This is a genomic window from Microbacterium hydrocarbonoxydans, from assembly GCF_023715885.1.
GTDB lineage: Bacteria > Actinomycetota > Actinomycetes > Actinomycetales > Microbacteriaceae > Microbacterium > Microbacterium hydrocarbonoxydans_C.
The window spans coordinates 848,330-904,075 of the sequence record NZ_JAMBOY010000001.1; the positions used below are offsets into that span (position 1 = coordinate 848,330).

Below are 55,746 nucleotides of genomic sequence, written 5' to 3' on the forward strand. Positions count from 1 at the left end.
GACCTCCTCGGAGAGCACCCCCATCAGCGCGTAGATCCCGGCGCCGAGCACGTCGCCGAGGATGAAGGCGAACAGCAGGGGGCCGGTGATCGCACGCCGCAGCTTCGTGGGCGTTTCCGCGCCGGTGGGCGCGTCTGTCGTGTCGGATGCCATGGCTGAACCCTAGGAACGTCTTCGTCGCCGGGCGACGGGGTTGACACGGCGAGGTCCGGGCGGCCAGGTGCGGTCGGCCAGGCGCGTTCGGGCAGGTGCCGGACGCTCGGAATCATTCCTGCGGCGGATGCCGGACGTCGGCGCTCGTGCATACCGTGGAGTCATGCTGATCGTCGAAGAGCTCCACATGCTCCTCCTCCGTCCTGACGGCCGGGTCGACTCCTCGGTGAGCGTCAATCGCCTGTACGGCGAGATCGCCGCCGTGCTCACCGACCTCGCGCTGCGCGGCCGCATCTCCCTCACCGACGAGCGTCACCCCGTCGTCGAGATCGTGTCGACCGAGCCGACCGGGCATCCCGTGCTCGACACGACGCTCGAGCGGCTGATCCCGCTGCGCGGCAAGCGTCTGCAGTCGCTCATCGCACGTCCCAAGCTCGACCCGCTCGAGGTGGTCGTCGAGTCGCTCGTGGTTCAGGGCGTGCTGATTCGCGGCGAGCGCGGATTCTTCGGCTGGGGATCGGTGCGCACGCCCGAGTCCGATCCGGCGCCCGAGCGCGTGCTGCGCGTCCGGCTCGCCGACGTGATCGCGGGCAACCGTCCAGCTGCCAGGGCCGACCTCTCGCTGCTGTCGATCCTGCAGAACCTGAACGCGGCGCATGCGATCCTCCGCGAGGAGTGCGCGGGTGCCTCGGCTCGCGACCTGAAGAAGCGGATCGAGCAGCTGACGGCGGAGTCACCGCAGGCCGACGGCACAGCGGTGGGCGACGCGGTGGCGAACGCGCTCAACGCCGCGATGGCGGCGGCGATGATGGCGGCCATGACTCCGGCGATCGTCGCGGCCACGGTCAGCTGAGCGCGCGCTCCCGTCACACCGTCGGGAGCCGCCCGATGAGCGGATTGGTGTCGACCGGGTCGACGACGATCCCGGTCACGGCCTCGAGCTCCAACACGGGGTAGTGCGAGGTGGCTCCGATCTTCTCCTCGCTGCCCAGCACGTACGTGCGTCGGCTGCGGGCGGCCACGGCGCGCTTCGTCGCGGCATCGTCGAGGCGGCCGGTGGTGAGGCCGTTCTCGGGGTCGATGCCCGTGACGCCGAGGAAGAACGCGTCGGCGGCGAGGTGCTGCAGGGCCTCGATCGCCAGCGGGCCGCTCGCGACGAGCGAGTGCCGCGACAGCTCGCCGCCGATCAGGACGACCCGCGCATCGGAGTGCTCGGCGACCGCGAGTGCGACGGCCGGACTCGGAGTGATCACGGTCAGATCGGCGCCGGCGGGCATCATCCTGGCCATCGCGAGCGTGGTGGTGCCCGCGTCGAGGACGACGGTGGATGCCGGGGTGATCAGCTGCACCGCCCGTCGCGCGACCCGCTCCTTGCTCGCCGAGGCGAGCCTGAGGCGTTCCTCGACGGGGCGATCGGCCGCGGGGACGGGCAGTGCGCCGCCGTAGACGCGGACGAGCTCGCCGGCCTCGGCCATCTCGCGGAGATCGCGGCGGATCGAGTCCTCCGACAGAGACAAGTCGCGGGCGACATCCTTGGCGACGATCTTTCCGTCACGCCTGAGAATCTCGCGCAGGTGCGACTTCCGCTGGGCGCTCAGCATTCCTCTGCCTTTCGAGAGTTTCACAGAGTTGCACGTTTGTGCACGGTTAACGATACAGTCCTCGACATGAACACACCACTCCTGATCCTCATCGCCGGCCCGTACCGTTCCGGGACCGGCGGAGACCCTGAACTCATCGCTCGCAACCTCGCACGCCTGGAAGAGGCGGCGGCACCCATTCACCGCCTCGGGCACGTCCCGATGATCGGGGAATGGGTGGCGCTGCCGATCCTGCGGGGGCTCGACGAGCGCGAAGCCGGGGAGGGCGACGTCATGTACGAGACGGCACGGCGTCTGCTGCAGCATTGCGACGCCGTGCTGCGCCTGCCCGGTGCCTCAGCCGGTGCGGACAAGGACGTCGAGATCGCGCACGAGCGGGGGCTGCCGGTCTACCGCTCGATCGACGAGGTCCCCGCCGCCTAGACGGCGAATCGCACTCCGGCGAGCCGCTCGGCCGCCGCCCAGAGGGCGGCTCCCGTCGACCGCGACCGCACCTCGTCAGAAGCGCGAACCCGCCGGGGCGCGCCGCGGAACTCGAGCGGGCCGCCCGGCCCCCAGTAGTCGCCGCCGGTGGCATCGGGCGACGTCGACGCGTGCACGATCGGCGCCGCGCCGGCATCCTTCCCCTGCACCATCACGCGGGTCGGCGCGGCGAGCAGACGGGTGAGCGGCCGAACCGGAGCGAGGCTGTCGCGGGCCGGGGTGAGCGGGTCGACCGCGTAGCCCGGGTGCGCGCAGAGGGCCGAGCGTGCGGTGCCGCGCCAGCGTCGATCGAGTTCGAAGGTGAGGGCCATGAGCGCCGCCTTCGAGCGTCCGTACTGACGAAGCGAGGCGCCGGTCCACGGGTCGTCGAGCGTCTCAGGGGCGATGCGCGCGAAGCGGTGCGCGATCGATCCGACCGCGACGACGCGGGCGTCCGGCGTCAGCGAGGGGAGAAGCTGCGCCAGGAGGGCGAAGTGGCCGAGGGCGTTGGTGCCGATCATGAGGTCGTGTCCGTCGGCGGTGCGCTCGCCGCGGTCGGCCGCTTTCACTCCGGCGTTGCAGATCACGCCATGCAGCGGCTCGTCGACGCGCGCCGCCGCCGCGGCGGTGCTTGCGAGGGATCCGAGATCGAGCGAGAGGATGCCGACGTCGGCGCCCTCGACCTGCTCGCGGATCGACCGCTCGGCCCTCGCCGCGCGCTCGGCCGAGCGGCATCCGAGGATCACGCGCGCGCCGCGGGCGGCGAGCAGCTCGGCGCACCAGTATCCGATGCCGGCGTTCGCACCGGTGACGAGGACGGTGCGGTCGACGAGGTCGCGTGCGTGCGGGGTCGGGGTCATCACTCCAACCTATGGTGCCCGGCCCCGGGGCTCGCCGCCTCCCGTAGCCTGGGCGCATGACCACGCAGAGTGCACGAACGGCCCTCGAGGTCGCCGACTGGCGGCGGCGCGTCTTCGCCCTGTACGCCGCGATCCGCGAGGCCGACTCGCCCGAGGAGGCGCACGAGCTGTGGCGCATCGAGCGCGATGAGCTGCTGCTGCGGCACCCAGCCACTCCGCTCCTGCCCGATGACCGGGTGATCTTCGAGGGCGTGCCGATCGCCTCGTACGATCCGGAGTGGCGCTTGGAGCTGCCGATCCTCGACGCAGAGCCCGGCGGCTTCGAGTTCGCGACGGGCACCGATGGGGTGGTGCCGTTCGAGCGGATCGGGCTCGTCGAGATCCCCGGCGTGGGCAGCCTCGACGTCTGGCGGCTGACGACCTATGGCGGCGGGCTGTTCGTGCCGGTTCGCGACGCACTCGCCGGCAGGCCCGACGGCACGTACGGCGGCGGACGCTATCTGCTCGACACGATCAAGGGCGCGGACCTCGGATCGGATGCCGGGCGCGGCACCGTCGTGCTCGACTTCAACTTCGCCTACAACCCGTCGTGCGCCTACGACCCGGCGTGGGCGTGTCCACTCGCGCAGCCGGGCAATGTGCTGCCGGTGGCGGTGCCGGTCGGCGAGCTGTACGTCGGGGGCGCCTGACCGCGGCTGTTCGACCGTCCGCCGGTGGGTCAGGACAGCGACTCCGCCACGGCGCGCCAACGCCCGGTGAACTCGGCGGCTCGGTCGTCGGACCACTGCGGCTCGTAGGTCTGCGAGGGCGTCCACGGGACGATTGCCTCGTCGAGCGTGAGCGAGGGATCCACCGCGCAGCGGGCGAGGGCGGCGGCGCCGAGCGGTGTCGCGTGCTGCGACGGGTACACGTCGATGGGCACGCGCATGAGATCGGCGACCGCCTGCATGAGCACCCGGCTGCGTGTCAGCCCGCCGTCGACCCGCAGCCGCTGGAGCGGGGAGCCGAGGTCGGCCGACATCGCGCGGGCCAGCTCGGCCACCTGCGCCGCGATGCCCTCCAGCACCGCGCGCACCAGATGCTCGCTGCCGGTGGACAGGGTCATGCCGGTGAACGTCGCCGTCGCGTCCGGACGCCACCACGGAGCGGCGAGTCCTGCGAGGGCCGGCACGCACAGCACGCCGTCCGCGTCGTCTGCGGCGACCCGGTCGAGGTCGGCGGCCGTGTCGATGAAGGTGAGCTTCTCGAGCCATCGCACCGCCGACGCCGCCGTGTACACCTGGCCGTCGAGGCAGTAGCTCGTCTGCCCGCCCTGCTGCCATGCCACCGACGACGAGAGCCCGGCGGCGGAGCGCACGGCCTCCGTACCGGTGTTGGCGAGCGGGAAAGCCCCGGTGCCGAACGTGCACTTGGCCTCGCCGGGCTGCAGGCAGTGCTGGGCGACGAGCGCCGCCTGCTGGTCGACGATCAACCCGCCGACCGCAGCGCTGCCGCCGAAGGCGGTCGTGGCGCCCGCGATATCGTCGGACGCGAGGATGCGGGGGAGCCGTTCGTCGGCGAGTCCGAACAGGTCGAGCAGCTCGGGGTCCCAGGCGGCGCTGTCGAGGTCGACCGCGAGGGAGCGGCTGGCGGTCGAGGCGTCGGTGACGAACTCGCCCGTGAGGCGGTGCAGCAGCCAGCTGTCGGAGGTCGTCACGACGCCCTCGTGGGTGATGTTCCTGCGGATCCACGCCTGCTTGGGCGCCGAGAAGTACGGGTCGAGCACGAGTCCGGTGCGACGGGCGACGTCATCCGCGTGGCCGCGCACCTCGGCGCAGACCGATTCGGCGCGACGATCCTGCCACACGATCATCGGCGACAGCGCGGCGCCCGTGTCGGGGTCCCACGCGAGCACGGTCTCGCCCTGGTTCGCGAGGGTGACGATGTCGACCTCGGCGCTCGCCTCGGCGACCGCGGTGCGTCCGGCCCGGAGCACCGAGTCGAGCAGCGCCTCCGGATCCTGCTCGACCCCGCCTCCCGCCAGATACGTGGGCCGGACGGCCACCTCGCTGAGCGCGAGGATATCGCCGGATTCGTCGACGACGACGGCCTTGGTCCCCGAGGTGCCCTGGTCGATCGCGAGCACGGTGGTCATGACGGATGCTCCTCGTGCGCGACGGCACCCGGCAGCACGCCACGATGCTCGGCCGTGCGACGCCACCACGGTCCGTTCGCGGCCGCAACCGGCGCCGCGGGCGTGGGCGGCTGCAGCGGACCCACCTCGATGCCGACCGCGGGGAGCAGCTCGGTCACGTAGTCGGCGATGCCGAGTGACGCGGTCAGGCCCGTCGAGCGGATGGCCGCGACATTGATCAGGCGGGCATCCTTCTCCGACGACCCGAGCACGTAGTTGCTCCCACGGCCGGCAGGGCGGAGCCCCGCGTAGCTCGCGATCGGCTCGAGGCCCTCCAGCGCGGGGAACTGCGTGACGGCCTTGGCGAGGATCTCGTCCCGCGCCTCGGGGCGCACCGTCCAGTCGTCCTTGTCGTCGAGGTCGACCGCAGTGGGACCCGCGATCACCCTCCCGTCGAGCGTGGGGAAGACGAGCACGCCCTTCGTACGCTTCGTCGGCACCGGCAGGATGATGCGGTCGAGCGTCGCACCGTCCGGCAGCTCGAAGACGAAGAACTCGCCCTTGCGCGGATAGATCTCGAACGAGTCGTCGCCGATCAGCCCGGCTACGTCGTCGGCGTGCAGGCCGGCGGCGTTGACGACCACGGCGGCGGCGAAGCTCCGGCCGTCCGTCGTCTCGACCAGGATCGCGTCCTCGCGCGGCGTGAGCGCGGAGACACGCGCGTCCAGCTCGACCCGTGCCCCGGCGGCCACCGCCGACGCCGCGAGCGCCGCCGTGAACGCGACGGGGTCGCTGACGGACTCGCCCGGTACGAGCAGGGCGCCGTCGGACTCGCGGATCTCGACCTCCACGCCGTTCGCGGCGGCGCCGGCAGCGAGTGCGGCCACCGTCTCGGCATCCTCGTCCGTGTGCGGCACGAGCTCGGCGCCGCAGTGGATGACGGGCACGCCCAGCGCGTTGAGGATCGCCGGACGGATTCGGGCGGCGCGCAGGATCAGCTCGGTCTCGAGCTCACCCGGGGTCGAGTCGAATCCGGTGTGCAGCACGCCGGAGTTCGTGCCGCTCGCCGCGAGACCCAGCGCGCCCTCGGCCTCGAGGAGCACGGCATCCACTCCGCGGTGCGCGAGCGTGTAGAGCAGGGCCGACCCCACGATTCCTCCGCCGATGACGACGACGGGGAGGGCGGGAGAGGGGGAGTTCATGATGGTTCCACTTTCGCTGATTTCTCTGGAGGAGGGGCGTCTCACCGGGAGGCGGACGCGGTGTCGTCGTCGAAGGTGCGGTCGACGTCGGCCATGTCGGGCATGGTGAGTCCGCGGCGTCCGCGCGTCGCGAGCAGATACACGAGGTACGCGATGCCGATCACGAGCATGATGCCGACGTACAGCCGCGGCTGCTCGAACGAGACGTCTCGGAAGATGAGCAGCTCGTACACGAGCCAGACGCTGGCGAGGATCAGCACCGGCACCTCCCACCGGCCGAGCGAGAACCCCGCGCTCGCGGGAAGGGAGCGGCGCTTCACGATGTACAGCAGCACGGTGCCCGCGTAGATGATCGCCGGCAGCAGGGTCGCCGCCGAGAACAGGATGAAGAGCGCGTCGCTCGTGCCGCTGAAGATCGCGAGGATCGCCTGCGTGATGACGAGGTAGCCGAGCGTCGCCGCCACCGGGGTGTGCCGGCTGCGGCTGACGCGGCGGAGCAGCTGCCAGGCGGGGAAGCGCTCGTCGCGCGACATCGCCCAGATCAGGCGGGTGCCGCTGAGCGTGATGACGAGGCCGCACGAGAAGATCGAGATGACGACGAGCACGAGCAGGATCTTCCCGACCACGGGGCCCAGCACCGAGGTGATGACGGTGGCCACCGGGGTCGCCGACTCCGCGAGCTTCGCGGTGTCGCCCGCGAGTGCGGTCACGGCGATGAGGAACAGCATCCCCAGCACACCCAGGGCGACGACGGCCTGCACCATGGCACGGGGGATGACACGCTCCGGGTTCTTCGTCTCCTCGGCGAGGTTCGCGGCCGACTCGAAGCCGACGATCGTGAACGCGCCGAGCAGGAACGCGAGCGGGAACGGGCCGGCCTCGGTGAGTCCGCCGAAGTCCCAGTACCCCGCCTCGGCGACGGGCGCCGTGGCGAACAGCTGCGAGAAGTCGAGGCGCCCGAGCGCCGCACCGACGGCGAACAGCAGCACGGTGATGCCGATCATGCCGATGATCTGCACGGTCACGGCGACCTCGTTGACGCGGTTGGTGACCTTGGTGCTCAGGGCGACGAGGATCGCCTGCAGCAGCATCACGAGGGCCGTGATGACCCAGCAGTTGGCGGAGCTCGGCGCGTAGCCGAACAGCTCGGGCAGGATCGTCGCGGCGATCGTGTAGTCGACCGCGACCACCACGACGACGAGGAACGCGAACGAGATCCACCCGGTGAGCCAACCGAGGATCGGGTTGGCCAGGCGCGACACCCACTGATAGGCGTAGCCGCTGATCGGGATGCGGGCGGCGAGCGCGCCGAAGATGAGCGCGACCATGGTCTGACCGACGACGGCGATTGGCCAGGCCCAGATGCCGCGGGGGCCGCTGCTGTTGAGTACCGCCCCGTAGGTCGTGAAGATGCCGGTCGCGATCGAGACGAATCCGAAGGCGACGGCGAAGGATGCGTAGAGCCCGAGCTCCCGCTTCATGCGGGTGCCGGTCGGGGCGGCGGGCGGGGCGATGGGAGCTTCGGGTGTTTCCATGACTCGACCTTCGTTCGACGGCGGTGGATACAACTGGTCTATACCAAGGCACGGTAGAGCGGGCACGAGTAGCGTGTCAATGGTGGGCAGGCGAGAGACGGAAGAATTCACACGGGCGAAATCTGGCGAGCCCGCCTACGTGCGCATCGCCGGGGAGCTGCGCAGCCGCATCGACGACGGTGAGCTCACGCCCGGCACGCCCCTGCCGGCGGAACGCGACCTGAGCGTCGAGCTCGGTGTGAGCCGCATGACGCTCCGCCGTGCACTGGGCGTGCTCGAGAACGAGGGCCGTGTGCACCGCGACGCGACGCGCGGCACCTTCGTGTCGGAACCCCGCGTGCGCTTGAGGCTCGGCTCGTTCTCGCAGGAGATCGCCCGCGCGGGCGGCAACCCGGGAGCCGAGCTCCTCTGGGCCGAGGAACGACCGGCCGACGAGACCGTCGCGGCCGGGCTCGGCATCCCTGCCGGCTCGCCCGTCTACGCGCTCCGGCGCGTGCGGCGCTCGAACGACGAGCCCCTCGCCGTCGAGACGACCTACTACCGCGCCGATCTCGTACCGGGCCTGCTCGACGGCGACCTCGCCGGGTCGCTGTGGGACGAGCTGCGCGCGCGGTTCGACCTCATCATCGCCCGCACCTCGGCGGAGCTCGAGGTGGTGGTGCTGGATGCCGACGACGCGCGTCGTCTCGGCACGCGTCGTGCCGCGGGCGGACTGCAGCTGACGCGGCGTACGTTCCTCGCGGCCGGTGACTGTTTCGAGTTCGCCGTCGACCTCTATCGCGCCGATCGGGTCTCGCTCATCATCGACCGGGCGGTCGACGCGGAGTGATCACGGTCTTCGACCTCGACGGGGTGCTCAGCCGCGCCGACACCATGGCCACGCTGGTGCTCGCGCGACTCCGCACGCGCCCCTGGCTCGTCCTGCCCGTCGCGGTGCTCGCGCTCGCCGCAGCGCTCGCGCCGGCGGCCGGGTCGCTGCGCCCCCGATGCAACCGCGCCGTCGTGCACGTCGTGCTCTCCGGGGTGACGGAGTCCGAATACACGCGGCTCGCCGTGCGGGTCGCGCAGCAGCTCGCCGCAAGGCCCGACAACGTGCGACCGGACGTGCTGGCGGCGCTGCGCAGCGCGGTCGCCGACGGCGTGGGCGTCGTGACCACCGCGACCGAGCTCGCCCTCGCAGAGGCGTACCTGGAGGCTCTCGGCGTCGGGGGGATGCCGCTGCTGGCCTCCCGCTTCCGCTACTCCACCCGCGGTCCGCGCTTCGCCGACCACAACGTGGGCGAGCGCAAGGCCGAGACGCTCGAAGAGGCTCTTCCGGGCGCGAGCATCGATACGCTCTACACGGATTCGTCGAGCGACCTGCCGCTCGCCCGACGGAGCGGACGGACGATGCTGGTCGATGCCCGACCCCGCTCGGCGAGGGAGTTCGCACGCCACAACGTCCCGTTCCGGCCGCTCCGCGGGTGACCGGCAGGGCCCACGGAGGATGATCGCTCCGGCCTGGCGCAGTATACGTATTCAAATTACCGCCTTCGCTCAAACATAGGCTTCCCTAACTTGACTGCATACGTATACCATCAGCGACATGGGACACACACAGCACCGAGCACTGCCGGTACTCGCACTCGTCGCCGTGGGCATCGTCGCCCTCGCCGGCTGTGGCGCGGGTTCCCGCACCGACAATGAGAACTCGACGAAGGTGACGTGCGACTACACGGCACCCGAAGGCAAGACGACGGTCAACGTCCTCGCCTACAACTCCTCCGCGATCGACCCGTTCACCGACACGATGGTGTCGAGCTGCTCGACCGACGACGTGACGCTGAAGCACGACCCGATCGACTTCGGCGGCCAGGTGACGAAGACCACCGCGACCCTCGCGGGCGACACCGGCACCTACGACATCATCGAGACGTACGGCTTCGTGATCCCCGGGTTCGGCGAGGAGGAGAAGCTCGTCCCGCTGAACGATCTGTGGGACAAGTACGCCGACGACTACGGTCTCGACGACATCAGTCCCTCGATGGTCGAGGGAATGTCGTACGACGGCGACATCTACGCGATCCCGATGCAGGCGCAGATGTTCGTCATGGCGTACCGTACCGACATCTTCGAGGACCTCGGCCTCGAGGTCCCGACGACGTTCGACGAGATGATCGACGCGGCCGAGGCGATCAAGGGCGCCGGCCTCATGGACTACCCGATCGCGCTGCCCTGGCTCGCCACGGCCGACGTCACCACCGGATTCCAGGGCGCGATGAACTCCCTCGGCGCCGACTTCGTCACCGCCGACGGCGAGGTCACGCTCGACACCCCCGAGGCCAAGCAGGCTGTCGAGGCGATGCTCGCGCTCAAGCCGTACATGGATCCGCAGGTCACGACGTTCGATCAGCCCAAGGTTCAGCAGCAGATGTTCAACGGCACCGCGGCCATGTCGATCATGTTCTCCGGTCGCATGTTCGACCTGACGCTCGACTCGAACTCGAAGTTCGCGGATTCGATCGGCTTCGCCGGGGCGCCGAAGGTGACCTCCGACGCGGAGTACTCGTACAACCGCCTCTCGATCGACGGCTGGTCGATCCCGTTCAACACCAAGCTCGACCACGACATGCTCTTCCAGATGATGGCCTCCGCCGTCAGCGAGGACGCGTCGAAGGCATCCGTTCCCGCCGCCTACCCGGCGCGCGAGGGCATGGTGACGGAGAAGAACTCCCCGTACGGCGCAGCGGCGAACGACTCGATCGCCAGCGCCATGCCGCCCGTCGTGTCGCCGATCGCGGCCGACATCACCAACGAGATCCGGCCCATCCTGGTCTCGATCCTCAACGGCCAGATCGCGGTCGACGAAGGACTCGCCCAGATGCAGGCCGCCGGCGAGAAGATCGCCGGCTGACCGACGCACCGACGTCATGACTGTGGCCTGAGCGCGAGTTCAGGCCACAGTCCGTCCAAGGGAGGACGCATATGAAGGCACGCGAGTTCTGGCTGCTCTTCTTCCCGAGCCTGCTGGTGATGGGGGCGCTTCTCGTGCTCCCTCTGGTGCGCACGGTGCAGTGGAGCTTCGAGCAGGTCCGCTACGGCACACCGGGCACGTTCATCGGCCTGGAGAACTTCACAGACGCCCTGACCGACCCGCGCTTCCACAAGGCGGTCGTGTTCACGGTGGTGGTCACGGTCATCACCACCGCCATCCTGCTGGTCTTCGGCTACATCATCGCCACCGGCATCAACCGCATCACCACCTCGCGCCCCCTGGTGCTCGGCATCATGCTCGTCTCGTACGTGCTGCCGAACCTCGTGGGCGCTGTCGCGTTCTCGTGGCTCTTCGACGACAACTTCGGCGGCGTCGTGAACCGCCTCATCGGATTCTTCGGCGGCACGCAGGTGCTGTGGTTCACCGACCAGGTTCCCAACGCGATCCTCGTCATCGCGAACACGGTCTGGCACATGCTGCCCTTCGCGATGCTCATCATCCTCGCAGGGCTGCAGGGCGTGCCGAACGAACTGAAGGAAGCGGCCAAGATCGACGGAGCCAACGCGTTCCAGACGCACATCAGCGTGATCATCCCGACGATCCGCGGCGTGCTCGGGTTCGTGACCCTGATCACGATCATGGACGTGCTGCGCATGTTCGACAACCTGATCCCGCTGTCGCCGCAGGCGCAGAACATCGGCAACGAGTCGATCATGCTCTACGTCTACTCCGTGGCGTTCGCCGACGGCGCCGAGAACCTCGGCCTCGGCAGCGCGATCAACGTGCTCACCATCCTCCTGATCCTCATCATGCTGATCCCGTTCATCCGGGGCATCTTCAAGGAAGCGAAGGCCGAACGATGAGTCTCACCGCCAACGAGCTCTCGACGAGAGCCATCGTCACCCGCGGCGCACCGAAGCGCCGCCGTCGCGGCGGGCCCAACCGCCCACCCGTCATCACGGGGCTGCTGCTGGGCATCCTCTGCGTGGTCGTGCTGAGCCCGTTCATCTGGATGACGCTGTCGGTCACCAAGCCGACCGACGTCGCGTTCTCGAACCCGCCCGTGCTCTGGGACTACCAGCCCACGCTGCAGGCCTTCGTCGACCTCTGGGAGACGACCTACTTCGCCGATTACCTCGTCAACACCCTCGTCGTCGCGGTCGTCTCCACCGTGATCGCGCTCGTGATCGGCATCCCTGCGGCCTATGCGCTGTCGCGGTTCCCCAGCTACGTCTCGGCGATCCTGCTCGTGCTGGCCCTGATCTTCCGGGCACTGCCGCGGTTCTCCGTCGTGCTGCCGATGTACGACATCAGCCGTGCGCTCGGGATCTACGACACGACCTTCGCGCTCGCGATCGCCCTCGTCGCCATCAACCAGCCGTTCACGATCTGGCTGCTGCGCAACTTCTTCGCCGAGATCCCGCGGGAGCTCGACGAGGCGGCGATGATCGACGGCTGCACGCGGATCGGGATGCTGCGACGCGTCATGATCCCGCTGATGGGGCCCGGCATCCTCACCGCCGGCATCTTCGTCTTCCTGTTCGCGTTCCAGGAGTACCTCACGGCGCTCGTGCTCACCGACACCTCGTCGAAGACGGTGCCGGTGTTCATCGCGACGCAGCTCGGGCAGACCCTACCGATGCTGCAACAGGCGGGCGCCGCGTCGATGCTGCTGACGATCCCCGTGTTCGTGATCGCGTTCATCGCTCAGAAGTACCTCGTCGCCGGCCTCAGCGACGGCGCCGTCAAGGGCTGACGTGTCGGCATCCGCCCCGAAGCTGGTGCTGCTCGCCGGCATGAACTGCACGGCAGACCTGTGGGCGGAGGCCGGCTTCGACACGGAGGACGGAGGGGCGATCCAGCCGCAGCTGGATCGTCCCTCGCTCCGCACGCAGGTCGACTCGCTGCTCGCGGAGATGCCGGCGCAGTCGGTGATCGTCGGGCACTCGCTCGGCGGCATCGTCGGCATGGCGCTCGCCCTCGCCGCTCCGCACCGCGTCGCCGGGCTGTGCCTGGTGTCGACGAACGCCAAGGCGCCCACGGATGCGCAGCGAGGCGGATGGAGGAACTGGCTGGCCGCTCTCGATGCGGGCGCGAGCGCGCGGGCCCTGCAGCAGAGCATCCTCGAGCCGTTGCTCGGCGGGCGCCTGGCCGCCGAACGCCCCGACCTGGTCGAGCGCGCTCTGCGGATGGGTGACGAGACGGGCGACGACCTGCTGCGCAGGCAGCTCCAGCTGCAGCTGACGAGGGTCGATCTGCTGTCCCGCCTGTCGTCGCTGCGGATGCCGACTCTCGTCGTCTCCGGACTCGACGACGTGATCTGCCCGCCGCACTTCCACACCGAGATCGTCACCGAGATCGACGGCGCCCGCCTGGTGTCGCTCGACGCCGGTCACCTGCTGCCGCTCGAGCGCCCGCGCGAGTTCGGCGACCTGGTGCGCTCGTGGTGCGCGCAGCGGGTTCGGCCGGCCGCCGTGGCATGACCGGCGTCGCGCGCACTGCAGGAGATCACACGCAACGAAGGACGGATGCCGCGGCGGCGTCCTTCGTTGCGCGAGATCTCCTGCGGAAGCTCAGCGGGTCGGCGCCGCCAGATCGCGGAGGTGCGCCATGAGCGACGACGCGAGGTTGTAGACCACGAGGTCGGCACCGCCCGCGAAGGCCGCCGCCGCGGCATCCCTCGTGCCCACGATGTCCATCCGCAGGGCACCGGTGCGCGCGAGCGCCTCGTTGACGACCGCGACGGCTTGCGCCACCGGGAGATCGTCGGACCCGGATGCCGCGGCGAGGTCGGCCGGGCCGATCATGATGCCGTCGAGGCGCGGTGTCGCGACTATGGCCTCGACGTTCGCGACGCCGCGCGGGGATTCGATCATGCCGAGCACGAGGGTGTTCTCGAGCCACCAGTCGCGGTGATCGGCCGCCGCGACCTCGCCGAACCGGCCGGCACGGCTGTAGGTGGCGAATCCGCGCGATCCGACGGGCGGGTAGAGCGCGGAATCGACGAGGTCGGCGGCATCCGCGGCGGTGTCGAGGTGGGGGGCGAGGATCCCCTGCGCGCCCTGATCGAGCACCCGCAGCACGAGGCCGCGGTCCTTCTCGCCGACGCGCACGATGACGGGCACGCCGTGCACGGCCGCCAGGGCGATGTGAGTGCGCAGTGCGACGATGTCGGCCGGGCCGTGCTCGCAGTCGATCAGCACGAAGTCGAAGCCGGCGACGGCCAGCATCTCGACGGTCTCCTCGGCAGGCATGCGCAGCAGAGCGCCGAAGAGCTTCTCACCGGCGCTCGCGCGCTGCCGCAGCGAAGGACTCATGCGACCATTCCCGCCGAGAGGTCGACGTCGGCGCCGCACATGCCGGGCATCCCGAGCATCGCGACGACGGCCGCGCCGACCTCCTCCTCGGTCACCATGCGTCCCAGCGCCGCCCGCGAGACGAACGCCTGCTCTGCGTCGTCGACGGATGTGCCCGACCGCTCAGCCTCGAGGCGGAAGTTGCGGGCCATGCGCGGGCCCTGCACCGGCCCGGGGGAGAGGGTGTTGACGCGCACGCCGGCCGGTCCGACCTCGAACGCGAGGGTCGAGGTGAGCCCGATGACTGCCATCTTCGAGGCGCAGTAGGGCGTGCGGTGCGCGAGCGGGCGCTTGCCCGAGACGGATGCCACGTTGATGACGTCGCCGTCGCCCCGCTCGACCATGCCCGGCAGCAGCGCCTTGCACAGCAGGAAGGTGCCGCGCACGTTGACGTTGAAGACCTCGTCCCAGTCGTCGACGTCGATGTCGGTGAGCGCCGCCACCGGACCGGGGATGCCGGCGTTGTTGACGAGGATCGACACCTCGGTGCCGGAGAGAGCGTCGCGCAGTGCGTCGACGGACGCCGGGTCCGCGACGTCGCACGCGAGCGCTCGGACGCGGTCGCCGAGCTGTCCGGCCACCGCATCGAGCTTCGCCGTGTCGCGACCCACCACGACCACCGCGGCACCGGCGGCGTGCAGGGCTCGGGCGATCGCCGCTCCGAGTCCGCTCCCGCCGCCGGTGACCACGGCCGTGCGACCGGTGAGGTCGGTCATCGTGCGACCGCGTCGACCGCGGCGTGGCTCTCGTCGATCCAGTCGAACCGAGTGCCGGCGTGACGCCACGCGCGCGCATCGCCCGAGCGGGCGTGTCCCTCGAACAGCTCGACGCGGGCGGCGCGGCCGCAGACGGCGCCGAGCTCCGCGGAGGACTCGGTGTTCTGAACCTCCTGGTACGTCACCGTGCGGAGGTACTTGCCCACCCAGAGCCCGCCCGTGTAGCGGGCCGCGCCGAGCGTCGGGAGCACGTGGTTCGTGCCGATCACCTTGTCGCCGTATGAGACGCAGGTGTTCTCCCCGAGGAACAGCGCGCCGTAGTCGTGCATCTTCGTCAGTGCCTCGCGCGGGTTCTCGGTGAAGATCTGCACGTGCTCGAAGGCGAAGTCGTCGGCGATGCGGTACGCCTCGTCGAGATCGTCGGCGACGATCACCTGACCCCAGTCGCGCCACGCGGGACCGGCGTAGTCGCGCGTCGACATGCCGGGGAGGATCTTCTCGATCCAGTCGATGACCTCCTCGCCGAGCTTCCGAGAGGTCGTCACCAGCACGGCGGGGGAGTCGGGGCCATGCTCGGCCTGTGACAGCAGATCCACGGCGGTGAAGAAGGGGTCGGCGTGCTCGTCGGCGACGATGAGGATCTCGGTGGGGCCGGCGAAGAGGTCGATGCCGACCTCGCCGAACAGCTGGCGCTTGGCCTCGGCGACGTAGGCGTTGCCGGGTCCGGCGATCATGTTGACCGGCGCGATCGTATCCGTGCCGACAGCCATCGCCGCGACCGCCTGCACGCCGCCGAGGATGTAGATCTCGTCGGCGCCCGCCATCTTCATCGCCGCGACCGTCGCGGCGGGGATCTCGCCGCGGATGGGCGGGGTGCAGGCGACCACGCGGGGCACGCCGGCCACCTTGGCGGTGATGATCGTCATGTGGGCCGAGGCGGTGAGCGGATACTTGCCGCCCGGGATGTAGGCGCCGGCGGCCTGCACCGGCACGTGCTTCTGGCCGAGGAAGACACCGGGGAGCGTCTCGACCTCGACGTCGACGAGCGAGTCGCGCTGCGCCTGAGCGAACCGGCGCACCTGGCTCTGCACGAACTCGATGTCCTGGATGACCTGCTCCGGCAGAGTGGCGATGATCTCGTCGATCTGGGCGTCGGAGAGTCGGTACGACTCGGGGCTCCACTTGTCGAACTGCTCGGCATAGCGGCGGACCGCGACGTCGCCGTTCTCGCGGATGTCCCCGATGATCCCCCGGACCCGTTCGGCGACGTCCTGCTGAGCGGTGTCCGCGAACGTCTTCGTCGGCGCGGACTTCAGATGCAGGGGCATGGCCCATCCTTTCGTTGCATACGTATGCTCCGATTATGACCGCGTATGCATTCGAGCGTCAAGGGCAGTAGAATTCGACAGATCGAGGGGGAGGCCTGACATGGTCGTCACGAGCCGGGATGTTGCCCGCTTGGCCGGGGTGTCGCAGCCCACGGTGTCGCGGGCCCTGCGCGACGACGCGCGGGTGTCGGAGGCCACCAAGCTCCGGGTGCGGGAAGCGGCGCAGCTGCTCGGATACGTGCCCAGCGAGGCCGGCCGGGCGCTCTCCTCCGGGCGCACGCGCCGCATCGGGTTGCTGCTCACCGATCTCGACAACCAGTTCTACTCGCACATCATCGCCCCGGTGCACCGCGAGCTCGAAGCCCTCGGCTACCAGTTGATGCTGCACACCGAGACCGCCGACAACGACACGATCGTCGAGCGGCTCCTCGCCAACGGCCTCGACGGAGTCATCCTGGCCACCACGACCGTCGACTCCGTCGCCCCCGTACGGCTGCGCGATCGCGGGCTGCCTTTCGTGTACTTCAACCGCACGGGGTCCTTCGTCGACGCGGACTCTGCGGTCGTGAACTCCGTGCCGGGCTATCGCGAGGCCGTCCGCGCGGCCGTCGCCCTCGGGCATCGGCGGATGGGCGCGGTGCTCGGGCCGAGCAACACCAGTACGGCGCAGGGGCGGGAGGCGTCGCTCCGAGACGCCCTGAGCGCCGAGGGGCTGCAGCTCGACGAGCGTGACGTGCGCCGCACCCCGTACGGCGCGGCCGAGGGCGAGGCGGCCGCGGCCGAGCTGCTCGCCGGACCCGACCGCCCCTCAGTGCTCTTCTGCGGCAACGACGTCGTCGCGTACGGCGCGCTCAACGCCGCTCATCGCGCCGGGCTGCGCGTGCCCGACGATCTCTCCATCATCGGCTTCGACGACCTTCCTGAGGCGGCGTGGCCCATCATCGACCTCGCTACGGTCGGCTACGACATCGTCGGCATGGCGCGCGCTGCGGCCGACCTCATCGTCCGGCGCATCGAGGAACCGGATGCCGAGATCCGGATGTCCGGGTTCGCGTCGACCTTCATCGCGCGCCGCACGCTGGCACCCGCTCCCGCGCGCTGACCCCGCGGGCATCTTCGCTCCTGCGCCGCCGGGCCCCGGCGTCCGAGCGGGCACCGGCACCCGCGTCCGTTCCCGCCCCGGATCCGCCGTTCTCGAAGAATGTCCACCGTGTGCGCTGGCGGACTGCTTGCGCCGCGTTGTGCATACGCATACACTGACGATCACGCGACGTGCGATCACCGATGAACCGCAGTCGTGCATCTCGAAGGAGTGGAAAAGCGTGTCTCTCGACCCGGTCGCCTACCTGCCGTACAAAGACCCCGACGACTTCATCCGCGAGGTCACCGACCTCATCTGGGTCGATCGGTCGATCAGTTTCATCCGCGACAACTACGAGCCGGACTCGATCGTGCACGGCGCGCTCGGCACCTCCACGACGCGACAGGAGGTCATCGAGGGCTCGCTCATGCGGATCTCGGCGACGCCGGACCGCACAGGTCAGGCGGAGGATGTCATCTGGGAGGCACGCGGTGACGACGCCTTCCTCAGCTCCCACCTGGTGCTCTCAGGCGATCTGCACTCGCCGTACGTGAGCCGCACGATCGCGAACTGCCTCTACCGCCGTGGCCGCATGGTCGAGGAGTGGGTCGTGCGCGACACGCTCGCCGGCGCGCTGCGTCGCGGTGACGACCTCGACGAGCTGGCGCGGGCGCAGGCGTTCCGCGGCTTCTCCGGCTCGTGGACCGAGCCCGCCCCGGCCGACCCGATCGCGAAGGGCGACTCGGGCGTCCGCCCCGACGAGTACCGCGCCGAGGTCGAGACCGTCCTCGACATGATCCAGACCGTCTGGAACGACCGCGATCTGCAGAAGGTCGAGAAGTACTTCGATCGCGACCTCACGCTGCACACGGTCGGCGACCGCACCATCATCCGCCCCGAGGGGTACCGCCGGGCGCTGCTGCGCCTGCTCGAGTCGTTCCCGGGCGGACAGTTCGAGATCCGCGACATCCAGACCAATTACGACGTGCGCTACGCGGGCCTCCGCGTCGCGGTCGTGTGGAAGTTCGTCGGCGACTACAACGGCGTGCCGAACTACGGTCCGCTGACCGGCAAGCCGGTCGACCTGATCGGCATCTCGCAGTTCACCTTCCACAACGGCGCCATCGTCAAGGAGGTGCGCCTGTGGGACGACATCGCGCTCCGCGCGCAGATCGCAGGGTCACGGGGCGACGAGCCGGTGCCCTTCGCCAACATCTACTGATCATTCACTGATCGACAAGGGAGAAGAAGAAATGAGTACCGTCATCGAGGGCACGACGGACGTCGTCGTCGACACCGAGGAGATCCAGCGCCGGACCATCCGTCGTTCGGACTGGGTGCCGTGCAACTCGGCGTTCATCGACTGCCGCACCCCGGGGTCCGACCGCAAGGAGAACTACTCCTTCATCGGCGCCGGCGTCTCGCAGAACGCCAGCCAGTACGTGAACCTCGAGGTCAACCACGGGTTCAACACGGGAGCCGCAGGCATGCCGAACGGCATCTCGAACAACCTGCACCTGCACTTCACCGCCGAGGTCTTCATCAACCTCGGCGGCGAGTTCCGGCTGCGCTGGGGCGTCGACGGCAAGCAGGGCGAGTACATCAGCCACGACGGCGACATCGTCACGATCCCCACGTGGATCTTCCGCGGCTTCACGAACGAGGGACCGGATGACGGCATCCTGTACACGGTGCTCGGTCGCGACGACAACGGGGGCATCATCTGGGGTCCGTCGGTGCTGCGCGAGGCCGAGTCCTACGGTCTGCACCTCACCGCCGACAACAAGCTGATCGACACGGTCGCGGGCGACGTCCTGCCCGACGACGTGGCGCTCATCAAGCCGATGAAGCAGCACTACATCGATGAGCTCACCGAGTACTCGGTCGAGGACATGCGCTCGCGGGTCATCCAGCCCGGCGACCGCAGGTACTCCGCCGCGGCGCTGCTGTGCGCGGCGGTCGACGGAGGCCGCGTCGAGCTCGCCACCGCGATCGGCTACGGCATGAGCGAGAACCGTCGCCAGGTGCCGAACGTGCACGAGCCCCACTCGTTCAACCTCGCCTGGGTCAAGGCCGAGCCGGGTCAGGGTGTGCTGCGCCACCGGCACGACAAGACGCAGGCGCTGCTGTTCAAGACCGGCCGCTGGGAGGTCACCCTCAACGGCGACCCGGCGACGACCGTGAACCTCGGAGCCGGCGACACCTTCTCGGTCCCCGAGGGTGCGTGGCGGGAGTACCGCTGCGTCGAGGGCGACGAGACCGGCTCCGGCACGGTGCTCGTCATCAACGGCGGCGACGACCGTGTGTACCTCGAATGGGCCCCCGAGGTGGTCGAGGCCGCAGCCGCCGCCGACTGGACGATCGACCCCAACGGCTACCTCGCGCCGCTCGGCGTGATGGTCACGGCCACGGAAGACGACTGAGTCGCGACGCCTTCAGACGGGGCGCGAGGAGCTGCGACTCCTCGCGCCCCGTCTCGTGTGCGGGTCACCGCAGCGGCGTGCGCCCCGCGTGCTCGGGGAGGGCCTCGCTCAGCATCCGCTCGGCGAGCTCGGCGAGCTTGCGCGTCGCCGGCGACAGCAGCACGCCCTCGCGCTGCACGAGCGCGATCGTGTCGTGCATCGGCTCGGCGAACGGGAAGGTGCGGATGCCAGGGGGGAATCCCTCGGACTCGGCGATCGACCTCGAGACGATGGTGTCTGCGGTGCCCGCGGCGACGAGGCTCAGTGCGGTCTCGACGTGCTCGACCTCGACCGACGGCTCGATCGTGAGACCCTGCAGGCGGGCGCGCTCCAGCAGCTGCCTGCGCGTCGGATCGTCCCATCCGGCGAAGGCGTCGTAGAGCACGAGCTTCGCCTCGGCGACCTCCGAGATCGTCACCGGCCCTCTGCCGGCCGGGCGGGTGGAGGAGACGTAGAGCACCTCGTCGCGGAACAGCGGCTTGACCTCGAGGCCGTCCTCATCGATCGGCAGCACGAGCAGACCCGCCTCGAGCTCGCCCCGCGCGATGGACCGCGCGACGTGAGCCGAGTTGATGCCCACCAGTCGCAGCCGGACATTCGGATGCCGATGGTGGAACGTCTCCGCCAGGTCGGCCAGCGCGTAGTACGCCGCGTTGCGCAGCACCCCGAAGGTGCAGATGCCGCGGTCGAGCGACGCCAGAGAGTGGATCGTGTCGATGCCGTTCTGCACGGCGCTCACGGCCTGGGCGGCGTGCGGGCGCAACTCCTGCGCGGCGGCTGTCGGCACGAGGCGACGACTGCCGCGGACGAAGAGCGTGGCGTCGAGCTCGCGCTCGAGGCGGGCGACGAGCTCCGAGACGGAGGCCTGCGTCATGCCCAGGCTCGCTGCGGCCGCGGTGAACGAGCCGTGTTCGAGGGCGGCGAGGAAGGCGGTGAGCTGGGTGATGGTCACAGCCCAATGGTAAACCCGATGCGAGTGTACGGATCATCAGGCTTGTCGGATGGTTGCGGCCGATCTAACCTTCCTGCATGCGTTACTCTCCTGCAGTCCTCGCGCGCCACGAGGGCGCCTTCCATCACCTCAAGACCCCTGGCGTCGACGCCCCGGCCGCGCAGCGCGACCCCGCCGTGATCGAGACCGTCACGACGATGCTCGCCGACATCCGCGAGCGCGGCATGGACGCCGTGCTCGACTACGCGAGGAAGCTCGACAACTACCAGGGCGCCGCCATCGAGCTCACGCCCGAGCAGATCGCGAGCAGTGGCGAGCGACTCGATCCCGCCCTGCGCGAGGCGATCGAGCTCGGGGCTGAGCGCACGCAGGCCTTCGCCCGCGAGCAGCGCTCGCACCTCTCCGACTTCGAGACCGAGCTGGTGCCCGGTCTCGTGACCGGGGCGAAGTACATCCCGGTCTCCCGTGTCGGCGCCTATCTGCCCGCCGGCCGCTTCCCCCTCACCGCGAGCGCGTTCATGACCGTGGGCGTAGCGAAGGCCGCCGGCGTGCCGACCGTGATCGCCTGCACGCCCCCGCAGCCCGACGGCGGAGCCAACGACGCCGTGGTGTACGCCGCGCATCTCTCCGGCGTCGACCGCGTGTTCGTCATCGGCGGGGTGCAGGCGCTCGCCGCCATGGCGTACGGCCTGCTGGGCGAGCTGCCCGTCGACATGCTGGTCGGCGCGGGCAACGCCTTCGTCGCCGAGGCCAAGCGTCAGCTCTTCGGCACGGTCGCGATCGACCTCCTCGCGGGCCCGAGCGAGGTCGCTGTCATCTCCGACGAGACGGCCGATCCCGAACTCGTCGCCGCCGATCTGCTCGGCCAGGCCGAGCACGGACCGAATTCACCAGCTGCGCTCATCACGACGTCGGAGGAGCACGGCCGCGCGGTCATCGCCGAGATCGACCGCCAGCTCGAGACGCTCGCGACGGCCGAGATCGCCGGGCCCGCGTGGCGCGACTACGGTGTCGTGACGGTCGCGAAGGACCGCGAGACCGCCGTCGCCCTCATGGACGACCTGGCTCCAGAGCACCTGGAGATCCTCACGGCCGACGACGACTGGTACCACGAGAACCTGCGCAACTACGGCTCGATCTTCCTCGGCCCGTGGAGCACGGTGGCGTACTCCGACAAGGGCATGGCGGGCACGAACCACGTGCTCCCCACGGCCGGCGGCGCCAAGCACAGCGCCGGGCTGTCGGTCTCGCGCTTCCTCAAGCCGCTCACCTACCAGCGCATCAGCCGTGAGGCGACCCCGGCGCTCGCGGATGCCGTGCAGGTGATCTCCGACTCCGAAGGCATGGCCGCGCACAGCGCGACCGCGACGCTGCGCACCGCCCGCCTCGGCTGACGAACCGCACGCAGACGAAGAGCCCGCGTCGATGACGCGGGCTTTTCGTCTGCGTGTGACGTTCAGCCGCCCGAGGGGTTCTCGACGGGCGTGCCGTCGTCGTCGGTCGTTTCGGCGTCGAGGGTCTGGTCGGTGTCGTCATCCGCGTCGGTCTCGCCCGTGTAGCGCTTGTCGCCCGTGTCGTCGGGTGCGCCACCCGAGGCCGTGTCGGCCTCTTCGTCGGAACCGGGGGTGCCCTGCGTGTTCGACGGATCGCTCATGTCGTCCTCCTCTGCTCGATGTTCGGTGGTGTGTCACGACCCTAGGTCCGCCTGTGGACGGGGGTCAGGGGGTTGACCGGTCCCGTTCGCGGTGCCAGGGTCGTCCGTCGTCTCCGGGGCCGTCCTTCGCGTCGCGTCCGTCGGGTCGCCCGTCGCGGTCGTCGTCGTTCTCCAGCCGGATGCGCCGGCCCTCCTCGACGTCCTTCCGTTCCTTCTCGGCGCGCTTGTCGCTCTGCCGCGTATCACGGGCGGGGAGCTGGATGTCTTGTTCGGCCGCTATCCCGCCCTGCAGCTGCCTGCCCCGCTCGAGTTCGGCGTCGAACTCCGCGCCGAACAGCAGCGCCAGATTGGCGATCCACAGCCAGAGCAGGAAGACGATCACTCCGGCCATCGACCCGTAGGTGCGCTCGTAGTTCGCGAAGGTCGTGACGTACAGCACGAAACCCAAGGTGGCGATCGCGAGCACGATGATCGCGACGACGGCTCCCACGCTGATCCAACGGAACCGGGGCTGTTTCGCATTCGGGGTCGCGTAGTAGAGCACCGCGACCAGGAAGACGACGACGAACAGCAGAAGCGGCCACTTGGCGATGCTCCACCCGATCTGCACCGCGTCACTCGCTCCGATGGCGGATCCCAGCGCCGACACGACATCTCCGGAGAGCACGAGCACGATGCCCACGATCGTGAGCGACACCACGGTGATGACGGTCACGAGCAGCTGCATCGGCCGCAGCTTCCAGAACGGCCGCCCCTCCTCGATCTCGTAGATGCGGTTCATCGCCCTGCTGAACGCCCCGACGTACCCTGAGGCCGACCACAGCGCGAGCACGATGCCGGAGATCAAGGCGAGCCCGGCGCCCGGCGCCCGGGAGATCTGCTCGATCGGTCCGCGCAGAGCGTCGACGGTCTCCTTCGGGGCGATGTCGCCGAGGATTCCCAGCACGGCGTCGGACGCCGCTCCGTCCTGACCGAAGACGCCGAGCAGAGAGAACACCGCGATCATCCCGGGGAAGATCGACAGCACCGCGTAGTAGGTGAGGGCCGCCGCGCTGTCCATGCACTGATCAGCGGAGAACTCGCGGATGCTCTTGACGAGCACATACTTCCAGGAGCGCTTCTGGAGATCCCCGGGGCTGTCCGGCTTGTCCTCACGTTCGGGGTCGGGCGCAGTGCGTGTTCCGCCCCGGTCGGTCCTGTCCTTCGCCATGATGCCTCCTCGACGTCCGCCCGCCGGACGGGCGTCCGTCGGGTCTTACGTCGTACGACCAGGAGGGGGCGCATCACACGGGGGTTGCGCGATCGCGCGAGATGTGGGCGCGTGCATGATCGGCTCGGCGGATGTCGTGAACGCGGCGGCGCAAGTACGATGTGGCGCGGACCCTTCGACGCTCCGGCGTCTTCTCCGCGACACACCCTCGACCGCGACGACGCGCACACGCGATGGCGCGAACGAAAGGCACCCCTGTGACCGTCTCCCGACGACCCCTGCACGACGGATGGACCGTATCCGCGGAGCGCGGCCCCGTGCCCCGCGAGATCGCCGAGGCCGGACCGATCCCCGCACAGGTTCCCGGCAGCATCCACACCGACCTGCTCGCCGCTGGCCTCATCCCCGACCCGTACCTCGACGAGAACGAGAAGACGCTGTCGTGGATCGGGCTGACCGACTGGACCTACCGCACCGTGTTCGACTGGAGCGAGTCGGATGCCGAGCGGCACGACCTCGTGCTCGCCGGTGTGGACACCGTCGCGTCGATCCGCCTGAACGGCGCCGAGATCGCGAGTGTCCAGAACATGCACCGTCCGCACCGCATCGACGTCACCTCGGCGCTTCGACCGGGCGGGAACGACCTGGAGGTGGCGTTCCGATCGCCGATCCGCGCCGCGGACGCCGCGAGCCTCGCGCTCGGGGCCCGGCCGCACGCCAATCACCACCCGTACAACTCGATCCGCAAGATGGCGTGCAGCTTCGGATGGGACTGGGGCATCGACACCGCGACCTCGGGCATCTGGCGTCCCGTCGCGGTCGAGAGCTGGTCGGGCGCGAGGCTCGTCGATGCGCTGATCGCCGGCGACCTCGTTGACGGCGTGCCGCGGGTGCGGGCCACGGCGTCCGTCGACGGAGTCGTCGAGGGTCTGCGCGCCCGACTCGTCGTCTCCGACGCCGCGTTCGAGGCCGAGTTCGAGGCCGAGGTGCGCGACGGTGCGGTGCTGATCGAGGGCGACGTGCCGTCGGCCGAGCTCTGGTGGCCGCGCGGCCACGGCGAACAGCCGCTGTACGAGGCGATGCTGGTTCTGCTGCGCGAGGGCGAGGCGATCGACGAGCATTCTCGGCGCATCGGCTTCCGCTCGGCCGAGGCACGGCTCGAGGAAGACGCGGATGGCGTCGGATTCGCCGTCGTCGTCAACGGCAGGGTAATCGAGATCCGCGGCGCGAACTGGATCCCCGACGACGCTTTCCCGCACCGGGTCGACCGGACGCGGTATACCGAGCGCCTGGCACAGGCGGAGTTCGCCGGACTCAACCTCATCCGGGTGTGGGGCGGCGGCATCTACGAGTCCGACGACTTCTACGCCGAGTGCGACGAGCGTGGATTGCTCACCTGGCAGGACTTCCTGTTCGCATGCGCGGCGTATTCGGAGGACGAGCCCCTGTGGTCGGAGGTCGAGCTCGAAGCCCGCGCCGCCGTCATCCGCCTCGCCTCGCATCCGTCGCTCGTGGTCCTCAACGGCAACAACGAGAACATCTGGGGTCGACAGGAGTGGCGCTGGGAGGGTCGGCTCGACGGCCGCACCTGGGGTGCCGGGTACTACTACGAGCTGTTGCCGGGAATCGTCGGCGAACTCGCCCCGCACGTGCCCTACACGCCGGGCAGTCCCTTCAGCCCGGACCGTGACGACCGGCAGAATGCCGCGGAGCGCGGCACCATGCACGTCTGGGACACCTGGAACCAGAAGGACTGGACGCACTACCGCGACCATCGTCCCCGGTTCGTCGCGGAGTTCGGGTGGCAGGGACCGCCGACGTGGAGCACGCTGACCAGGGCGATCGGCGACGACCCGCTCACCCCCGAGTCGCCGGGGATGATCGTCCACCAGAAGGCCATCACCGGCAACGACAAGCTCACCGACGGCCTGGTGCCGCACCTGCCGTTGCCGAACGACATGGATGACTGGCACTGGGCGATGTCGCTCAATCAGGCGGTGGCGGTGCGTACGGCGATCGAGTGGTGGCGGTCACTCGCCCCGTACAACACCGGCACGATCACGTGGCAGCTCAACGACTGCTGGCCGGTCACCTCCTGGGCCGCGGTCGACGGTGACGGCCATCGTAAGCCGCTGCTCTTCGCGATGCGTGCGGCGAACGCTGCGCGCCTGACGACGATCCAGCCTGGCGCCGAGGGACTGACCCTCACCGCCACGAACGACACCGACGAGGAGTGGCGGGCGGAGTTCGCGATCGCCCGACGCGCGTTCGACGGCGCGTTGCTCGCCGAGCAGACCTGGTCGGTCGTCGTCCCGGCTCGCGGTATCGAGCGGGTCTACCTCGACGCCGACGTCGCCACAGCGCAGGATGCCGCGGCCGAGGTGATCCGCGCCAGCGCCGGCGCGGCGACCGCGGAGTGGTTCTTCGCCGAGCCGCGCGACTCGTCGCTGCCCGCGGCGTCGACCGAGGTCTCCGCGGAGCGCACGGACGACGGCTGGACGGTCGACGTCACGGCGCGCACGCTCGTGCGCGACCTCACGCTGCTCGTCGACCGGATCGACCCCGCGGCCGAGACCGACGAGGCGCTCGTCACGCTGCTCCCCGGGGAGACGGCCCGATTCACGGTGCGCGGAGCAACCGATGCCGAGGTCGCGGCGTTCTCCGACCGGCTGGTCCTGCGGTCGACGAATGACCTGATCGAGCGAGAGGGCTGAGTTCCGCTCAGACCAGGGCGTCCTCGACGAGCAGAACACCGCTATCGATCGCGGTGAACGACAGCACTTTGTAGCCCTCGGACTCGAAGTAGATCGTCGCCCGATCCGCCTCGACACCCGTGACAGTGCCGACACCCCAGTCCCGGTGGCGGACGCCCTGGTCCACCGCGACGGGCGCACCGGCGATCGCAGCCTCGTCGAGGATCGCATCCGAGGCGTCACGCTGCTCGCAGCGGTCGCAGTTGTCGCACCAGGCCGGGCCGTCGACCCCGAAGTACTCGAGCAGCACCCGGCGTCGGCACTGCATGGTCTCGGCGTACGCCCGCATCATCGCGAGGCGGGAGTCGGCGATGCGCTCCCGCGACTCCAGCGTCTCCCGCACGGCCTTGGCCGCCCGGGCGGCGGTGACGGGGCGGACGAGGCGCACCCCGTCTGTGGTGTCGACGAGGCCCGCGTCGACCAGGTCGTTCACCAGACGGGTGACCGTGCGCGTGGGCTTGTCGACAGCATCCGCCAGCGCACGCAGGTGTGCACCGGGCTTCGCGACGATCGCGGCGCGCAACGCGCGGATGGCGGCGGTCTGCACCGTGCGCCTCGTGAAGAAGCGCCGCAGCCCGAGGTCCTCCGGCCGGTAGTGCAGGGCGGTGGTGGCGGGCTCTCCGTCGCGACCGGCGCGTCCGACCTCCTGGTAATACGCGTCCAGCGACTCGGTGACGGTCGCGTGCAGCACGAAGCGCACGTCGGCGCGATCGATGCCCATCCCGAACGCCGAGGTGGCGACGACGACGTCGAGGGTGCCGTCGCGCCAGCGGTCCTGCACGTCACGACGTTCGGCGGCCTTGAGTCCCGCGTGATACGCGGCGACGCGGCGGTCGTCGGAGGCGATCTCCTCGGCGTAGCTCTCGGCCTCCTTGCGGGTTGCGACGTACACGATGCCGGGCGCTGTCCATGTGCGCGCCTCTTGCACGACGGCGGCCCTCTTCTCGGCGTCGCTCTCGTGCCGGTGCACGACGAGTCGGATCTCCGGACGATCGACCCCGTGCACCTGCACGTCGACGTCGGTCATCGACAGCTTCTCGATGATCTCGGCCCGGACCGGCTCGGAGGCCGTCGCGGTCATCGCGAGCACCGGCGGGTCGCCGAGGTCGCGTCGCACATCGCCGAGCCGTGCGTAATCGGGGCGGAAGTCGTGCCCCCACGACGACACGCAGTGCGCCTCGTCGACGACCAACAGCGAGACGCCCGCCCCGGCGAGGCGCGCCACCGTCTCCTCCTTCGCCAGCTGCTCGGGGGCGAGCAGCACGTACACCGGTCCGCCCTGATCGATCAGTTCCCAGGCGCGGGCGGTGTCGGCGGTAGAAGTGGATCCGTTGAGCGCGACGGCGGGCGGGGCGGCCGGCGCCTCGCGGATCGAGGCGAGCTGGTCGGCCTGCAGCGCCACGAGCGGCGAGACGACGAGCACCACGCCACCGCGCCGAGCGCCCGCGACCTGATACACGGCGGACTTGCCGCCGCCGGTCGCGAGCACGAGCAGCGTGTCGCGCCCGGCGGCCGCAGAGGTGATGGCTTCGCGCTGTCCTGGCAGCAGCTCCTCCCATCCGAATCCGTCGCGGGCGATGTCGTCGACGGAAGCGGGAGACGTGCGGGAGGAGCTCATGTCAGCGACCGTATCCCCGTGTTCGGGAACGCGCCCGAGGGTTGACATCTAGAACGCGTAGCGGATGCGGCACGACGGCAGGTGCCGGGCGACGAGCCGGGTGAACGCGTCGACGTGCGCGCGCTTGAGGTCGGCGCGGTACCGCACGTTGACGGCGCCGTTCTGGGACACCTTGGTCTCCTGCGTCGCCGGAGTCCACAGCAGGTCCTCGGCCTTCGGATGCCAGCCGAGGTTGACCTCGTGCAGTCGTTCGTTGTGGGTGAGGAAGATGACCTCGGCGGCCAGCTGCCGTTTCGCCGCCGGGGACAGCACGTCGTCGAGATGGACGAGCAGCTCTGTCCACTCCTCGATCCAGGTGGGCGTGACGATGATCGGCGAGAAGTTCAGGTGCACCTCGTACCCGGCTTCGACGAAGTCGTTGATCGCCGCGATGCGCTCGGCGACCGGCGAGGTGCGGATGTCGGTGACCTTCGCGACGGAAGCCGGCATGAGCGAGAAGCGGATGCGGGTGCGCCCGAGCGGGTCCCAGTCGAGCAGATCGCGATTGACGTACTTCGTCGCGAACGAGGCCTTCGCCGTGGGGAGCATGCGGAACAGGTCGCAGACGTCGCGCACGTTCTCGCTGATCATCGCGTCGACCGAGCAGTCGCTGTTCTCGCCGATGTCGTAGACCCAGGCATCGGGGTCGCACTGATTGGGCTCGGTCTTGGGACCCTGCTTGCTGACGTGCCTGGCGAGGTGCTCGGTGATGCGGTCGATGTTGGTGAACACCGTGACCGGGTTGCTGTATCCCTTGCGCCGCGGCACGTAGCAGTAGGCGCAGGCCATGGCGCAGCCGTTGGCGAGCGAGGGGGCGATGAAGTCGGCCGAGCGGCCGTTGAGGCGTGTGGCGACGCTCTTCTTCTCCCCGAGCACGAGCGCCTCGGTCTTGATGCGCACCCAGCGGGCGACGTTGCGCTCGTCGCCGTGCACCTCGGGGATCTGCCAGTGGGAATCGACGGGCACGATCGTCGCGTCGGGCCAGCGGGCGATGATCGCCTGCCCGCGGGGCGAGCGCGCGGCGTCCGGCTCCGCGTAGATCCGCCTGATGTCGAGCAGGGGAGAGGGCGCGCGCATGCCTCCTGTCTACTCCCGGCCACCGACATCGCCTCGCGCGGATGTCCGGTGGCGCGGCATCCACGGCTCGGGCTGGCAGGGTGGAAGGGTGATGAGCGGATCCGACAGGCCAGAGGTGATCGTCGAGCACGTGACCTCGCGGTCAGCGACGACTCGTGTCACCCGGGTGCCGACGACCGCGGCGGCGGGTCGAGAGCCCTTCGTGCTGGTCGCGGGCATCGGCGTCGCGGCCAGTTACTTCGAGTTCCTCGCACCGACGCTCGCGCAGCGCGGTGACGTGTTCGCCCTCGACCTCGCGGGGTTCGCCGGCGTCGCGAAGCCCCGAGGCCGCACCCCGTCGATCGACTTCTTCGCCGACCAGGTCGAGGCCGTGCTCGACCACTACGAGCTCGCGGAGCCTGTGCTCATCGGGCACTCGATGGGGTCGCAGATCGTCACCCGGGTGCTCGCGCGCAGGCCGCATCTCCGGCACGCCGTGCTCGTGAGCCCGGTGGTCGACGAGCATGAGGCCACGGTGTTCCGTCAGGCCGTGCTGTTCCTGCAGTCCTCGCTGCGGGAATCGCTGCATCTGGCCATGATCGCCGTCTCCGCGTACATCCTCTGCGGACCGGTGTACTTCCTCCGTGTGCTCCCGCACATGCTGCGCTACCGCATCACGGATGCCGTCGGCGCACTCCCGACACGGATGCTGCTCATCCGCGGCGAACACGATGCGAGCTCTTCCCGACGGTTCCACTCGCGCCTGATCGCGGCCTGCCCGACGGCATCCCGCTGGGAGATCGAGGGTGCCGCGCACTCCATCATCAACGCGCACGCCGTCGGGGTCGCGAAGCTCACGATGCGGCACCTCGACGACGAGCTGCCGCGGCGGGGACGGATGTCGGACGAGGAGGCGCTGACACCGCCGCCGGTCCGCACGGATCTGGCGATGATCGTCGGCGCGGTCGCGGCGCGGGTTCGGGAGTGGGTGAGCGCGCTGCGCGGCGATGAAGTGGGTGTCGCGGATGCGAAGGAGGACCACGCGCAGATCCTCTGGCGCGCGTACCGGGCGGGCGCTCGGCACGCGCGGGACTGACGTCAGGCGGGCTCGGGAGTCCTGATGTCGGCGGCTTCGACGTGAGAACGCTGCGAGTGGTCGTGCAGTCCCGAGAGCCCCTCGCGCGTGGGCGACTGCACGGCTGCGACGGTCTGCGCCGTGCGAGCGGCGATCTCGTAGGGGGTGAGATCTGCGAAGTGGGAGAGAGTGTGGGCGACGGCGTACCGGTGCGCGATGCCGCACAGCCAGACGGCGATCGTGTCACGGGACGCGTCGTAGTCGGCGGCGTGCTGCCACGCGTGCAGGTAGGTCTCCTGCAGCACCTCCTCCGCCGCGGTTCTGTCTCGGACGACGCCGAGAACGAGGCCGAACACCTGTGCGGAGGTGAGGTCGTAGACCCGGGCGAGAGCGGCCTGACCGCCGGAGGCGGCCTCGGCCATCAGCCGGCGCTCCACACCCCGCGCGGCATCCTCACCGGAGGAGGAGAGCGGGGTGGGAGCGTCCATGACCTGATCGTCGCACGCGGCACGATGTCGCGCGCCTGCTTGAAACGGGCCGGGAAAGGTGATAGCGGTACCCGCGGTCAGCTCCGCCAGTATCCGTTCGCCGCCGCCACAGTCTGGAAGTTGGTCGCGACGACATGGGAGATGGTGATGAGCGCTCCGAAGTCCTCGGCGTACGCGGATCGGACGCGCTCGCGCACCTCGGCCGAGGGCTGGGTGAGCTTCACCGCGGTGCGGGACAGCTTCACCGCGAGGGCGTACCCGTCTTCGGGAGTCGGGGTGAGCAGTGACGGGAGCCAGGAATCGGTCATGGACGTGCCTTTCGATGGATGCCGCGGCGATCAGCTCGCGCGACGGAGGGGGATGGTGGGGAAGTCGGTCGGGACGTCGAGGGCGATGTTCACGTAGTTCGTGAAGAGGTTGAGCGCGACGTGGCCGATGGTCTCGACGATCTGCTCGTCGCTCCAGCCGTGATCACGGACGGTCTGGACGTCGGCCGACGAGAGCTGTCCGCGGTCGTTGACGAGCTTGAGCGCGAACGCGAGGAGCGCCGCCGTCTTCGGGTCGTCCGATTCGCCGTCCTGGGCAGCCGCGAGGGTTTCGCGCGTGAGTCCCGCCTTCTTGCCGAGCGCGGTGTGCGCGGCCAGGCAGTACTCGCACGAGTTGCGGTTGGCGACGGCCACAGCGATCAGCTCGCCGAGCGCCGGCCCGAGCGCGCCGCCGCCGAAGGCGCCGAACGAACCCCACATGCTGGCGAGCGCGGCGGGCGAGTTCGCGACCGCGCGGAACATGGCCGGCACGGTGCCGAAGGCGCCCGAGATCTGGTCGAGGTGCTCCTTCACGGTGCCGGTGGCGTCGGTGCGGTCGACGAGGGGGACGTTGGCCATGGTTCTTCTCCTTGATCGGGCCACCCCTGCCGGGTGGCTATGACTCCATCCTTCCAATCCAGAGTGGACGACGCGCACCATTGCGTCTTGACTAGTTGACCAAGAGTCCAGATACTGAGGCCATGCCCGCTGTCGATCGCCTCACGCCCCTCCTTGCGCGGTTCCGGGTGCACACCCGCCTGTTCCACACGGGGCCGCTGTGCGGGGTCACCGCGTTCCCCGCCGAGATCGGCCGTGGCTTCCTTCACGTCCTGCGGGAGGGGGAGATGGAGATGGAGGTCAGCCGGGGCGACGGCTCGTCGGAGCGGATCGCCGTGACCCAGCCGAGTCTGCTGTTCTTCCCCCGGCCCACCGAGCACGTCTTCGTGAACGCGCCGACCGAGGGATCCGACTTCGCGTGCGCCACGGTCGAGCTCGACGGCGGCGCACAGCATCCGCTCGTGCGGGCGCTGCCGTCGGTCGTGGTGCTGCCGCTCGATGAGATCGCGTCGCTGCGTCCTGCGCTCGACCTGTTGTTCGCGGAGGTCGACTCGTCTCGCTGCGGGCACCCGATCCTCATCGACCGACTGTTCGAGGTCGTGCTCATCCAGCTGCTGCGGTGGATGCTCGACAACCCAGAGCGGCTCGCGCTGCCTTCCGGCCTTCTCTCCGGACTCGCCGACGAGCGGCTGGCGCGCGCTCTCTCCGCCGTGCACGAGGCGCCGGGCGAGCCCTGGACGCTGCACTCCCTCGCCCGTGCGGCGACCATGTCGCGGAGCGCGTTCGCCGCCCGCTTCAAGGACGTCGTGGGCACCACCCCGGCCGACTACCTCACGGAGTGGCGGCTCACGATCGCGCAGGAGCAGCTGCGCGCCGGCACCCCGGTAGGCACGATCGCCACGGACCTCGGCTATGCCAGCGCCTCGGCGTTCTCCCGCGCCTTCTCCCAGCGACTCGGGTGCAGTCCGCGGGCGTGGCTCGCGCTCGCCGCCTGACGGGTGCAGGGGGCGGGGCGCCGGAACGCGGACGAACGCGCGGTCGCCGCCACGCGCGACGACGCCGAACGGCCGGGAGGCGTCTGTTACGCCTCCCGGCGTCGATCCGTGTCGCGCACCCGGAACCACATCGTGAGCTCCATGAGCGCCCGGCCGATCATGTCGTGGTCGCCCATCCTCAGATCGTCGAACGAATCGCGGTAGCCGTCCGCCGCTGCCGCGTCGAGACCGGAGAGCGATTCGTAGCCCATGGTCCAACGCGCGAAACGCCGCTCGTGCAGCGGCTCCTTCAGGAGGATGCGCACGTCGCGGTGTCGTCGATCCTGGACGATGCGCCCCATCAGGTGTTCGACCTCGTCGCGGTCGCCCTCGAGGATCTGCACGAACTCACCATCGCGGTGCAGGAGGAGTCCGGTGATGCCCACTGACCGATTGCCCGCCCTGCTGCCCTTCAGCAGCTCGCTGAGCTCTCCGTCGGTGAACGGCTGCGCCGCCGAACTGGTGTAGACGAGCGAGAGCATCGGGTGACCCTGGTCCATCCGGCCAGCGTAGCGATGCATGAGAAGGTGGAGGGGCTGACGGGAATCGAACCCGCGCTGTCTGCTTGGGAAGCAGAAGTTCTGCCATTGAACTACAGCCCCGTACCCGCATCCTGAGACCGGGTGATCGCAAGCCTACCCGGCAGAGGCGTCACGACCAAAGCGTCGGAGCGACACGGCAACTAGGCTGGTGCCGTGCTTCTCAGCGACCGCGACATCAAGGCAGAACTCGCATCGGGCCGCATCGGCCTGCAGCCGCACGAGCCGGAGATGATCCAGCCGTCGAGCGTCGATGTGCGCCTCGACCGCTATTTCCGGCTGTTCGACAACCACAAGTACCCGTTCATCGATCCGTCGGTCGATCAGCCCGAGCTCACGCGACTGATCGAGGTCGCCCCCGACGAGCCGTTCATCCTGCACCCGGGGGAGTTCGCTCTGGGGGCGACGTTCGAGCAGGTCACGCTGGCAGACGACGTGGCCGCCCGCCTCGAGGGCAAGTCGTCGCTCGGCCGCCTCGGCCTCATCACCCACTCGACGGCCGGCTTCATCGACCCGGGCTTCACCGGGCACGTGACGCTCGAGCTCGCGAACGTCGCCACGCTGCCGATCAAGCTGTGGCCGGGCATGAAGATCGGGCAGCTGTGCTTCTTCCGCCTGACCTCGCCTGCCGAGAACCCCTACGGGTCGGGTCCGTACGGGAACCGTTACCAGGGGCAGCGGGGGCCGACGGCATCCCGCTCGTTCCAGAATTTCCACCGCACGGACGTCGGAGTCACCGACGTCGGAGCCCTCGGAGGCTGACATGAGCGACGACAGCACACGCCCGCAGGACGACTCGGCGGATGCTGTCGCGCCACCGCCCGCGACGCCGGTTCCCGACGAGCTGCTCGCCGCGCCTCCGGCATCCGACACTCCTGTCCCGGAGGGACTGCTGACGCCGCCTCCGCCCGCAGAGATCGCACCCGCGGACGCCGTGATTCCTCCTCCTCCGGCGGATGCCGAGCTGCCGGCGACCCGCAGCGCTCGCCGCCGTCCGGCCGTGCTGGCTGACGACGCTCCGTCGGCGGTCGCCGACGACTGGGCCCGCCCGTCGGTGGCGCCGCAGGATCCGGATCCCGGGTCGTATCGCGGCCTCGCGGTCGCGGTCTTCGCGGTGCTCGTGCTGCTGCTGGCCGGCGCGGTCGCGGCGGCAGTGTATCTCGCGACCTCGGTCGGGCTGCCGTTCGCGGCGGATGCCGTCGCTGCGCCGATCTCTACGGCATCCGCGCTCCTGAGCTGACGGGGTCGGGCCGCCGCCCTCCTTCGTTCGGCGCGTTCGCGAGGCTCGTTCGGCGCGTTCGCGAGGCTCGTTCAGCGCGTTCGCGAGGCGAGCGCGTACGCGGGGACGGCGACGGCCACGACGACGACGTGCATCACCATGAGCGCGATCACCGCGCCGGTGGTCGTGCCGGGGATGAATCTCAGCGCGAGCAGCAGCACGTCGGGGATGAACGAGGCGACTGTCACCAGCGGGACGAGGATCGACAGCATTCGGCGTGGGTTCTTCGCGTGGCGACGCACGAGCGACCAGCCGACCCACCCGGCTGTGACCCCGAGCGCGGTGAAGAGTCCGAACGCGGGCGGTGTGAGCGGGCCGTAAGTGGCTGGAGCGCCCGTCGCGATCACGACGGCGGCGACGACGGCATTGAGTGCGATGGCGATGGCGACGGCGGTGGTGAGGATCAGTGCCGCGCGGGCGCGTGATCGGGTCGCGGCGGGCTGTGCAGATGCGGTGGTGACCATGACGACTCCCTTACTCGAGGAATACGGTACTGATCAGTACCGCTATATACGGTACTGCCCAGTCCCGGAATGTACAATGGGCACGTGGGAGCGGACGAGGCGGGCAGGGCGGTTGGTCGTCCGCGCGACCCCGGAGTCGAGGCGGCGATCCTCTCGGCGGTGCAGGACCTCCTCATCGAAGACGGCTACGACGGCACGACCATTGCGGCGGTGGCGGAGCGTGCCCGGTGCGGACGTTCGGCGATCTATCGGCGCTGGGAGAACAAGGCCGAGCTCGTCGTCGCTGCGGTCCGGGCACTGCAGATCACGACGGAGGCGCCCGATACCGGAACACTGCGCGGCGACCTGCTGGCCGCCGCGCTCCACTTCGCGAACGCCGACGAGCGGACCGCGACGGTGCTCGCCGGCATCCTCAGCGAGATGGGCCGCGACGTAGAGCTGCGCACCGTCGCCTATCGCGTGATCGGCGGGCCCCCCGTGGCGATGCTCACTGCCGTGATCGAGCGGTGGATGGAGCGCGGCGAGGTGCGAGCCGATGCGCCAGTGGCGCTCATCGCCGGGATCGTCCCGACCGCCGCATTCGGCAGCGTGAGCCTGCGCCGCCGCGCGCTCGAGCCGGAGGCGGTGGCGGAACTCATCGACCAGGTGGTGCTGCCGGCGCTGCGGTAGTCGTGGAATCGCTCAGCTCGGCGCCGGGACGGTTGCCAAGATGCCGAACGCCCCCTCCGGCGGGCCGGAGAGGGCGTTCGTGAAGGGCGGATGCCGTCAGGCATCGCGTCCGCGGGAGTAGCCGGCATCGAAACCGCGCTCGAAGGCGTGCTGTGCGAGGCGCGCGGCGCGGTGGCGACCGTGGCCGCGCTGGGGACCGAAGCCGTCGCCGTGGTGGGGCTCGAAGCCGTGCTCGTGCGAGCGCGCGCCGTGCGCGCAGCGGTCGTGGGCCGAGCGGTCGCGGGCCGTGCGATCGTGGGCCGTGCGGTCGTGGGCGGGGTGACCGCGGTGGCCGCAGTCGTGTCCCTGCTCGCGGTCGACACCGTGACGCGGATCGACGCCGAGACGCGGGTCGAAGCCGTCACGCGGGTCGAAGCCGTGCCGGCGCCCGGAGCCGCGGACGTGACCGAAGGCGCGGGCGCCGCCGAAGCGGTGGCCGCGTCCGTGCCGGTGGTGCCGTCCGCGTCGGCGCGGGAGCGGCGTCTCCTCGTCCCAGCCGAATGCGCGGGCGACGCTCTCGAGGGAGGCCATCGTCGTGGCGAGGTCGTCGGGTGAAACGGCGTCGGTGACCGTCGCGCGGATGCCGTCGACGAGGGCGCCGAGCCGTTCCTTGGCGGCGCGTCCCTCGTCGGTGAGCGCCCAGCCATCGCCGTCGGCGACGACCCAGCCGCGGTCGACGAGATCGTGCAGCTTGTGCGCCGTGAGCGGGCGGCGGGCGGGGGAGGTGCCGTCGACGACGTTCAGCAGCCGCCACTCGCGGCGCGTCGCATGCTCGCCGGCGAAAGCGGCCTCGAACTGCGCGGCCATCAGTCGGTCGACCGCCTTCAACCAGTAGCCGAAGGGGCGGTCAGGGGTCTGCTCGGTGTTCTGTGTATCGGTGGTGTTCATGGGAAGTCCTCCAATGTCAGTGTGCATGTGCTTGTCACAGTGCATGTATATGTAGTGTGACATGGACTGCGATTGCATGTCAAGTCGCATGTAAAATCGACCTGTGACGACTTCAAACGAAGACCCCACCGAGGCGATCGCCCGCGCACTCGCGCGGCTGCGTAGCAGGCGCCCCGGCGAGCGGGGTCGGGGTCCGGGTGGGCACGGTCCGCGCGGGTGGCACGGCGGGCCGCACCCCGACCACGTCGAGCACGCGCACCCGGGTTACCCGGGTCACCCGGGTCGTCCGGGGATGCCGCCCTGGATGGCCGATCCGTCGGGGCGATTCGGCGGAACCGCGCGGATGCGGATGCTGGAGGCGCTCGCCGCCGCATCCTCTCCCTTGAGTGTGAGTGATCTCGGTGCCGCGATCGGCGTCGATCAGCCCCGCGCGTCCCGCCTGGTCCAGCAGGGCGTCGCGCACGGGTGGGTGCGGCGCGAGGCGGACCCTGACGACGCCCGCCGGACGCGGATCGCACTGACCGACGAGGGTCGTGCGCTCGCGAAGGGGATGCGCGGCGAGCGACGGGAGATGCTGGGGAAGGCTCTGGCCGCGTTCACCGATGAGGAGCGGATGGAGCTGGCTCGGTTGCTGGGCAAGCTGGCGGACAACTGGGATGCGTAGGTACGCCCCCACGACTGCGGGGATATGCCGGAACGACGGTCGCGTGTTTCGGAATACTGCTCTGAACTGGGATAAATCGACCGGGTTTCGCGTTTGAATGTCGGTGGCTGCGGGTTGGATGAGGGTATGTCATCCCGCACCCGCGAACTCCTCGATCAGGTCGTCTCCGACCTCGATCGTGCGCTCGGCGACGACGCGCTCGCCGGAGTGACCGATGAGGAGCGCATCGCGATCATCGCCGCGGCGGGTGCGGTCCTGCGGCGCGCGGAGGCGGTCGTCGTCGAGGCGCTCGCCACCGGAGACGCCGTCGACCTGCCGCACCTCGCCGGGTGCCGCTCGCAGAACGAGCTGCTGCAGCGCGCTCTCGCCGTCGATTCGTCGGCCGCGACACGGTTCGGCCGGGTCGTCGACCTCGTGCGACGCGACGTCAATCTGCTGTCGGGAGAGCGGATGCCGGCGCGATGGCCTGCGCTCCGAGATGCCTTGCTCTCCGGCCGCGTCGGGATCGCGGGGATGCTGGCGGCGACTGCGCCGGTGGAGAAGGCGTGGGAGCGGCTCACCGTCGACGAGCGAGCGGGTGCCGACGAATGCCTGGCGGAGGCGGCCCGTGCGGGTGCGAGCGGCGCCGATACCGAGACCGGCGTTGAAGCCGATGAGGACACTGACGAGCTCGGTGGCGCCGACGGCCCGGCCGGCGCGTCGGGACCGGTGCCGACTCCCGATGATCTGGCGTACCTCGCGCATACGCTCGTGGCCGTCCTCGACCCGGACGGCGCCGAGCCCGACGATCGCAACGCGCAGCACCGCCGCGGCATCACGCTGGGGCGACTTCGCGACGGCCTGCGACCGATCCGCGGATGGCTCTCGCCCGAGGTCGCCGCGCAGCTCGAGGCCGTGATGGATGCGGTCAACAATCCGGCGGGGGAGGGGTCAGCGTCGCGAGTGGCGTTCCTCCCGTCCGAGCGATCGGATGGCGCCGAGACCGACGATCCAGACTTGTCCGGCTCTGATCCACTCGACTCCGAACCGTTCGCCTCCGACCCCTACAACTCCGACCCGTTCAACTCCGATCCGTTCAACTCCGATCCGCGTGCGGTGATCGACCCGCGGACGGCGACGCAGAAGCGTCACGATGCGTTCGCTGCCGCGCTCGGCATCGCCGCACGTCACCGGGACATGCCCACCCTGGGCGGTGCGGCGCCGACACTCGTCGTCACCGTCGACGCGCGGGATCTCGAAGCGGGCACGGGATGGGCGAGCCTTCCCGGTGCCCACGGCGATCCGCATGGTCAGGTGCCGGTCAGGGTCGCCGCGCAGGCGGGGTGCTCCGGAGCGATCCAGCGCGTCACGATGCGCGAGGGGCGGATCGTCGGCATCGACAGCACCGACAGGGTGTTCACCGTGCATCAGCGACGCGCGATCGTCGCTCGCGACAAGGAATGCCTCATTCCGGGATGCCATGTTCCGGCAGCCTGGTGCGAGATCCACCACGTCACCGAGCATGCCCGCGGCGGACCGACGACCACCGACAACGGAGTGCCGCTGTGCTGGTGGCATCACAGATCCCTCGACGGCTCCGGGTGGGAGATCCGCATGAGCGGCGGTGTTCCCGAAGTGCGGGGACCGGTGTGGTGGGACCGCGAGCAACGGTGGCGAACGCCTCGGCTCAGCATGCCGCCGCGATTCGCTCGAGCAGGTTAGTTCGCATTCGCTCGCGCGTCTGCATCTGTCCCGAAGTCCAGCGATGTCTCGTCGTCGACCGACAGCGAGAGCACGACCGTCTCGACCACCGGGTGCGACTCGATCTGCCGCTCGATCTCGCGCAGGCGTCGGGCGACGTCGTGCTCCTGCGCGTCGCCGGCAAGATCCACCTCTGCGACGATGAACAGGCGATTCGGCCCGACGTACTCGATGTGCAGATACGTGAGCCGTTGGATCTGGGGCGATGTCAGCAGCGCACGACCCACTCGCTCGCGCAGAGCCGGCGAGGCATTCGACCCGATGAGGAAAGCGATGTTCCGGCGGATGAGGATCAACGCCACGACGCCCAGCAGCACGCCGACGAGGATCGATCCGATCGCATCCCACGCAGCGACGCCCGTGATCTGATGCATCGCGATCGCCCCGCCGGCGATGGCGAGTCCGATCAGGGCCGCCGCGTCCTCGAAGAACACTGCCCGCAGGGTGGTGTCGCTCGTCTCGAGCACGTAGTCCCACGTCGACGAGCCCCGCTCGCGCGCGAGCTTGCGCGAACGCACGAGCGCCTGCGTGAACGACGCGCCCTCCAGCACGAACGCGATGCCGAGGATCGTGTACGCGATGCCGGGACTCTCCACCGGTCCTGTCTCGGCCAGCTCTTGCACGCCGTGCATGATCGACACGATCGAACCGGCGGTGAAGATGCCGAACGCGGCGACCAGTGACCACACGAACGCGGCGCGACCGTAGCCGAGCGGATGCCGTTCGTCCTTGGCCTTCGCGCCGTGCCGGTCGGCGATGAGCAGGAAGATCTCGTTCCCGGCATCCGCCCACGAGTGCGCGGCCTCGGCGACCATCGACGCCGACGACGTCAGCACGGCCGCCACCGTCTTGGCGATCGCCACGAGCACATTGGCGAGGAACGCGATGATGACCGTCACGCAGGCGAGGTTACTCCCGTCCGAGACTGGGGCTCAGTTCAGCGGGCGATCGTGGCCCGGACCGGCAGCAGCAGGAGGAAGCCGGCGATGAGCACGATCACGATCCCGACGATGCCGAATGCCGTCGCGCCGGTGAGAACGATCAACAGTGTCCACGCGCCCGATGACATCCAGCTCGCCGCGCGACCCGTCGTGGCGTACAGGCCGAAGATCTCGCCCTCACGGCCGGCGGGGGTGACGCGGGCGAGGAACGAGCGCGCCGCCGCCTGCGCGGGTCCGACGAACGCGCAGAGGATCAGACCGCCGATCCAGAAGACGACCGTCCCGGCATCCACGAGGAAGAACACCGCGAGGCCGGCCAGGATCATCGAGGCGAGGGAGACCAAGATGATGCGCTTCGGGCCGTACGTGTCGTCGAAACGCCCGGCGATGATCGTCGAGACGCCCGCGATGAGGTTCGCCGCGATACCGAAGATCACGAGCTCGAGGAACCCGAACCCGAACACCTGTCCCGCGATGATCGCCCCGAACGCGAAGACGCCGCCCAGTCCGTCGCGGAAGACCGCGCTCGACAGCAGGAACCAGAAGGTGTTGCGTGTCTCGGGGTTGCGGTACAGGCCGATGACGTCCTTCACCAGCAGCCCGTACGACGCGAAGAAGCCGACCTTCCGCTCCGGGCGGCCGAGCGATGGCTCGGGCACGTTGAGGAAGATCGGGATCGAGAACACGATGGCCCAGATCGCGCACCCCACCGCGATGATGCGGAACGGGAGCCCGCCGTCCTCCGGCAGACCGAACCAGTCGAGCATGTAGAACACGACCACCAGCACGAGCGCGAGGATGCCGCCGATGTAGCCGAAGCCCCAGCCGAGGCCCGAGATGCGTCCGACCGTCTTCGGGTTCGCGATGCCGATGAGCATGGCGTTCGAGTTCACGGCTGCGATCTCGCCGAACACCGACCCCGCCGAGATGAGCGCCACCCCGAGCCAGAACAGCGTCGGCGTCGGCTCGACGAACCACAGGCCGAACATGCAGGCGATGAGCGCTCCCGTGCCGATGCCGAGCCACAGCTTCTGCCTGCCGGCTGCGTCAGCACGCTGACCCAGAACGGGGGCGATGAGCAGGATCGCGATGCCCGCGATCGTCGAACCGAGCCCGAGACCCGAGGCGAGGTCGGCTTCGGCCGCCAACCTCACCGGATCCTTGGCGTCGAGCGCTGCGACGTCTGCGGGCAGGAACGCCTCGGTCGTCAGATACAGCGCCGTGAAGATGAACGTGAGGATGACCGTGTTGAACGGCTGCGTCGCCCAATCCCACAGCGCCCACGAGAACACCTGCTTCTTCGGTGCGGGGGTGTCGCCGCGCAGATCGAGGCCGATGACGCCGACCGCGCCGCTGTTCGCCGTCGCGGCGGGGTCGGGTACCGCGCTGCTCTGCGGGGATTCGCTCATCCTCGCAGTCTGGTGGCGCGCGGTGAACGGATGGTGACGGCGCGCCGGGTGCTCCCCGCCGCTGCGCCCGAACCACCCCCTCACGTACGACCCACCCCTTTCGTGCGCGTCGGCACGGGGGTGGATCGGGCGCAGGGGGGTGGGTCGGCGGACGGGGTGGGCTCAGGCCGCGGGGCACAGGGGTGGGCTCAGGCCGCGGGGCACAGGGGGGGTGGGTCGGCGACCGGGGGCGGGACTCAGATCGCGGGCGCGTGCAGGGTGCGGGCGTAGTCCTCCTTCAGCACCGCGAGATGCAGCCACGCCTCGATGCGCGTGACGCCGGGAAGCGACCGCAGGCGCTCCAGGCTCGCATACAGCGCCCCCGCCGACGGCTCGACCAGGGTCGCGACCGCGTCGAAGCGGCCCAGAGTGCGTGCCGCGAAGTCGATGCCCCGCCCCGTGCGCAGCTCCTCGATCACCGCATCGTCGTCGTGGTTGAGGTTCAGGCCCACCCCCATCGACAGCTGCCGGTGCGCGAGGCCGCGCGCCTCGACCGCGCTGATCTTGATCACACCGCCGTCGATGAGCCGCTGCACCCGGGTCGCCACCGCCGACGGCGACAGCCGCACCGCCTCGCCGAGTGCGCGGAAGCTCATCCGCCCGTCCGACTGCAGGTGCTCGATGAGGTGCTCGTCGATCGTGTCGAGTGTCACGTCGCCGTGGTACTCCGACACGAAGAACCCCTTCACGACCGTCGAGTAGATGATGGTGTTGATGTCGAGCACACCATCGATCGCGCGGATCTGCGCGAGCAGGTCGTGCAGCTCCTCCATCGATCCCAGACGGACTTCCGTGACCAGGTCATGCGCGCCGCCGACGGCCGACACCAGCACCGTCTCGCCCATGTCGCGCAGATGCTCTGCGACGACCTCCACCGAGCCGTCGGTGCGGATCGACACGTGCGCGAGCACGTGCTGTCCGAGGAACACCGGGTCGACGGCGGCGACCACCCGCACGGTGCGGTCGTCGAGCATCGCCCGCAGCCGTGCCGCCACGGCCGCCCGCGACTGTCCGAGATGCATCGACATCGAACGGATGCTGGCGCGGCCGTCCTCCTGGAGAGCGCGGATGAGTTCGGCGTCGAAATCCATGAGTCCGCCCACATTCCTCAGTTTCCCGCGAACGCGCAAGTGCGCGTGCACATCTGCAGTGTAAGCGGACCCTCGGCGGGCGGGAAGGCGAGAGGTGTGTCAAGCAGCGATCATAAGTCCAGTGAACTCTCCGTCACGCTGGAGTTCTGGTCTTGTCGCGGACCGGTCTCGTCCGTAGCATCCTTCGCTATCCGAACACCTTCCGCAAAGGAGCGGTCCCCCATGGCCTCCACCCACAGCAAAGCGCGGCGCGCAGGCATCGCCGCCTTCGTCGGCACCACCATCGAGTGGTACGACTTCTACGTCTACGCGACCGCCGCAGCGCTCGTCTTCGGCCCGCTGTTCTTCCCGAGCGGCGACCGTCTCGCCGAGACCGCTGCGGCGTTCGCGACGTTCGCCGTCGCGTTCCTCGTCCGGCCCCTCGGCGGCATCATCTTCGGGCACATCGGCGACAAGCTCGGCCGCCGCGTCTCGCTCGTGATCACACTGCTGCTCATGGGTGTCGCCACGGTGCTCGTCGGCTGTCTCCCCACGTACGAGAACATCGGCGTCCTCGCCCCGATCCTCCTCATCCTGCTCCGCGCGGTCCAGGGTCTGGCGGTCGGCGGCGAGTGGGGCGGTGCCGTGCTCATGAGCGTCGAGCACGCCCCCGAGAAGTCCAAGACCTTCTACGGCGGGTTCACACAGCTCGGGAACCCGGCCGGTGCGCTGCTCGCCTCGGGCATCTTCGCGATCATGTCGCGCGGCGGCGAGGACTTCATCATCGACGGCGGCTGGCGCATCCCGTTCCTCCTCTCGATCGTGCTCGTCGGCGTCGGCCTCTGGGTCCGCTACCGCGTCGAGGAGTCGCCGGTCTTCGAGAAGAAGATCGAGGGCCGCAAGCAGTCCATGCCTCTCGCCTTCGCGCTGCGCGCCAACTGGAAGCCGATCCTCCTCGGCATCGGCATCCTCCCGATCTCGACCGGCGGCTACTACCTGGCCACCACCTTCGCGACCGCGTACGCCACCGGCGAGCCGATCGCGATCAGCGAGCAGGTCATCCTCGACGCCATGACGATCGCCTCGTTCGTCGAGTTCCTCGTCACCCTTCCGGTCGCCTGGCTGGGCGACAAGTGGGGTCGCAAGAACGTCATGTACATCGGCCTCGTGACGTCGGTGCTCACGTTCGTGCCGTTCCTGCTGATCATGCCCGGCCGGGTCGAACCGCTCATCTTCCTGTTCGCGTCGCTCGTGCGCATCGCGATGAGCGCGACCTACGCGCCGATCGCCGCGATCCTCGCGCAGATGTTCCGTCCGCAGGCGCGCTACACGTCGATCGCCCTGTCGTACGGCGTCGGCGCGGCGGTGTGGGCCGGCTTCTCGCCGTGGTTCGCGACGCAGCTGATCGCCTGGACGGGCAGCGTCTGGTCGGTCATCGCGATGTTCATCGGCATGGCGATCATCGCCGGCATCTGCACGCGTCTCGCGCCGCAGCACTCCGACGAGGCGCCGGTCACGGCATCCTTCACCGCCCGCACCGACACGACGGCGAACCGGCTCCCCTGACCCGCCCCGCTCCCGCCCTAACCGACCGCATCGACAGCGAACAGGCCCATGAGAAAGCTCACCCCCTTCGACCGCTCCGCCCAGACGACGCCGCGACTGATCACGGCCCGCGCGATCCACACGGTGGATGCCGACGCCACCACCGCGACGGCCCTGCTCACCGACCGCGGTCGGATCGTCGCGATCGGCTCCCTCGCGGAGTGCGAGCAGGCGGCGGAGCGGGCGGGACTGCGCCCCGAGCGGGTCGACCTGGGCGATGCGGTCGTGGTGCCCGGCTTCGTCGACGCGCACGCGCATCCGCTGATGTTCGGTCAGATGATGACGTGGGTGGACTGCGGACCCGAGAAGGCCGGCAGCATCCCCGAGATCGTGGCCCTGCTGGCGGCGGCGGCGGCCGAGGCCCCGGCAGGACGACCGGTGCGCGGGTACGGCTACGAGCAGCGCAACCTGGCCGAGAAGCGGCACCCCACCCGGTTCGAGCTCGACGAGGTCGCCCGCGACCGCGAGGTGTACCTCATGAACGCCTCGGGTCACGGCGGGGTGGTGAACTCGTACACGCTCGAGGCAGGCGGCGTCGACCGCGACACCCCGAACCCCGACGGCGGCGAGTTCTTCCGCGATGCGGACGGCGAGCTGACCGGCGAGCTGTCGGATGCCGCGTGCAACATCCTCACGGGCGTGCACGGCGTGAAGATCGGCCACCACGGACCGAACTTCCATCTCGCCGACGAACCGGAGGAGCACCTCAGGCAGCTGGATGCCGCGACCCAGCGCTTCCTCGCGGGTGGCGTCACGTCGATCGGCGACTGCCAGGTCACACGCCGCGAGTTCGACATGTACCTGCGGCTCGCCGAGGCGGGGCGCCTCGAGCTGCGGGTGTCGATGTACCTGCTGTCGCACCTGCTCGACGAGGCGCTCGAGATGGGCCTGGTCGGACAGTTCGGCAACGCGCACCTGAGCTTCGCCGGCATCAAGTTCTACGCCGACGGCACGCTGGGCGGCTGGACCGCGTACTTCCCCGACGGCTACGTGGGCGATCCGTGCCGCACCGGCCAGCTGTACCACGAGCCCGCCGACTACGCGGCGCTCATCGCGAAGGCTCATGCGGCAGGTCTGCAGACCGCCACGCACGCCCAGTCGCCCACGGCGATCGAGATGGTCGTGTCGGCGATCGAGGCGGCGCTCGCGGAGCACCCGGATGCCGACGCCCGCCACCGCATCGAGCACTGCGGCCTGCCGACGCCGGACCAGATCGAGCGGATGGCGGCCGCCGGCATCCGTCCCGTCAACCAGACGCAGCACTACTTCAACTGGGGCGAGGGCGTGGAGGAGGCCATCGGCACCCCCGGCGAGCGCTTCAACCCGCTCGGCGAATTCGAGCGCGCGGGCGTGCCGATGACGATCTCATCGGACGCGCCGGTCGCCGAGCCGATCCCCCTCGAGGCGATTCAGACAGCGGTCACGCGCGTCACGCGGCGAGGACACAGACTCGGACCGGACGACCTGCGCATCTCGGCGGCTGCGGCACTGCGCGCGCACACCTACGAGGGCGCCGTGTCGATCGGCCGTGAGGACGACCTGGGCTCGCTCGAGGTCAGCAAGTACGCCGACTTCGTCGTGCTGTCGGACGACCCGCTGGCCGTCGCGCCCGACGACATCGCGGCGATCGCCGTACGCGAGACCTGGGTCGACGGGGAACGGCGGCATCATGTCTGACGTGAACGCCGTCATCGATGACACCACGGACTACTCCGACACCGCCGCCCGGGCCGTGCTCGAGACCATACGCGGCTACGGGGTCGACGCCGTCTTCGGCATCCCCGGCACCCACAACCTCGAGCTCTACCGTCCGCTCGCCGACCTCGGCATCCGCGTGGTGACCAACCGGCACGAGCAGGGGTCGGGCTACGGCGCCGACGGCTGGGCGCAGCAGACCGGCCTGCCCGGCGTGGTCATCACGACCTCGGGGCCGGGACTGCAGAACGCGATGAGCGCGATCGGCACGGCCTTCTGCGAGTCGCGTCCGCTCCTCGTGCTCTCTCCCGGCGTGGCGCTCGGCGCGGAGTTCGCCGACGTCGGCACTCTGCACGAGACGAAGGACGCGACGGCGATGGTCGGCGCGATCGCCGAGTGGTCGCGCCGCGTCACGAGCGCGGCCGAGGCGGTGGATGCCGTGCACGACGCGTTCGCGCTGTTCCGCACCGGCCGGCCGCGCCCGGTGCACATCGAGATCCCGCTCGACGTCCTCGAGGCGCCGGCCGGAGTACCCGCCGAAGCGCGTCGTCCGCGGCCCCTCCCGCCGCGCATCGCGGGGGATCCCGCAGCGCTCGCGGAAGCCGCCCGCCTGCTGGCCGCCGCTCAGCGTCCGGTCATCGTCGCGGGCGGCGGATCGACGGATGCCGGGAGCGAGCTCACCGCGATCGCCGACCGCCTCGGAGCACCGGTGCTGACGACCCTGAACGGCAAGGGCGTCGTCGACGAACGGCATCCGCTCTCCCTCGGCTCGAATCTGCGTCTGGCCGCCGCCCGCGCGGTCGCGGAGGACGCCGACGCGCTGCTCGTCGTCGGATCGAAGTTGGGCGAGGCGGAGCTGTGGGCCCCGCGGCTCGAGGCGCGCGGCGCGGTCGTGCGCATCGACATCTCCTCGGCACAGCTCGACAAGAACCTCGCAGCGACCGTGGGTCTGGTCGGAGACGCCGCGGCCGTGACCGGAGAGCTGCTGCGCCTGCTCCCGACCGAGCAGCGGGTCGCGCGCGACGTGACCGTCGAACGCGCCGCGATCGAACGGGAGTCGCGGGAGACCGCGCCCGAGACCGTCGCGCTCGCCGAGCTCATCGCCGAGGCGCTTCCCGACGACGCGATCGTCGCCGGCGACTCCTCGCAGATCGTGTACATGGCGCTCGGCAGCGTGCTGCGCTCGCGGCGTCCGCACGCGCTGCTGTACACGCCCACGTATGCCACCCTCGGCTACGGACTCCCGGCCGCGATCGGCGCGCGCGTGGCGCAGACGGAGCACCCGGTCGTCACCGTGATCGGCGATGGTGCGCTCATGTTCTGCGTGAACGAGCTCGTGACCGCCGTCGAGCAGCGCCTCGACGTGACCGTCGTGTGCGTCGACAACGGCGGGTACGCCGAGATCCGCCAGAACGAGGTCGACCGCGGCATGGCGCCGGTCGGCGTCGATCTCGTGCAGCCGGACTGGGCCGCGCTCGCCACCGCTTTCGGCGCGCACGGGCGTCGCATCGAGCGTCGGGACGACGTCGTACCCGGCATCCGCGACGCGGTCGACGCCGGCGGGGTGCAACTCGTGCACCTCCCGCAGCGCCTCCTCGACTGATCACACGCACACTGCTTCCCCGAGACGAACAGGAACCACCATGACCGACAACATCGGCCCCATCGACGCCTCCGTGAACCCCCGCTACTCCGGCATCGCGACCTTCGCCCGGCTGCCCAGGATCGAAGACGTCGAGCGCGCCGACATCGCCGTCGTCGGCATCCCGTTCGACTCCGGCGTGAGCTACCGCCCGGGCACGCGCTTCGGTCCGTCGCACGTGCGGGAGTCGTCGCGTCTGCTGCGCCCCTACAACCCTGCGCAGGACGTGTCCCCGTTCGAGCTGGCTCAGGTGGTGGATGCCGGCGACATCCCGGTCAACCCGTTCGACCTCACCGAGGCGGTCACCGAGGTCGAGGCGGCAGCGCGTGCCCTCGGCGAGCGGGTGCAGCGCATCGTGACGATCGGTGGCGACCACACGGTGGCGCTGCCTCTCCTCCGGGCGATCGCGGCGAAGCACGGGCCGGTAGCGGTGCTGCACTTCGACGCGCACCTCGACACCTGGGACACCTACTTCGGCGCGCCCATCACGCACGGCACGCCGTTCCGCCGGGCGAGCGAGGAGGGGCTGATCGATCTCACCGCGAGCTGCCACGTCGGCACCCGCGGACCGCTGTACTCGAAGCAGGACCTCGAAGACGACGCCCGTCTCGGCTTCTCGATCGTGTCGAGCGAGTACATCGAGGAGCACGGCGTCGAAGCCGGCATCCAGCGCGTCCTGCAGCGCATCGGCGACCGCCCGCTGTACGTCTCGATCGACATCGACGTGCTCGACCCTGCGCACGCGCCCGGCACGGGAACCCCGGAGGCCGGCGGTCTGACGAGCCGCGAGCTGCTGCGCATCCTCCGCGCCCTGCGCGACCGCGACATCGTCGGCGCCGACGTCGTCGAGGTGTCGCCGGCCTACGATCACGCCCAGATGACGGGCATCGCGGCGAGCCACGTCGTGTACGAGCTCATGACCCTGCTCGCCGCGCGCCTGGCACGGGACTGACCCGGAACTCCGGGCCTGCATCCCGTTCCGGTCGCACCTTGTGCCGCCGGGCTGGGCCGTCAACTCGTTCCAGTCGCACTTCGCGCCGCCCATGAGCCTCCGCGACGGCACGAACTGCGACGCGAGCGAACGGGTCCGCCTCCGAGGCGGCACGAACTGCGACGGGAGCGAATGACCGCACCCGCGCTCACCCGAACGACGCCGCCACCAGCTCGGCGAACAGCTCCTCGGCGTCGCAATCGACGCGACGGCGTGCGAACCAGTCGCACACGTTGGTGCAGTCGCGGTGCAGAAGGTCGAGACCCTGCGGGTTCGCGATGACGTCGACGATCTGCGGCAGGTCGATGACTCGCACGCGGTCCTCGTGCACGAGCAGGTTGTACGCCGAGAGGTCGCCGTGCGCGAAGCCCGCGGCGGCGAACACGCGCATGAGGTCGACGACCTGCGAGAAGTACTCGGTGAGCTCAGCGCGGCTCGAGCGCACCTGGGAGAGGCGCGGGGCGGCAGCGCCGTCGGCATCCCCCAGGAACTCCATGAGCACCTCCGTCCCGCTCACCTGCACGGGGTACGGGACAGGGGCTCCGAGCTGGTGCATCCGGCTCAGCGCCGCGAATTCGGCGAACGACCACTGGGCTGCGGCGACCTCGCGACCGTGGGTGGACTTCTTCGCCAACGCCCGGGTGTCGCGGGTGTTTCGCGTCGCACGGCCCTCGGTGTAGATCGCCGACCGGTGGAAGCCGCTGCGGTCGCTGTCGCGGTACCGCTTGGCCGCGAGCAGCGTGCGCCGACGCGGATCGCCAGGCACTGCTCGTTCGATGAGGAAGACGTCGGCCTCCTTGCCGGTCTTGAGAATGCCGAGTTCTGTGTCGAGAGCACCGGCGCTGGTCACGACCCATCCGGGTCTCGGCTCAGGGCCTCGCTCGGAAGGGGTGACGGACGGCCAGGTCGTCCATCTCTGGTTGACGCCGGGCTCGACGTCGGCGAACACGGGGACGGCCTCGAAGGGAGAGGCGTCGAAGACGAAGGATGCTTCGGAGGAAGCGGAGTGATCAGACACGGTGTGGCTCCGGGGAGAGGGGAGACCACGCGCGGATCAGGAGCGGGCGGCCTCGGGAAGGATGTCGGCGAGGGGCGCGACGAAGACGGTGTTCATGTCAGCGGCTCCTCTCGTGCAGCCTTCCGGGCGGGTCCCGGTGCGTCGTCGAGCCTAGAGCGCGAGACGGATGCTGTCCAGACCCGCTGTCCGGGCCCAGCTGTCCGGACCCGCTGTCCGGACGAACGGTCGGATGCCGTGGACGCCCCGTCGGGCGCGCCCGACGCAACCCGGCGATGCTGGAGGAATGACCACGACCGCGCCCGTTCCCGTGACGACCTCGCGAGCCGACGGCATCCGCTACGGCGGACTCGTCGTCCTGATGCTGATGGGCTTCCTGCTCGTCACGGCGGAGTTCCTGCCCAACGGGGTGCTCACCGAGATGGCCGACGCGCTCGGCGTCACGCCCGGCCAAGCGGGGCAGACCGTGACGGTCACCGCGCTCGTCGGCCTCGTGGTCGCACCCACGGTCGGGCTGATCTTCCCCCGCCTCGACCGGCGGTCGTTGCTCGTATGGATGGCGCTCGCAGCCGCGGTGTCGAATCTGGTGGTCGCTGTCGCGCCGAACCTCGTCATCGTGCTGCTTGCACGGTTCCTGCTCGGGGCCGCGCTCAGCGCCTTCTGGGCCATGTCGATCACGGTGGCGGTTCGTCTCGCCGGCCCCGAGCACCTCGGTCGCGGGGTCATGTTCACCTCGGCAGGCGTCTCGCTCGCGACCGTGGCCGGTGTGCCGCTCGGGGTGATGCTCAGCGAGTTCGTGAACTGGCAGGCCGTGTTCGCGATCGCCGGCGTGCTCATGGTGCTGCTGGCCGCGGCGCTGCGGTTCGTGCTGCCACAGGTCCCGGCCGAGCAGGCGTCCAGCATCCGACTCCTCGTCGACACCCTGCGCCGCCCGGGCGTGGGGCTCGGCATGGTCGGCCACGTGTTCGTCGTGCTGGGGCACTTCCTCGCCTACACGTACGTGCGCCTCGCGCTCGAGCGGATCCCCGACGTCGACGCCTCGACGATCGTCGTGCTGCTCGCGCTGTTCGGCCTCGGCGGCCTCGCGGGCAACCTGTCGATCGGGTTCGTGATCGACCGGCGGTTCGCGTTCTTCGCCGTGTTCGCGCCCGCCGTGATCGCCGTCTCCGTACTGGCGATGATCCTGCTCTCGGGCACCGTCATCGGGGTCGGGATCGTCGTGCTCGTGTGGGGCTTCTTCTTCTCGTCGTGGCTGCTCGTCGCGAACACCTGGGTCGGGCACCGCATGCCCGACCGGCTGGAGGCCGGCGGCAGCCTCGTCGTCGTCGGGTTCCAGGGGGCCATCACGCTCGCGGCAGGTATCGGCGGCCTGCTCGTCGACACCCTGACCGTCGAGGCTGTCTACGTGATCGGCGCCGTCGTGCTCGTGCTGGGCGCGGTGCTGTTCGGGGCGTCGAACCGGGTCAGCTCGCGCGCGGCGCTCGGGGCGCTCGGCTGACACGCGGGTCGGCTGCGGCGCCAGGGGGAAACGCAGACCGAAGGGACGGGCGACGGCGGGTCGCCGCCCCGACACGCGGTGGCTCGCGCGGACGCTCTCCGTTTTCCGGAGAACTCCGGGTCGGCTCAGGCAGGGACGGCCGCGTGCTGCGACGCGCGCCAGGCCGACGGGGTCATGCCCGTGCGGCGACGAAACGCCCGGCTGAATCCCTCGTCCGACGCATAGCCCAGCTCGCGTGAGGTCTCCGACACGGACCGGCCGGCGGACAGCAGCCGCTTCGCCGCCTCGACCCTCACCTCTGTGACGTAGTCGGCGGGGGAGCGGCCGATCGCGTGACGGAAGCGCTCGGCGAACGCCGACCGCGACATCGCGCCCACGTTCGCGAGGCTCTCGACGGTCCACTCCCGACCGGGCTGCTCGTGGATCGCCGCGACGACGCGGTCGAGGAACGGATCGGGGGATGCCGACGGCCAGCCCTCCGGTGCGCAGCCGTTCGCGGCCCACGCGCGGATCACCGAGAGCAGCACGGTCTGCGCCATCATGCGGCAGATCAGCTGATCGCCCTGACGCGCCGGGGAGCCGGGAGGATCCGTCGGACCCATGCTGCCGGCGAGAGCCGCGGCCGCCGGCTCGAGCGCGTCGAACGCGGTGACCGTGACGGGGTCGGGCAGTCCCGCGACGAGCCTCTGCGCGACGTCGGAGAACTCCAGATCGAAGACGACCAGGTCGGCCCGCCCGTCGGCTTCGAGCTCGAACGCGGTGCGCCCCAGCGTGAGGAACGCGTCGCCGACGGTGAGGGCCGAGTCCGCCGGGCGTTCATCGATCTCGATGAGGGTCGAGACGCGGTCGACATCCAGGCGGCAGCCCGTGTTCAGCGGCGGGTGTCCCTGCACCGTGCCCTCAGCGATGTAGACGAGGGACGCGGCGCCCGACGGAAGCGGGAGACGAGCACCGGCGCGCAACACAGCGCGGCGGGCGACGCCGACCGTGAGGTCGACGCCGTCGAGCACCCGGGTGAGGGCGGAGGGAACGGTCGTCACCATTCCCTCGGAAACGTCTGCGTCGTGACCGGTATTCCGATTCGAGCGCCGACGCGCCCCCGGTTACGCTGGCAGGACACCCACCCGAGGAGTCCCGTGTTCCGCTCACCCGGCCGTCTGTTCCGAGTTCTGGCGATCGCGGAGGCGATCACCTGGACCATCCTCATCGCGGCGATCATCGCGCGCGCGATCGGCGCTGCGGGCATCGTCGTGACGGTCGGCGGCGGCATCCACGGGTTCGTGTTCCTCGCCTACGGGGCGACCGCCGTGCTGGTCGCCCTGAACCAGCGCTGGCACCTCGGGGTCGCGGTCGTCGCGATCGCCAGCGCCGTGGTCCCTTACGCGACGGTCCCGGCGGAGATCTGGCTGCACCGCACCGAGCGACTGACGGGGGAGTGGCGCCTCGTCGCGACCGACGACCCGCGCGACGCGCGCTGGTACGACCGCCTGATGCGATGGTTCCTGCAGCGCCCCTGGGTGCTGGCGATCCTGCTCGTCGTCGCGATCGTGGCGCTGTACGTGATCCTGCTGCTGATCGGGCCGCCCGGCGGCAAGTGATCCCCGGCGCGTCGCTCGAGCGCTGCAGCCTCGCTTCCGCGGTTTTCCGCTGCACCCGGTCGCCCACGCAGAATACTGGAGTTGTCACCGAAGGCCCCTATAGAGTCTGCCGCGAGAAGCCCGATCGCACGGGCTGAGTCGTGTGAGCGGGTGCGCCCGCCACGCACACCAAAGGGGGGGATCATGTATCGATCCACGCGTGCGGCCGCTGGCCGCGGAAGCAACGGCAGGCGGCGTCGGGCACGGCGGGCTTCGGCGGGCTGCCTCGCCGTGGTCGTCCTGCTGACGGCCTCCGGGGCCCTCGGCGCCGCTCCCGTGGAGGCCGCGGCCGGCCAGCCGGGCATTCCGGTCGATCCCGTCGTCGTCTACTCCGAGGACTTCGAGAACGAGAGCGCCGATCCTCAGATGATCACCTCGTACGCGCACGCCTCGGTACCAGGGAGCTACACCGCCGATGCGTTCTGGCGCCGCGCCTCCGCGTGCAACGGGATCGTGCTGTCGGGGGCGCAGACCGCTACCTCTTACACGGATCCCAGCGGGAGCGGCACGTGCGGCGGATCGGGGTTCGACGCCCTCCGTTACCTCCCGCCGGCCATCGGCAGGCAGAACGGAGAGGGTGAGGGCAATCACGCGCTGTCGGCGTTCACCGCCGCCGCCGGCCCCGCCAACCTCATCGAGCTGGAGACGCCCGACATCCCGGTGGTGACCGGGCGGTGGTACACGGCCAGTCTGCGATTCGCCGCAGGGAGCTGCGCGGTGAGCAGCCCGGTGTACAGCTTCTTCCTGGTCGACCCCGCGACCGGCGTGCAGACGTCCATCGGCGCACCCGTCACGGCGTGCACCGCTCCCGGCAGCATCGTGGTGGACGGCGTCCGCCATGGCACGATCCAGTCGCCCGGGGCGTTGATCTGGACGGGGAGCGACGAGCTGCGTCTGCGGGTGCGGAACGGCAACGGGTCGTCGGCGGGGAACGACGGCGCGATCGACGACATCGCTCTCGTCGACGCCACGCCGCAGCTCGACAAGGAGCACATCCCTGCCACCGGACTCCGACCGGGAGATCCGTTCACCACCCGCTTCACGATCACCAACACCTCGGAGCTGGCCGAGAAGACCGGCATCCGCCTGACCGACGACATGCCCACCGGGCTCGCGGTGGGGCCCACCGGCGTCACGACCAACACGTGCGGCGGCACGGTCGCTGCGGCAGCGGGGTCGGATCGGATCGAGGTGAGCGAGGGCGTGCTCGCTCAAGGGCAGGCGAGCTGCGTGATCGAGGTGCCCACCGTCGCGACGCGGACCGGTGTCGTCGTCGACGGCCCCGACAACATCGAGTCGCCGCTGCTCCCGCCGTTGGCGGCGTCGGGCGCGTTCTCCGATCCGAGAGCAGACGACGACGAGGCATCGAGCGCGCAGGGCGTCGCCGTGACCGTGCCGGTGCTCGACGGCGACACCGCGGTCGACCCCGCGTTCCCGCTCGACCGCACGTCTGTGGTGTTCGCCGCTGCCGGTCAGCCGGCCGGCTCGGCGACGTCGGACGGCGGGCGCACGCTGTCAGTGCCCGGTCAGGGCGTGTACACGGCCGACCCCGCGACGGGAGCCGTCACGTTCACCCCCGATCCCGTCTTCTCGGGCGCGGCGACGTCGGTCGTCTACCAGGTCACCGACTCCAACGGCGTCGTGGCGGCCGCCGCGGTGCGCGTCTTCGTCGCCCAGGCGCCGACCGTCGTCGCCGACGAGGTGACGGCCGCGGCGGACCAGCCGGCGCGAGTGGATGTGACGGACAACGACCGCGCAGGCTTCGACCGCAACGGCGAGCCGGCGACGATCGATCCGACGACCGTGCTCTTTCCCGCGGCGTCGCAGCCGCCGGGAGCGCGGATCTCGGACGACGGCCGCGCCCTCACGGTCCCCGGGCAGGGCGCCTACGCGGCGGACCGGATCACGGGCGCGGTGACGTTCACCCCCGAGGCGGGCTTCTCGGCGGTGCGCACCGCCCCCGTGACGTATCAGGTCGCTCAGAGCGACGGCGCGACCGGGACCGCGACGATCGTCGTGACGGTGATCCGGGCGACCGGCGGCGGCCCGGGGGTCCCTCAGAGCGGTTCGTCGCCCGTCCCGCCGGCGTCCCTCCTCTCCGAGACCGGCGGTACCCCGGCGTGGTCCGCGGCAGTCGGCGGTCTGGTCCTCCTCGCGATCGGCGGTGTGCTGATGCAGGGCGGCGCTCGCCGCAGCGCGGCGGCAGAAAGTTGAGCCAATTCATATCAAGTTCCTTTTGACAGCGCGGAGCACCTCCCGTACAGTTGAGTCATCGCGACTCAGGTTTTCCTGATCGCCCCGGACTTTCCGAATCAGACTCAGCAACACAAAGGAGAAGAACATGGCACGTGCTGTAGGAATCGACCTCGGTACGACGAACTCCGTCGTCAGCGTCCTCGAGGGTGGCGAGCCGAAGGTCATCGCCAACGCCGAGGGCTTCCGCACCACCCCGTCGGTCGTCGCTTTCACCAAGGACGGCGAGGTGCTCGTCGGCGAGACCGCGAAACGCCAGGCCGTCACCAACGTCGACCGCACGATCGCATCGGTCAAGCGCCACATCGGCACCGACTGGTCGTTCGACGTCGACGGCAAGAAGTGGACGCCGCAGGAGATCTCCGCGCGCATCCTGCAGAAGCTCAAGCGCGACGCCGAGTCGTACCTGGGCGACACGGTGACGGATGCCGTCATCACCGTTCCCGCGTACTTCAACGACGCCGAGCGCCAGGCCACCAAGGAGGCCGGCGAGATCTCCGGCCTCAACGTCCTGCGCATCATCAACGAGCCGACCGCCGCAGCTCTGGCCTACGGCCTCGACAAGGGCAAGGAGGACGAGCTCATCCTCGTCTTCGACCTCGGTGGCGGAACCTTCGACGTCTCCCTCCTCGAGGTGGGCAAGGACGACGACTTCTCGACCATCCAGGTCCGCGCGACCGCCGGTGACAACCGCCTCGGCGGCGACGACTGGGACCAGCGTCTCGTCGACTACCTGATCAAGCAGTTCAAGGAGACCACGGGCGTCGACGTCTCGGGTGACAAGATCGCCCTGCAGCGTCTCAAGGAGGCCGCGGAGCAGGCGAAGAAGGAGCTCTCCTCCTCGACCTCGACCAGCATCAACCTGCCGTACCTGTCGCTGACGGAGTCCGGCCCGGTGTCGCTGAGCGAGACCATCACCCGCGCGAAGTTCGAGGACCTCACGAAGGACCTGCTCGACCGCACCAAGAAGCCGTTCGAGGACGTCATCCGCGAGGCCGGCATCAAGGTCGCCGACATCGACCACATCGTGCTGGTCGGCGGATCGACCCGTATGCCCGCCGTCGCCGAGCTCGTGAAGCGCGAG

54 protein-coding genes and 1 tRNA gene (2 of these 55 only partly in view) are annotated in these 55,746 nt (G+C 70.0%); 29 read left to right on the plus strand and 26 right to left on the minus strand.

Annotation, left to right across the window (positions count from 1 at the left end; all coding sequences use genetic code 11):
• Positions 1–153: the 5' portion of an APC family permease gene (locus tag M3195_RS03990; RefSeq protein WP_251585249.1), read on the minus strand. It extends 1,251 nt beyond the left edge of the window; 153 of the gene's 1,404 nt are visible here — the first part of the coding sequence; its start codon is at positions 151–153; its stop codon lies beyond the left edge, outside the window.
• A 163-nt stretch (positions 154–316) separates the two neighbouring features.
• On the opposite strand from M3195_RS03990, the gene M3195_RS03995 reads away from it, so the two are divergent.
• Positions 317–1,006: a GOLPH3/VPS74 family protein gene (locus tag M3195_RS03995; RefSeq protein WP_251585250.1), complete on the plus strand. Its 690-nt coding sequence runs from the start codon at positions 317–319 to the stop codon at positions 1,004–1,006.
• Positions 1,007–1,019: 13 nt separating this feature from the next.
• Here M3195_RS03995 and M3195_RS04000 read toward each other — a convergent pair whose 3' ends face one another.
• Entirely contained in the window at positions 1,020–1,754 is a 735-nt protein-coding gene (locus M3195_RS04000; protein WP_251585251.1) for a DeoR/GlpR family DNA-binding transcription regulator, read from the minus strand.
• A 66-nt stretch (positions 1,755–1,820) separates the two neighbouring features.
• Between M3195_RS04000 and M3195_RS04005 the strand changes: the two genes are divergently transcribed.
• On the plus strand, positions 1,821–2,177 hold the full coding sequence (locus tag M3195_RS04005; RefSeq protein ID WP_251585252.1) for a DUF4406 domain-containing protein: 357 nt from the start codon (positions 1,821–1,823) through the stop codon (positions 2,175–2,177).
• Here the strand turns inward: M3195_RS04005 and M3195_RS04010 are convergent.
• Entirely contained in the window at positions 2,174–3,076 is a 903-nt protein-coding gene (locus tag M3195_RS04010) for an SDR family NAD(P)-dependent oxidoreductase (protein WP_251585253.1), read from the minus strand. The genes M3195_RS04005 and M3195_RS04010 overlap by 4 nt on opposite strands.
• 56 nt (positions 3,077–3,132) lie before the next feature.
• On the opposite strand from M3195_RS04010, the gene M3195_RS04015 reads away from it, so the two are divergent.
• Entirely contained in the window at positions 3,133–3,765 is a 633-nt protein-coding gene (locus M3195_RS04015; protein WP_251585254.1) for a DUF1684 domain-containing protein, read from the plus strand.
• Between the two features lie 29 nt (positions 3,766–3,794).
• Here the strand turns inward: M3195_RS04015 and M3195_RS04020 are convergent, their stop codons facing one another.
• The 3 genes from M3195_RS04020 to M3195_RS04030 are packed head-to-tail and all read right to left on the minus strand — an operon-like array spanning position 3,795 to position 7,926.
• Entirely contained in the window at positions 3,795–5,210 is a 1,416-nt protein-coding gene (locus tag M3195_RS04020) for an FGGY family carbohydrate kinase (RefSeq protein WP_251585255.1), read from the minus strand.
• A complete protein-coding gene (locus M3195_RS04025) occupies positions 5,207–6,391 on the minus strand; it encodes an NAD(P)/FAD-dependent oxidoreductase (RefSeq protein ID WP_251585256.1) in 1,185 nt (394 codons plus the stop codon). Before M3195_RS04025 ends, M3195_RS04020 begins: the two co-directional genes overlap by 4 nt.
• Before the next feature lie 41 nt (positions 6,392–6,432).
• Entirely contained in the window at positions 6,433–7,926 is a 1,494-nt protein-coding gene (locus tag M3195_RS04030; RefSeq protein WP_251585257.1) for an APC family permease, read from the minus strand.
• Positions 7,927–8,065: 139 nt separating this feature from the next.
• Here M3195_RS04030 and M3195_RS04035 point away from each other — a divergent pair, with 139 nt between their 5' ends.
• From M3195_RS04035 to M3195_RS04060, 6 genes are all read left to right on the plus strand, one after another.
• Positions 8,066–8,755: a GntR family transcriptional regulator gene (locus M3195_RS04035; RefSeq protein WP_251585258.1), complete on the plus strand. Its 690-nt coding sequence runs from the start codon at positions 8,066–8,068 to the stop codon at positions 8,753–8,755.
• The gene (locus M3195_RS04040; protein ID WP_251585259.1) at positions 8,752–9,393 is read left to right on the plus strand and encodes an HAD family hydrolase; all 642 of its coding nucleotides are present in this window, start codon (positions 8,752–8,754) and stop codon (positions 9,391–9,393) included. Before M3195_RS04035 ends, M3195_RS04040 begins: the two co-directional genes overlap by 4 nt.
• 118 nt (positions 9,394–9,511) lie before the next feature.
• The gene (locus tag M3195_RS04045) at positions 9,512–10,819 is read left to right on the plus strand and encodes an ABC transporter substrate-binding protein (protein ID WP_251585260.1); all 1,308 of its coding nucleotides are present in this window, start codon (positions 9,512–9,514) and stop codon (positions 10,817–10,819) included.
• A gap of 71 nt (positions 10,820–10,890) precedes the next feature.
• On the plus strand, positions 10,891–11,763 hold the full coding sequence (locus M3195_RS04050) for a carbohydrate ABC transporter permease (RefSeq protein ID WP_251585261.1): 873 nt from the start codon (positions 10,891–10,893) through the stop codon (positions 11,761–11,763).
• Positions 11,760–12,656, plus strand: a complete 897-nt coding sequence (locus M3195_RS04055) for a carbohydrate ABC transporter permease (RefSeq protein WP_251585262.1) — start codon at positions 11,760–11,762, stop codon at positions 12,654–12,656. Before M3195_RS04050 ends, M3195_RS04055 begins: the two co-directional genes overlap by 4 nt.
• Before the next feature lies 1 nt (position 12,657).
• Positions 12,658–13,383: an alpha/beta fold hydrolase gene (locus M3195_RS04060; RefSeq protein WP_251585263.1), complete on the plus strand. Its 726-nt coding sequence runs from the start codon at positions 12,658–12,660 to the stop codon at positions 13,381–13,383.
• Between the two features lie 90 nt (positions 13,384–13,473).
• Here M3195_RS04060 and M3195_RS04065 read toward each other — a convergent pair whose 3' ends face one another.
• From M3195_RS04065 to hisD (M3195_RS04075), 3 genes are read right to left on the minus strand one after another with little or no spacing between them, the layout of a single operon-like run.
• A complete protein-coding gene (locus tag M3195_RS04065) occupies positions 13,474–14,217 on the minus strand; it encodes an HpcH/HpaI aldolase family protein (RefSeq protein ID WP_251585264.1) in 744 nt (247 codons plus the stop codon).
• Positions 14,214–14,972, minus strand: a complete 759-nt coding sequence (locus tag M3195_RS04070) for an SDR family NAD(P)-dependent oxidoreductase (protein WP_251585265.1) — start codon at positions 14,970–14,972, stop codon at positions 14,214–14,216. Before M3195_RS04070 ends, M3195_RS04065 begins: the two co-directional genes overlap by 4 nt.
• On the minus strand, positions 14,969–16,300 hold the full coding sequence (hisD, locus tag M3195_RS04075; protein WP_251585266.1) for a histidinol dehydrogenase: 1,332 nt from the start codon (positions 16,298–16,300) through the stop codon (positions 14,969–14,971). Before hisD (M3195_RS04075) ends, M3195_RS04070 begins: the two co-directional genes overlap by 4 nt.
• Positions 16,301–16,400: 100 nt before the next feature.
• On the opposite strand from hisD (M3195_RS04075), the gene M3195_RS04080 reads away from it, so the two are divergent.
• The 3 genes from M3195_RS04080 (at position 16,401) to M3195_RS04090 (ending at position 19,804) form a co-directional block, all read left to right on the plus strand.
• Positions 16,401–17,402: a LacI family DNA-binding transcriptional regulator gene (locus M3195_RS04080; protein WP_251585267.1), complete on the plus strand. Its 1,002-nt coding sequence runs from the start codon at positions 16,401–16,403 to the stop codon at positions 17,400–17,402.
• A gap of 220 nt (positions 17,403–17,622) precedes the next feature.
• Positions 17,623–18,603 carry a nuclear transport factor 2 family protein gene (locus M3195_RS17065; protein WP_251585268.1) on the plus strand — a complete coding sequence of 327 codons (981 nt, stop codon included), beginning with the start codon at positions 17,623–17,625 and terminating at the stop codon, positions 18,601–18,603.
• A gap of 31 nt (positions 18,604–18,634) precedes the next feature.
• Positions 18,635–19,804, plus strand: coding sequence for a cupin domain-containing protein (locus M3195_RS04090; protein ID WP_251585269.1), 1,170 nt, complete (start codon positions 18,635–18,637; stop codon positions 19,802–19,804).
• Between the two features lie 64 nt (positions 19,805–19,868).
• Here M3195_RS04090 and M3195_RS04095 read toward each other — a convergent pair whose 3' ends face one another.
• Positions 19,869–20,795, minus strand: a complete 927-nt coding sequence (locus M3195_RS04095; RefSeq protein WP_251585270.1) for a LysR family transcriptional regulator — start codon at positions 20,793–20,795, stop codon at positions 19,869–19,871.
• Positions 20,796–20,872: 77 nt separating this feature from the next.
• On the opposite strand from M3195_RS04095, the gene hisD (M3195_RS04100) reads away from it, so the two are divergent.
• Complete coding sequence (gene hisD / locus M3195_RS04100) at positions 20,873–22,189, plus strand: histidinol dehydrogenase (RefSeq protein ID WP_251585271.1); 1,317 nt, start codon at positions 20,873–20,875, stop codon at positions 22,187–22,189.
• A gap of 62 nt (positions 22,190–22,251) precedes the next feature.
• Here the strand turns inward: hisD (M3195_RS04100) and M3195_RS04105 are convergent, their stop codons facing one another.
• Positions 22,252–22,449, minus strand: a complete 198-nt coding sequence (locus tag M3195_RS04105) for a hypothetical protein (RefSeq protein ID WP_251585272.1) — start codon at positions 22,447–22,449, stop codon at positions 22,252–22,254.
• A 64-nt stretch (positions 22,450–22,513) separates the two neighbouring features.
• The gene (locus tag M3195_RS04110) at positions 22,514–23,659 is read right to left on the minus strand and encodes a YihY/virulence factor BrkB family protein (protein WP_251585273.1); all 1,146 of its coding nucleotides are present in this window, start codon (positions 23,657–23,659) and stop codon (positions 22,514–22,516) included.
• Positions 23,660–23,916: 257 nt separating this feature from the next.
• On the opposite strand from M3195_RS04110, the gene M3195_RS04115 reads away from it, so the two are divergent.
• On the plus strand, positions 23,917–26,373 hold the full coding sequence (locus M3195_RS04115; protein WP_308211567.1) for a glycoside hydrolase family 2 protein: 2,457 nt from the start codon (positions 23,917–23,919) through the stop codon (positions 26,371–26,373).
• 7 nt (positions 26,374–26,380) lie between these two features.
• On the opposite strand, the gene M3195_RS04120 is transcribed toward M3195_RS04115, so the two are convergent.
• Both M3195_RS04120 and M3195_RS04125 read right to left on the minus strand, forming a co-directional pair.
• Positions 26,381–28,030: a RecQ family ATP-dependent DNA helicase gene (locus tag M3195_RS04120; protein ID WP_251585275.1), complete on the minus strand. Its 1,650-nt coding sequence runs from the start codon at positions 28,028–28,030 to the stop codon at positions 26,381–26,383.
• A gap of 48 nt (positions 28,031–28,078) precedes the next feature.
• Positions 28,079–29,146 (minus strand): spore photoproduct lyase family protein, encoded by a 1,068-nt coding sequence (locus M3195_RS04125; RefSeq protein ID WP_251585276.1) that lies wholly within the window; start codon positions 29,144–29,146, stop codon positions 28,079–28,081.
• 91 nt (positions 29,147–29,237) lie between these two features.
• On the opposite strand from M3195_RS04125, the gene M3195_RS04130 reads away from it, so the two are divergent.
• Complete coding sequence (locus M3195_RS04130; protein WP_251585277.1) at positions 29,238–30,221, plus strand: alpha/beta fold hydrolase; 984 nt, start codon at positions 29,238–29,240, stop codon at positions 30,219–30,221.
• Between the two features lie 2 nt (positions 30,222–30,223).
• Here the strand turns inward: M3195_RS04130 and M3195_RS04135 are convergent, their stop codons facing one another.
• The 3 genes from M3195_RS04135 to M3195_RS04145 all read right to left on the minus strand — a co-directional run bounded on the left by M3195_RS04135 (position 30,224) and on the right by M3195_RS04145 (position 31,572).
• Complete coding sequence (locus tag M3195_RS04135; protein ID WP_251585278.1) at positions 30,224–30,688, minus strand: sigma factor; 465 nt, start codon at positions 30,686–30,688, stop codon at positions 30,224–30,226.
• Positions 30,689–30,765: 77 nt separating this feature from the next.
• Positions 30,766–30,996 (minus strand): hexameric tyrosine-coordinated heme protein, encoded by a 231-nt coding sequence (locus M3195_RS04140; protein ID WP_251585279.1) that lies wholly within the window; start codon positions 30,994–30,996, stop codon positions 30,766–30,768.
• Positions 30,997–31,026: 30 nt separating this feature from the next.
• Positions 31,027–31,572, minus strand: a complete 546-nt coding sequence (locus tag M3195_RS04145) for a carboxymuconolactone decarboxylase family protein (protein ID WP_251585280.1) — start codon at positions 31,570–31,572, stop codon at positions 31,027–31,029.
• A gap of 122 nt (positions 31,573–31,694) precedes the next feature.
• On the opposite strand from M3195_RS04145, the gene M3195_RS04150 reads away from it, so the two are divergent.
• Positions 31,695–32,546 (plus strand): AraC family transcriptional regulator, encoded by an 852-nt coding sequence (locus M3195_RS04150; RefSeq protein ID WP_251585281.1) that lies wholly within the window; start codon positions 31,695–31,697, stop codon positions 32,544–32,546.
• Between the two features lie 86 nt (positions 32,547–32,632).
• On the opposite strand, the gene M3195_RS04155 is transcribed toward M3195_RS04150, so the two are convergent.
• Positions 32,633–33,085 carry a BLUF domain-containing protein gene (locus M3195_RS04155; protein WP_251585282.1) on the minus strand — a complete coding sequence of 151 codons (453 nt, stop codon included), beginning with the start codon at positions 33,083–33,085 and terminating at the stop codon, positions 32,633–32,635.
• A gap of 28 nt (positions 33,086–33,113) precedes the next feature.
• Positions 33,114–33,187, minus strand: a tRNA-Gly gene (locus M3195_RS04160).
• A 93-nt stretch (positions 33,188–33,280) separates the two neighbouring features.
• Between M3195_RS04160 and dcd the strand changes: the two genes are divergently transcribed.
• Together dcd and M3195_RS04170 are read left to right on the plus strand one after the other, a co-directional pair.
• The gene (dcd, locus tag M3195_RS04165; RefSeq protein ID WP_251585283.1) at positions 33,281–33,886 is read left to right on the plus strand and encodes a dCTP deaminase; all 606 of its coding nucleotides are present in this window, start codon (positions 33,281–33,283) and stop codon (positions 33,884–33,886) included.
• 1 nt (position 33,887) lies between these two features.
• Positions 33,888–34,364 (plus strand): hypothetical protein, encoded by a 477-nt coding sequence (locus tag M3195_RS04170; RefSeq protein WP_251585284.1) that lies wholly within the window; start codon positions 33,888–33,890, stop codon positions 34,362–34,364.
• 71 nt (positions 34,365–34,435) lie between these two features.
• Here the strand turns inward: M3195_RS04170 and M3195_RS04175 are convergent, their stop codons facing one another.
• Positions 34,436–34,867 carry a DUF6069 family protein gene (locus M3195_RS04175; RefSeq protein ID WP_251585285.1) on the minus strand — a complete coding sequence of 144 codons (432 nt, stop codon included), beginning with the start codon at positions 34,865–34,867 and terminating at the stop codon, positions 34,436–34,438.
• Between the two features lie 84 nt (positions 34,868–34,951).
• Between M3195_RS04175 and M3195_RS04180 the strand changes: the two genes are divergently transcribed.
• Positions 34,952–35,536, plus strand: a complete 585-nt coding sequence (locus M3195_RS04180; protein ID WP_251585286.1) for a TetR/AcrR family transcriptional regulator — start codon at positions 34,952–34,954, stop codon at positions 35,534–35,536.
• Between the two features lie 96 nt (positions 35,537–35,632).
• Here the strand turns inward: M3195_RS04180 and M3195_RS04185 are convergent, their stop codons facing one another.
• Positions 35,633–36,463: a hypothetical protein gene (locus tag M3195_RS04185; protein WP_251585287.1), complete on the minus strand. Its 831-nt coding sequence runs from the start codon at positions 36,461–36,463 to the stop codon at positions 35,633–35,635.
• A gap of 103 nt (positions 36,464–36,566) precedes the next feature.
• On the opposite strand from M3195_RS04185, the gene M3195_RS04190 reads away from it, so the two are divergent.
• Complete coding sequence (locus tag M3195_RS04190; protein WP_251585288.1) at positions 36,567–37,127, plus strand: MarR family winged helix-turn-helix transcriptional regulator; 561 nt, start codon at positions 36,567–36,569, stop codon at positions 37,125–37,127.
• Between the two features lie 126 nt (positions 37,128–37,253).
• Complete coding sequence (locus tag M3195_RS04195; RefSeq protein WP_251585289.1) at positions 37,254–38,828, plus strand: HNH endonuclease signature motif containing protein; 1,575 nt, start codon at positions 37,254–37,256, stop codon at positions 38,826–38,828.
• Here M3195_RS04195 and M3195_RS04200 read toward each other — a convergent pair.
• The 3 genes from M3195_RS04200 to M3195_RS04210 all read right to left on the minus strand — a co-directional run bounded on the left by M3195_RS04200 (position 38,825) and on the right by M3195_RS04210 (position 42,347).
• Entirely contained in the window at positions 38,825–39,766 is a 942-nt protein-coding gene (locus M3195_RS04200; protein ID WP_251585290.1) for a cation diffusion facilitator family transporter, read from the minus strand. The genes M3195_RS04195 and M3195_RS04200 overlap by 4 nt on opposite strands.
• A gap of 38 nt (positions 39,767–39,804) precedes the next feature.
• The gene (locus M3195_RS04205; RefSeq protein ID WP_251585291.1) at positions 39,805–41,217 is read right to left on the minus strand and encodes an MFS transporter; all 1,413 of its coding nucleotides are present in this window, start codon (positions 41,215–41,217) and stop codon (positions 39,805–39,807) included.
• A gap of 236 nt (positions 41,218–41,453) precedes the next feature.
• Positions 41,454–42,347, minus strand: coding sequence for an Lrp/AsnC family transcriptional regulator (locus M3195_RS04210; protein ID WP_251585292.1), 894 nt, complete (start codon positions 42,345–42,347; stop codon positions 41,454–41,456).
• A 222-nt stretch (positions 42,348–42,569) separates the two neighbouring features.
• On the opposite strand from M3195_RS04210, the gene M3195_RS04215 reads away from it, so the two are divergent.
• From M3195_RS04215 to speB, 4 genes are read left to right on the plus strand one after another with little or no spacing between them, the layout of a single operon-like run.
• Positions 42,570–43,892, plus strand: a complete 1,323-nt coding sequence (locus M3195_RS04215; protein ID WP_251585293.1) for an MFS transporter — start codon at positions 42,570–42,572, stop codon at positions 43,890–43,892.
• Positions 43,893–43,940: 48 nt separating this feature from the next.
• A complete protein-coding gene (locus M3195_RS04220; RefSeq protein WP_251585294.1) occupies positions 43,941–45,608 on the plus strand; it encodes an amidohydrolase in 1,668 nt (555 codons plus the stop codon).
• Complete coding sequence (locus M3195_RS04225; protein ID WP_251585295.1) at positions 45,601–47,229, plus strand: thiamine pyrophosphate-binding protein; 1,629 nt, start codon at positions 45,601–45,603, stop codon at positions 47,227–47,229. The genes M3195_RS04220 and M3195_RS04225 overlap by 8 nt, the downstream gene beginning before the upstream one ends.
• 40 nt (positions 47,230–47,269) lie before the next feature.
• Positions 47,270–48,220 carry an agmatinase gene (gene speB / locus M3195_RS04230; RefSeq protein ID WP_251585296.1) on the plus strand — a complete coding sequence of 317 codons (951 nt, stop codon included), beginning with the start codon at positions 47,270–47,272 and terminating at the stop codon, positions 48,218–48,220.
• 187 nt (positions 48,221–48,407) lie between these two features.
• On the opposite strand, the gene M3195_RS04235 is transcribed toward speB, so the two are convergent.
• Positions 48,408–49,277 (minus strand): serine protein kinase RIO, encoded by an 870-nt coding sequence (locus tag M3195_RS04235; protein ID WP_251585297.1) that lies wholly within the window; start codon positions 49,275–49,277, stop codon positions 48,408–48,410.
• A gap of 283 nt (positions 49,278–49,560) precedes the next feature.
• Between M3195_RS04235 and M3195_RS04240 the strand changes: the two genes are divergently transcribed.
• On the plus strand, positions 49,561–50,772 hold the full coding sequence (locus M3195_RS04240; RefSeq protein WP_251585298.1) for an MFS transporter: 1,212 nt from the start codon (positions 49,561–49,563) through the stop codon (positions 50,770–50,772).
• Positions 50,773–50,897: 125 nt separating this feature from the next.
• Here the strand turns inward: M3195_RS04240 and M3195_RS04245 are convergent, their stop codons facing one another.
• Positions 50,898–51,815, minus strand: a complete 918-nt coding sequence (locus M3195_RS04245) for a helix-turn-helix transcriptional regulator (RefSeq protein ID WP_251585299.1) — start codon at positions 51,813–51,815, stop codon at positions 50,898–50,900.
• 93 nt (positions 51,816–51,908) lie between these two features.
• Here M3195_RS04245 and M3195_RS04250 point away from each other — a divergent pair, with 93 nt between their 5' ends.
• The 3 genes from M3195_RS04250 to dnaK all read left to right on the plus strand — a co-directional run.
• Positions 51,909–52,370 carry a DUF3817 domain-containing protein gene (locus M3195_RS04250; protein WP_251585300.1) on the plus strand — a complete coding sequence of 154 codons (462 nt, stop codon included), beginning with the start codon at positions 51,909–51,911 and terminating at the stop codon, positions 52,368–52,370.
• A 183-nt stretch (positions 52,371–52,553) separates the two neighbouring features.
• Positions 52,554–54,623 carry a DUF7933 domain-containing protein gene (locus M3195_RS04255; RefSeq protein WP_251585301.1) on the plus strand — a complete coding sequence of 690 codons (2,070 nt, stop codon included), beginning with the start codon at positions 52,554–52,556 and terminating at the stop codon, positions 54,621–54,623.
• A 127-nt stretch (positions 54,624–54,750) separates the two neighbouring features.
• Positions 54,751–55,746: the 5' portion of a molecular chaperone DnaK gene (dnaK, locus tag M3195_RS04260; protein ID WP_251585302.1), read on the plus strand. 867 nt of this gene lie beyond the right edge of the window; only the first 996 of its 1,863 coding nucleotides appear in the window; the start codon lies at positions 54,751–54,753; its stop codon lies beyond the right edge, outside the window.

Excerpts from the sequence above, each read along its gene's own strand:
- M3195_RS04195 (WP_251585289.1), top strand. The coding sequence starts at position 37,254 with ATGTCATCCCGCACCCGCGAACTCCTCGATCAGGTCGTCTCCGACCTC.
- M3195_RS04110 (WP_251585273.1), bottom strand. The coding sequence starts at position 23,659 with ATGGCGAAGGACAGGACCGACCGGGGCGGAACACGCACTGCGCCCGAC.
- M3195_RS04155 (WP_251585282.1), bottom strand. The coding sequence starts at position 33,085 with ATGGACCAGGGTCACCCGATGCTCTCGCTCGTCTACACCAGTTCGGCG.
- hisD (WP_251585266.1), bottom strand. The coding sequence starts at position 16,300 with ATGCCCCTGCATCTGAAGTCCGCGCCGACGAAGACGTTCGCGGACACC.
- M3195_RS04125 (WP_251585276.1), bottom strand. The coding sequence starts at position 29,146 with ATGCGCGCGCCCTCTCCCCTGCTCGACATCAGGCGGATCTACGCGGAG.
- M3195_RS04020 (WP_251585255.1), bottom strand. The coding sequence starts at position 5,210 with ATGACCACCGTGCTCGCGATCGACCAGGGCACCTCGGGGACCAAGGCC.
- M3195_RS04145 (WP_251585280.1), bottom strand. The coding sequence starts at position 31,572 with ATGGCCAACGTCCCCCTCGTCGACCGCACCGACGCCACCGGCACCGTG.
- M3195_RS04135 (WP_251585278.1), bottom strand. The coding sequence starts at position 30,688 with ATGGACGCTCCCACCCCGCTCTCCTCCTCCGGTGAGGATGCCGCGCGG.
- M3195_RS04215 (WP_251585293.1), top strand. The coding sequence starts at position 42,570 with ATGGCCTCCACCCACAGCAAAGCGCGGCGCGCAGGCATCGCCGCCTTC.
- M3195_RS04045 (WP_251585260.1), top strand. The coding sequence starts at position 9,512 with ATGGGACACACACAGCACCGAGCACTGCCGGTACTCGCACTCGTCGCC.
- M3195_RS04010 (WP_251585253.1), bottom strand. The coding sequence starts at position 3,076 with ATGACCCCGACCCCGCACGCACGCGACCTCGTCGACCGCACCGTCCTC.
- M3195_RS04030 (WP_251585257.1), bottom strand. The coding sequence starts at position 7,926 with ATGGAAACACCCGAAGCTCCCATCGCCCCGCCCGCCGCCCCGACCGGC.
- M3195_RS04185 (WP_251585287.1), bottom strand. The coding sequence starts at position 36,463 with ATGAACACCACCGATACACAGAACACCGAGCAGACCCCTGACCGCCCC.
- M3195_RS04205 (WP_251585291.1), bottom strand. The coding sequence starts at position 41,217 with ATGAGCGAATCCCCGCAGAGCAGCGCGGTACCCGACCCCGCCGCGACG.
- M3195_RS04140 (WP_251585279.1), bottom strand. The coding sequence starts at position 30,996 with ATGACCGATTCCTGGCTCCCGTCACTGCTCACCCCGACTCCCGAAGAC.
- M3195_RS04175 (WP_251585285.1), bottom strand. The coding sequence starts at position 34,867 with ATGGTCACCACCGCATCTGCACAGCCCGCCGCGACCCGATCACGCGCC.
- M3195_RS04005 (WP_251585252.1), top strand. The coding sequence starts at position 1,821 with ATGAACACACCACTCCTGATCCTCATCGCCGGCCCGTACCGTTCCGGG.
- M3195_RS04015 (WP_251585254.1), top strand. The coding sequence starts at position 3,133 with ATGACCACGCAGAGTGCACGAACGGCCCTCGAGGTCGCCGACTGGCGG.
- M3195_RS04025 (WP_251585256.1), bottom strand. The coding sequence starts at position 6,391 with ATGAACTCCCCCTCTCCCGCCCTCCCCGTCGTCGTCATCGGCGGAGGA.
- M3195_RS04080 (WP_251585267.1), top strand. The coding sequence starts at position 16,401 with ATGGTCGTCACGAGCCGGGATGTTGCCCGCTTGGCCGGGGTGTCGCAG.
- M3195_RS04090 (WP_251585269.1), top strand. The coding sequence starts at position 18,635 with ATGAGTACCGTCATCGAGGGCACGACGGACGTCGTCGTCGACACCGAG.
- M3195_RS04070 (WP_251585265.1), bottom strand. The coding sequence starts at position 14,972 with ATGACCGACCTCACCGGTCGCACGGCCGTGGTCACCGGCGGCGGGAGC.
- M3195_RS04050 (WP_251585261.1), top strand. The coding sequence starts at position 10,891 with ATGAAGGCACGCGAGTTCTGGCTGCTCTTCTTCCCGAGCCTGCTGGTG.
- M3195_RS04245 (WP_251585299.1), bottom strand. The coding sequence starts at position 51,815 with ATGGTGACGACCGTTCCCTCCGCCCTCACCCGGGTGCTCGACGGCGTC.
- M3195_RS04120 (WP_251585275.1), bottom strand. The coding sequence starts at position 28,030 with ATGAGCTCCTCCCGCACGTCTCCCGCTTCCGTCGACGACATCGCCCGC.
- M3195_RS04065 (WP_251585264.1), bottom strand. The coding sequence starts at position 14,217 with ATGAGTCCTTCGCTGCGGCAGCGCGCGAGCGCCGGTGAGAAGCTCTTC.
- hisD (WP_251585271.1), top strand. The coding sequence starts at position 20,873 with ATGCGTTACTCTCCTGCAGTCCTCGCGCGCCACGAGGGCGCCTTCCAT.
- M3195_RS04225 (WP_251585295.1), top strand. The coding sequence starts at position 45,601 with ATGTCTGACGTGAACGCCGTCATCGATGACACCACGGACTACTCCGAC.
- M3195_RS04000 (WP_251585251.1), bottom strand. The coding sequence starts at position 1,754 with ATGCTGAGCGCCCAGCGGAAGTCGCACCTGCGCGAGATTCTCAGGCGT.
- M3195_RS04055 (WP_251585262.1), top strand. The coding sequence starts at position 11,760 with ATGAGTCTCACCGCCAACGAGCTCTCGACGAGAGCCATCGTCACCCGC.
- M3195_RS04240 (WP_251585298.1), top strand. The coding sequence starts at position 49,561 with ATGACCACGACCGCGCCCGTTCCCGTGACGACCTCGCGAGCCGACGGC.
- M3195_RS04150 (WP_251585281.1), top strand. The coding sequence starts at position 31,695 with ATGCCCGCTGTCGATCGCCTCACGCCCCTCCTTGCGCGGTTCCGGGTG.
- M3195_RS04170 (WP_251585284.1), top strand. The coding sequence starts at position 33,888 with ATGAGCGACGACAGCACACGCCCGCAGGACGACTCGGCGGATGCTGTC.
- M3195_RS03995 (WP_251585250.1), top strand. The coding sequence starts at position 317 with ATGCTGATCGTCGAAGAGCTCCACATGCTCCTCCTCCGTCCTGACGGC.
- speB (WP_251585296.1), top strand. The coding sequence starts at position 47,270 with ATGACCGACAACATCGGCCCCATCGACGCCTCCGTGAACCCCCGCTAC.
- M3195_RS04105 (WP_251585272.1), bottom strand. The coding sequence starts at position 22,449 with ATGAGCGATCCGTCGAACACGCAGGGCACCCCCGGTTCCGACGAAGAG.
- M3195_RS04220 (WP_251585294.1), top strand. The coding sequence starts at position 43,941 with ATGAGAAAGCTCACCCCCTTCGACCGCTCCGCCCAGACGACGCCGCGA.
- M3195_RS04255 (WP_251585301.1), top strand. The coding sequence starts at position 52,554 with ATGTATCGATCCACGCGTGCGGCCGCTGGCCGCGGAAGCAACGGCAGG.
- M3195_RS04210 (WP_251585292.1), bottom strand. The coding sequence starts at position 42,347 with ATGGATTTCGACGCCGAACTCATCCGCGCTCTCCAGGAGGACGGCCGC.
- M3195_RS04130 (WP_251585277.1), top strand. The coding sequence starts at position 29,238 with ATGAGCGGATCCGACAGGCCAGAGGTGATCGTCGAGCACGTGACCTCG.